Annotated in this window: 69 protein-coding genes (1 of these 69 cut by a window edge); 10 read left to right on the top strand and 59 right to left on the bottom strand. The window is 43.3% G+C overall.

Features of this window, described 5'->3' with window-relative positions; translation table 11 throughout:
* Positions 1 to 766: 766 nt before the first annotated feature.
* The 37 genes from rplQ to fkpA all read right to left on the bottom strand — a co-directional run bounded on the left by rplQ (position 767) and on the right by fkpA (position 22,274).
* Positions 767 to 1,150, bottom strand: coding sequence for a 50S ribosomal protein L17 (gene rplQ, locus PPBDW_RS01855; protein ID WP_005370955.1), 384 nt, complete (start codon positions 1,148 to 1,150; stop codon positions 767 to 769).
* Between the two features lie 34 nt (positions 1,151 to 1,184).
* Complete coding sequence (locus PPBDW_RS01850; protein ID WP_036789646.1) at positions 1,185 to 2,174, bottom strand: DNA-directed RNA polymerase subunit alpha; 990 nt, start codon at positions 2,172 to 2,174, stop codon at positions 1,185 to 1,187.
* 23 nt (positions 2,175 to 2,197) lie between these two features.
* Complete coding sequence (gene rpsD / locus PPBDW_RS01845; protein WP_036789645.1) at positions 2,198 to 2,818, bottom strand: 30S ribosomal protein S4; 621 nt, start codon at positions 2,816 to 2,818, stop codon at positions 2,198 to 2,200.
* 32 nt (positions 2,819 to 2,850) lie between these two features.
* Positions 2,851 to 3,240, bottom strand: coding sequence for a 30S ribosomal protein S11 (rpsK, locus tag PPBDW_RS01840; protein ID WP_005370963.1), 390 nt, complete (start codon positions 3,238 to 3,240; stop codon positions 2,851 to 2,853).
* Between the two features lie 19 nt (positions 3,241 to 3,259).
* On the bottom strand, positions 3,260 to 3,616 hold the full coding sequence (gene rpsM, locus PPBDW_RS01835; protein ID WP_005370966.1) for a 30S ribosomal protein S13: 357 nt from the start codon (positions 3,614 to 3,616) through the stop codon (positions 3,260 to 3,262).
* A gap of 145 nt (positions 3,617 to 3,761) precedes the next feature.
* Complete coding sequence (gene rpmJ, locus PPBDW_RS01830) at positions 3,762 to 3,875, bottom strand: 50S ribosomal protein L36 (RefSeq protein ID WP_000868186.1); 114 nt, start codon at positions 3,873 to 3,875, stop codon at positions 3,762 to 3,764.
* Positions 3,876 to 3,906: 31 nt separating this feature from the next.
* The gene (secY, locus tag PPBDW_RS01825; RefSeq protein ID WP_036789644.1) at positions 3,907 to 5,232 is read right to left on the bottom strand and encodes a preprotein translocase subunit SecY; all 1,326 of its coding nucleotides are present in this window, start codon (positions 5,230 to 5,232) and stop codon (positions 3,907 to 3,909) included.
* Positions 5,233 to 5,254: 22 nt separating this feature from the next.
* Positions 5,255 to 5,689: a 50S ribosomal protein L15 gene (rplO, locus tag PPBDW_RS01820; RefSeq protein ID WP_036789641.1), complete on the bottom strand. Its 435-nt coding sequence runs from the start codon at positions 5,687 to 5,689 to the stop codon at positions 5,255 to 5,257.
* Positions 5,690 to 5,694: 5 nt separating this feature from the next.
* A complete protein-coding gene (gene rpmD, locus PPBDW_RS01815) occupies positions 5,695 to 5,874 on the bottom strand; it encodes a 50S ribosomal protein L30 (protein WP_005302823.1) in 180 nt (59 codons plus the stop codon).
* Between the two features lie 5 nt (positions 5,875 to 5,879).
* Positions 5,880 to 6,377 (bottom strand): 30S ribosomal protein S5, encoded by a 498-nt coding sequence (gene rpsE / locus PPBDW_RS01810; protein WP_036789639.1) that lies wholly within the window; start codon positions 6,375 to 6,377, stop codon positions 5,880 to 5,882.
* Positions 6,378 to 6,389: 12 nt separating this feature from the next.
* A complete protein-coding gene (rplR, locus tag PPBDW_RS01805; protein ID WP_036789636.1) occupies positions 6,390 to 6,743 on the bottom strand; it encodes a 50S ribosomal protein L18 in 354 nt (117 codons plus the stop codon).
* 9 nt (positions 6,744 to 6,752) lie between these two features.
* On the bottom strand, positions 6,753 to 7,286 hold the full coding sequence (gene rplF, locus PPBDW_RS01800) for a 50S ribosomal protein L6 (protein WP_036789632.1): 534 nt from the start codon (positions 7,284 to 7,286) through the stop codon (positions 6,753 to 6,755).
* A 12-nt stretch (positions 7,287 to 7,298) separates the two neighbouring features.
* Positions 7,299 to 7,691: a 30S ribosomal protein S8 gene (rpsH, locus tag PPBDW_RS01795; RefSeq protein WP_036789627.1), complete on the bottom strand. Its 393-nt coding sequence runs from the start codon at positions 7,689 to 7,691 to the stop codon at positions 7,299 to 7,301.
* A gap of 37 nt (positions 7,692 to 7,728) precedes the next feature.
* Complete coding sequence (gene rpsN / locus PPBDW_RS01790) at positions 7,729 to 8,034, bottom strand: 30S ribosomal protein S14 (RefSeq protein ID WP_005370985.1); 306 nt, start codon at positions 8,032 to 8,034, stop codon at positions 7,729 to 7,731.
* A 15-nt stretch (positions 8,035 to 8,049) separates the two neighbouring features.
* Entirely contained in the window at positions 8,050 to 8,589 is a 540-nt protein-coding gene (gene rplE, locus PPBDW_RS01785) for a 50S ribosomal protein L5 (RefSeq protein ID WP_036789621.1), read from the bottom strand.
* A 15-nt stretch (positions 8,590 to 8,604) separates the two neighbouring features.
* Positions 8,605 to 8,916 (bottom strand): 50S ribosomal protein L24, encoded by a 312-nt coding sequence (rplX, locus tag PPBDW_RS01780; RefSeq protein ID WP_036789611.1) that lies wholly within the window; start codon positions 8,914 to 8,916, stop codon positions 8,605 to 8,607.
* A 12-nt stretch (positions 8,917 to 8,928) separates the two neighbouring features.
* Complete coding sequence (rplN, locus tag PPBDW_RS01775) at positions 8,929 to 9,300, bottom strand: 50S ribosomal protein L14 (RefSeq protein ID WP_036789609.1); 372 nt, start codon at positions 9,298 to 9,300, stop codon at positions 8,929 to 8,931.
* 165 nt (positions 9,301 to 9,465) lie between these two features.
* Positions 9,466 to 9,720, bottom strand: coding sequence for a 30S ribosomal protein S17 (gene rpsQ / locus PPBDW_RS01770; protein ID WP_036789606.1), 255 nt, complete (start codon positions 9,718 to 9,720; stop codon positions 9,466 to 9,468).
* A complete protein-coding gene (gene rpmC, locus PPBDW_RS01765; protein ID WP_036789604.1) occupies positions 9,720 to 9,911 on the bottom strand; it encodes a 50S ribosomal protein L29 in 192 nt (63 codons plus the stop codon). The genes rpsQ and rpmC overlap by 1 nt, the downstream gene beginning before the upstream one ends.
* Entirely contained in the window at positions 9,911 to 10,321 is a 411-nt protein-coding gene (rplP, locus tag PPBDW_RS01760) for a 50S ribosomal protein L16 (RefSeq protein WP_036789596.1), read from the bottom strand. The genes rpmC and rplP overlap by 1 nt, the downstream gene beginning before the upstream one ends.
* Positions 10,322 to 10,332: 11 nt before the next feature.
* The gene (gene rpsC / locus PPBDW_RS01755) at positions 10,333 to 11,022 is read right to left on the bottom strand and encodes a 30S ribosomal protein S3 (RefSeq protein ID WP_036789594.1); all 690 of its coding nucleotides are present in this window, start codon (positions 11,020 to 11,022) and stop codon (positions 10,333 to 10,335) included.
* Between the two features lie 19 nt (positions 11,023 to 11,041).
* The gene (rplV, locus tag PPBDW_RS01750; protein ID WP_005302797.1) at positions 11,042 to 11,374 is read right to left on the bottom strand and encodes a 50S ribosomal protein L22; all 333 of its coding nucleotides are present in this window, start codon (positions 11,372 to 11,374) and stop codon (positions 11,042 to 11,044) included.
* A 10-nt stretch (positions 11,375 to 11,384) separates the two neighbouring features.
* Positions 11,385 to 11,663, bottom strand: a complete 279-nt coding sequence (gene rpsS, locus PPBDW_RS01745) for a 30S ribosomal protein S19 (RefSeq protein WP_005302795.1) — start codon at positions 11,661 to 11,663, stop codon at positions 11,385 to 11,387.
* Between the two features lie 18 nt (positions 11,664 to 11,681).
* Positions 11,682 to 12,506, bottom strand: a complete 825-nt coding sequence (gene rplB, locus PPBDW_RS01740; protein ID WP_036789591.1) for a 50S ribosomal protein L2 — start codon at positions 12,504 to 12,506, stop codon at positions 11,682 to 11,684.
* Between the two features lie 18 nt (positions 12,507 to 12,524).
* The gene (rplW, locus tag PPBDW_RS01735; RefSeq protein ID WP_036789589.1) at positions 12,525 to 12,827 is read right to left on the bottom strand and encodes a 50S ribosomal protein L23; all 303 of its coding nucleotides are present in this window, start codon (positions 12,825 to 12,827) and stop codon (positions 12,525 to 12,527) included.
* The gene (rplD, locus tag PPBDW_RS01730) at positions 12,824 to 13,426 is read right to left on the bottom strand and encodes a 50S ribosomal protein L4 (RefSeq protein WP_036789587.1); all 603 of its coding nucleotides are present in this window, start codon (positions 13,424 to 13,426) and stop codon (positions 12,824 to 12,826) included. The genes rplW and rplD overlap by 4 nt, the downstream gene beginning before the upstream one ends.
* Before the next feature lie 16 nt (positions 13,427 to 13,442).
* Positions 13,443 to 14,072 carry a 50S ribosomal protein L3 gene (rplC, locus tag PPBDW_RS01725; protein WP_036789584.1) on the bottom strand — a complete coding sequence of 210 codons (630 nt, stop codon included), beginning with the start codon at positions 14,070 to 14,072 and terminating at the stop codon, positions 13,443 to 13,445.
* Positions 14,073 to 14,086: 14 nt separating this feature from the next.
* On the bottom strand, positions 14,087 to 14,398 hold the full coding sequence (gene rpsJ / locus PPBDW_RS01720; RefSeq protein ID WP_002541412.1) for a 30S ribosomal protein S10: 312 nt from the start codon (positions 14,396 to 14,398) through the stop codon (positions 14,087 to 14,089).
* A gap of 447 nt (positions 14,399 to 14,845) precedes the next feature.
* Positions 14,846 to 16,030 (bottom strand): elongation factor Tu, encoded by a 1,185-nt coding sequence (gene tuf / locus PPBDW_RS01715; protein ID WP_036789579.1) that lies wholly within the window; start codon positions 16,028 to 16,030, stop codon positions 14,846 to 14,848.
* Positions 16,031 to 16,130: 100 nt separating this feature from the next.
* On the bottom strand, positions 16,131 to 18,236 hold the full coding sequence (gene fusA / locus PPBDW_RS01710; RefSeq protein ID WP_036789570.1) for an elongation factor G: 2,106 nt from the start codon (positions 18,234 to 18,236) through the stop codon (positions 16,131 to 16,133).
* An 89-nt stretch (positions 18,237 to 18,325) separates the two neighbouring features.
* Positions 18,326 to 18,796, bottom strand: a complete 471-nt coding sequence (rpsG, locus tag PPBDW_RS01705) for a 30S ribosomal protein S7 (RefSeq protein WP_005371760.1) — start codon at positions 18,794 to 18,796, stop codon at positions 18,326 to 18,328.
* A gap of 95 nt (positions 18,797 to 18,891) precedes the next feature.
* Positions 18,892 to 19,266 carry a 30S ribosomal protein S12 gene (gene rpsL / locus PPBDW_RS01700; protein WP_004399892.1) on the bottom strand — a complete coding sequence of 125 codons (375 nt, stop codon included), beginning with the start codon at positions 19,264 to 19,266 and terminating at the stop codon, positions 18,892 to 18,894.
* Between the two features lie 176 nt (positions 19,267 to 19,442).
* Positions 19,443 to 19,736 (bottom strand): sulfurtransferase complex subunit TusB, encoded by a 294-nt coding sequence (tusB, locus tag PPBDW_RS01695; RefSeq protein ID WP_036789563.1) that lies wholly within the window; start codon positions 19,734 to 19,736, stop codon positions 19,443 to 19,445.
* A gap of 7 nt (positions 19,737 to 19,743) precedes the next feature.
* Positions 19,744 to 20,100 carry a sulfurtransferase complex subunit TusC gene (gene tusC, locus PPBDW_RS01690; RefSeq protein ID WP_036789560.1) on the bottom strand — a complete coding sequence of 119 codons (357 nt, stop codon included), beginning with the start codon at positions 20,098 to 20,100 and terminating at the stop codon, positions 19,744 to 19,746.
* Positions 20,101 to 20,110: 10 nt separating this feature from the next.
* A complete protein-coding gene (gene tusD / locus PPBDW_RS01685) occupies positions 20,111 to 20,503 on the bottom strand; it encodes a sulfurtransferase complex subunit TusD (RefSeq protein WP_036789557.1) in 393 nt (130 codons plus the stop codon).
* A complete protein-coding gene (locus tag PPBDW_RS01680) occupies positions 20,500 to 21,222 on the bottom strand; it encodes a helix-turn-helix transcriptional regulator (RefSeq protein ID WP_036789687.1) in 723 nt (240 codons plus the stop codon). The genes tusD and PPBDW_RS01680 overlap by 4 nt, the downstream gene beginning before the upstream one ends.
* A 188-nt stretch (positions 21,223 to 21,410) precedes the next feature.
* Positions 21,411 to 22,274: an FKBP-type peptidyl-prolyl cis-trans isomerase gene (gene fkpA / locus PPBDW_RS01675; protein WP_036789555.1), complete on the bottom strand. Its 864-nt coding sequence runs from the start codon at positions 22,272 to 22,274 to the stop codon at positions 21,411 to 21,413.
* A gap of 191 nt (positions 22,275 to 22,465) precedes the next feature.
* Between fkpA and PPBDW_RS01670 the strand changes: the two genes are divergently transcribed.
* On the top strand, positions 22,466 to 23,443 hold the full coding sequence (locus tag PPBDW_RS01670) for a WD40 repeat domain-containing protein (RefSeq protein ID WP_036789547.1): 978 nt from the start codon (positions 22,466 to 22,468) through the stop codon (positions 23,441 to 23,443).
* A 10-nt stretch (positions 23,444 to 23,453) separates the two neighbouring features.
* On the top strand, positions 23,454 to 23,675 hold the full coding sequence (locus PPBDW_RS01665; protein ID WP_036789545.1) for a SlyX family protein: 222 nt from the start codon (positions 23,454 to 23,456) through the stop codon (positions 23,673 to 23,675).
* Positions 23,676 to 23,803: 128 nt separating this feature from the next.
* Here the strand turns inward: PPBDW_RS01665 and slyD are convergent, their stop codons facing one another.
* From slyD to kefG, 4 genes are all read right to left on the bottom strand, one after another.
* Positions 23,804 to 24,400 carry a peptidylprolyl isomerase gene (slyD, locus tag PPBDW_RS01660; RefSeq protein ID WP_036789535.1) on the bottom strand — a complete coding sequence of 199 codons (597 nt, stop codon included), beginning with the start codon at positions 24,398 to 24,400 and terminating at the stop codon, positions 23,804 to 23,806.
* 83 nt (positions 24,401 to 24,483) lie between these two features.
* The gene (locus PPBDW_RS01655; RefSeq protein ID WP_036789533.1) at positions 24,484 to 24,693 is read right to left on the bottom strand and encodes a YheV family putative zinc ribbon protein; all 210 of its coding nucleotides are present in this window, start codon (positions 24,691 to 24,693) and stop codon (positions 24,484 to 24,486) included.
* Positions 24,694 to 24,709: 16 nt separating this feature from the next.
* Entirely contained in the window at positions 24,710 to 26,515 is a 1,806-nt protein-coding gene (gene kefB, locus PPBDW_RS01650; RefSeq protein WP_036789530.1) for a glutathione-regulated potassium-efflux system protein KefB, read from the bottom strand.
* The gene (kefG, locus tag PPBDW_RS01645; RefSeq protein WP_036789527.1) at positions 26,508 to 27,083 is read right to left on the bottom strand and encodes a glutathione-regulated potassium-efflux system ancillary protein KefG; all 576 of its coding nucleotides are present in this window, start codon (positions 27,081 to 27,083) and stop codon (positions 26,508 to 26,510) included. The genes kefB and kefG overlap by 8 nt, the downstream gene beginning before the upstream one ends.
* 260 nt (positions 27,084 to 27,343) lie before the next feature.
* Between kefG and PPBDW_RS01640 the strand changes: the two genes are divergently transcribed.
* From PPBDW_RS01640 to PPBDW_RS01625, 4 genes are all read left to right on the top strand, one after another.
* A complete protein-coding gene (locus PPBDW_RS01640) occupies positions 27,344 to 29,266 on the top strand; it encodes an ABC transporter ATP-binding protein (RefSeq protein ID WP_036789525.1) in 1,923 nt (640 codons plus the stop codon).
* A gap of 64 nt (positions 29,267 to 29,330) precedes the next feature.
* The gene (locus PPBDW_RS01635) at positions 29,331 to 30,326 is read left to right on the top strand and encodes a hydrolase (RefSeq protein WP_036789523.1); all 996 of its coding nucleotides are present in this window, start codon (positions 29,331 to 29,333) and stop codon (positions 30,324 to 30,326) included.
* Between the two features lie 66 nt (positions 30,327 to 30,392).
* Entirely contained in the window at positions 30,393 to 30,605 is a 213-nt protein-coding gene (locus tag PPBDW_RS01630) for a YheU family protein (protein WP_036789521.1), read from the top strand.
* A 143-nt stretch (positions 30,606 to 30,748) separates the two neighbouring features.
* Complete coding sequence (locus PPBDW_RS01625; RefSeq protein WP_036789518.1) at positions 30,749 to 31,618, top strand: phosphoribulokinase; 870 nt, start codon at positions 30,749 to 30,751, stop codon at positions 31,616 to 31,618.
* A gap of 57 nt (positions 31,619 to 31,675) precedes the next feature.
* Here PPBDW_RS01625 and PPBDW_RS01620 read toward each other — a convergent pair whose 3' ends face one another.
* Entirely contained in the window at positions 31,676 to 32,080 is a 405-nt protein-coding gene (locus PPBDW_RS01620; protein ID WP_036789516.1) for an OsmC family protein, read from the bottom strand.
* Between the two features lie 382 nt (positions 32,081 to 32,462).
* On the opposite strand from PPBDW_RS01620, the gene crp reads away from it, so the two are divergent.
* Together crp and PPBDW_RS01610 are read left to right on the top strand one after the other, a co-directional pair.
* Positions 32,463 to 33,095 (top strand): cAMP-activated global transcriptional regulator CRP, encoded by a 633-nt coding sequence (gene crp / locus PPBDW_RS01615; RefSeq protein ID WP_036789513.1) that lies wholly within the window; start codon positions 32,463 to 32,465, stop codon positions 33,093 to 33,095.
* Positions 33,096 to 33,277: 182 nt separating this feature from the next.
* On the top strand, positions 33,278 to 33,472 hold the full coding sequence (locus PPBDW_RS01610; RefSeq protein WP_230850438.1) for a hypothetical protein: 195 nt from the start codon (positions 33,278 to 33,280) through the stop codon (positions 33,470 to 33,472).
* A gap of 70 nt (positions 33,473 to 33,542) precedes the next feature.
* On the opposite strand, the gene PPBDW_RS01605 is transcribed toward PPBDW_RS01610, so the two are convergent.
* The 8 genes from PPBDW_RS01605 to rpe all read right to left on the bottom strand — a co-directional run bounded on the left by PPBDW_RS01605 (position 33,543) and on the right by rpe (position 41,712).
* On the bottom strand, positions 33,543 to 34,337 hold the full coding sequence (locus tag PPBDW_RS01605) for a DUF1338 domain-containing protein (protein ID WP_036789511.1): 795 nt from the start codon (positions 34,335 to 34,337) through the stop codon (positions 33,543 to 33,545).
* A gap of 41 nt (positions 34,338 to 34,378) precedes the next feature.
* On the bottom strand, positions 34,379 to 35,839 hold the full coding sequence (gene astD / locus PPBDW_RS01600) for a succinylglutamate-semialdehyde dehydrogenase (protein WP_036789509.1): 1,461 nt from the start codon (positions 35,837 to 35,839) through the stop codon (positions 34,379 to 34,381).
* A gap of 13 nt (positions 35,840 to 35,852) precedes the next feature.
* Positions 35,853 to 36,869, bottom strand: a complete 1,017-nt coding sequence (gene astA, locus PPBDW_RS01595; protein WP_036789507.1) for an arginine N-succinyltransferase — start codon at positions 36,867 to 36,869, stop codon at positions 35,853 to 35,855.
* Positions 36,870 to 36,964: 95 nt separating this feature from the next.
* Positions 36,965 to 38,188, bottom strand: coding sequence for an aspartate aminotransferase family protein (locus PPBDW_RS01590; protein WP_036789505.1), 1,224 nt, complete (start codon positions 38,186 to 38,188; stop codon positions 36,965 to 36,967).
* 348 nt (positions 38,189 to 38,536) lie between these two features.
* The gene (locus PPBDW_RS01585) at positions 38,537 to 39,112 is read right to left on the bottom strand and encodes an aminodeoxychorismate/anthranilate synthase component II (RefSeq protein ID WP_036789503.1); all 576 of its coding nucleotides are present in this window, start codon (positions 39,110 to 39,112) and stop codon (positions 38,537 to 38,539) included.
* A 104-nt stretch (positions 39,113 to 39,216) separates the two neighbouring features.
* Positions 39,217 to 40,236 (bottom strand): tryptophan--tRNA ligase, encoded by a 1,020-nt coding sequence (gene trpS, locus PPBDW_RS01580; protein WP_036789501.1) that lies wholly within the window; start codon positions 40,234 to 40,236, stop codon positions 39,217 to 39,219.
* A 103-nt stretch (positions 40,237 to 40,339) separates the two neighbouring features.
* Entirely contained in the window at positions 40,340 to 41,038 is a 699-nt protein-coding gene (locus tag PPBDW_RS01575) for a phosphoglycolate phosphatase (RefSeq protein WP_036789499.1), read from the bottom strand.
* Complete coding sequence (gene rpe / locus PPBDW_RS01570; protein ID WP_036789497.1) at positions 41,038 to 41,712, bottom strand: ribulose-phosphate 3-epimerase; 675 nt, start codon at positions 41,710 to 41,712, stop codon at positions 41,038 to 41,040. The genes PPBDW_RS01575 and rpe overlap by 1 nt, the downstream gene beginning before the upstream one ends.
* A 201-nt stretch (positions 41,713 to 41,913) precedes the next feature.
* Between rpe and PPBDW_RS01565 the strand changes: the two genes are divergently transcribed.
* Positions 41,914 to 42,111, top strand: a complete 198-nt coding sequence (locus tag PPBDW_RS01565; protein ID WP_036789496.1) for a DUF2970 domain-containing protein — start codon at positions 41,914 to 41,916, stop codon at positions 42,109 to 42,111.
* A gap of 9 nt (positions 42,112 to 42,120) precedes the next feature.
* On the opposite strand, the gene dam is transcribed toward PPBDW_RS01565, so the two are convergent.
* From dam to pilM, 9 genes are all read right to left on the bottom strand, one after another.
* A complete protein-coding gene (dam, locus tag PPBDW_RS01560) occupies positions 42,121 to 42,957 on the bottom strand; it encodes an adenine-specific DNA-methyltransferase (protein ID WP_036789494.1) in 837 nt (278 codons plus the stop codon).
* A gap of 108 nt (positions 42,958 to 43,065) precedes the next feature.
* Positions 43,066 to 44,520 (bottom strand): SPOR domain-containing protein, encoded by a 1,455-nt coding sequence (locus PPBDW_RS01555; RefSeq protein ID WP_181950638.1) that lies wholly within the window; start codon positions 44,518 to 44,520, stop codon positions 43,066 to 43,068.
* 23 nt (positions 44,521 to 44,543) lie between these two features.
* Complete coding sequence (gene aroB / locus PPBDW_RS01550) at positions 44,544 to 45,623, bottom strand: 3-dehydroquinate synthase (protein ID WP_036789491.1); 1,080 nt, start codon at positions 45,621 to 45,623, stop codon at positions 44,544 to 44,546.
* 23 nt (positions 45,624 to 45,646) lie between these two features.
* A complete protein-coding gene (gene aroK / locus PPBDW_RS01545) occupies positions 45,647 to 46,165 on the bottom strand; it encodes a shikimate kinase AroK (protein ID WP_036789489.1) in 519 nt (172 codons plus the stop codon).
* Between the two features lie 386 nt (positions 46,166 to 46,551).
* The gene (locus PPBDW_RS01540; protein ID WP_081045133.1) at positions 46,552 to 48,273 is read right to left on the bottom strand and encodes a type IV pilus secretin PilQ; all 1,722 of its coding nucleotides are present in this window, start codon (positions 48,271 to 48,273) and stop codon (positions 46,552 to 46,554) included.
* A 13-nt stretch (positions 48,274 to 48,286) separates the two neighbouring features.
* Entirely contained in the window at positions 48,287 to 48,802 is a 516-nt protein-coding gene (locus PPBDW_RS01535) for a pilus assembly protein PilP (RefSeq protein WP_036789487.1), read from the bottom strand.
* A 10-nt stretch (positions 48,803 to 48,812) separates the two neighbouring features.
* The gene (locus tag PPBDW_RS01530) at positions 48,813 to 49,397 is read right to left on the bottom strand and encodes a type IV pilus inner membrane component PilO (protein ID WP_036789484.1); all 585 of its coding nucleotides are present in this window, start codon (positions 49,395 to 49,397) and stop codon (positions 48,813 to 48,815) included.
* Positions 49,394 to 50,002, bottom strand: coding sequence for a PilN domain-containing protein (locus PPBDW_RS01525; protein WP_036789480.1), 609 nt, complete (start codon positions 50,000 to 50,002; stop codon positions 49,394 to 49,396). Before PPBDW_RS01525 ends, PPBDW_RS01530 begins: the two co-directional genes overlap by 4 nt.
* Positions 49,999 to 50,979 (bottom strand): type IV pilus biogenesis protein PilM, encoded by a 981-nt coding sequence (pilM, locus tag PPBDW_RS01520; protein WP_036789477.1) that lies wholly within the window; start codon positions 50,977 to 50,979, stop codon positions 49,999 to 50,001. The genes PPBDW_RS01525 and pilM overlap by 4 nt, the downstream gene beginning before the upstream one ends.
* A 148-nt stretch (positions 50,980 to 51,127) precedes the next feature.
* Here pilM and PPBDW_RS01515 point away from each other — a divergent pair, with 148 nt between their 5' ends.
* Positions 51,128 to 51,551: the 5' portion of a penicillin-binding protein 1A gene (locus PPBDW_RS01515; RefSeq protein ID WP_036789474.1), read on the top strand. Its footprint extends 2,180 nt past the window's final position; 424 of the gene's 2,604 nt are visible here — the first part of the coding sequence; the start codon lies at positions 51,128 to 51,130; the stop codon falls past the right edge of the window.

The following is a 51,551-nucleotide window of genomic DNA, read 5'->3' as shown; positions in this document are numbered from 1 at the left end:
TTTTCTGTTACCGCTCGACTTGCATGTGTTAGGCCTGCCGCCAGCGTTCAATCTGAGCCATGATCAAACTCTTCAATTAAAGTTTTGTTGTTTCTTTCGAAACGGCTCAATAAATACTGACTTTAAATACCTTTTCTTTATAAATAAAGAATGTAAATTAAAGCTTTTTATCATTCAAAGAATGATAATTAAATAACTGTGCCAAAATAATCGCCTCTATAAATAGATTTGGCTATTTTGTCTTGGTCACTCAGTTTATTGATAAATCTTTCGACTTAACTATTAAGTGAGTGCCCACACAGATTGCATGGTCAAATTGTTAAAGAACAATACTGACTTTCGGTAACCGCTTGCGCCGTTGTCCGTGTCAGTGAGGTCGCATTATAGGGAGTTTTATGATGCTGACAAGCATAATTTAAACAAATAAAATCGTTTGCTCACATTAAACGCATAATCACTAATAATTGTTATTTTTATAGCCTACTCGAGATTATTTCAGAGTTATAGACGATCATAAAGCATCAATAAATAATGATTATTGGACTGTTATTCAATAAAAATAACCATAATGCTATCGAGCCAATGAAAGCGATAACTATAAATAAGTAGAAGTAGAAGTAGAAGTAGAAGTAGAAGTAGAAGTAGAAGTAGAAGTAGAAGTAGAAGTAGAAGTAGAAGTAGAAATGAAAACTATAACCAGAAATAAAGTCAATAAAAAAAAGCCGAGTCTAAAGACTCGGCTTTCTTCTTATTTAACGGCTAGTGCTTATTCAGCAGCAGCTTCTTCCTTTGCAGGACGGTCTAATAACTCGATGTAAGCCATAGGAGCTTTATCACCAGTACGGAAACCGCACTTCATGATACGAGTATAACCACCAGGACGCGCTGCGAAGCGTGGACCTAGTTCGTTAAATAATTTCGCAACAACTTCGTTATCACGAGTACGAGCGAATGCAAGACGACGGTTAGCAACACTGTCGGTCTTAGCTAGGGTAATCAAAGGCTCAATTACGCGACGTAGCTCTTTTGCTTTAGGCAAGGTAGTCTTAATTAATTCGTGACGTACCAGAGAGCTAGCCATGTTGCTGAACATCGCTTTACGATGACTGCTGTTGCGGTTGAGTTGACGACCACTCTTACGATGGCGCATGACCTAATCCTTCTAACTAGATATCAGTAAACTATTAATCTTCAGCGATTGATGCAGGTGGCCAGTTTTCTAGGCGCATACCTAGAGATAGACCACGTGAAGCCAACACATCTTTGATTTCTGTCAAAGACTTCTTACCAAGGTTTGGCGTTTTAAGAAGCTCAACCTCAGTACGCTGAACAAGATCACCGATGTAATGGATCGCTTCTGCTTTCAGACAGTTAGCAGAGCGAACAGTTAGTTCAAGATCGTCTACAGGACGCAGTAGGATCGGATCGAACTCCGGCTTCTCTTCTTTCTCTTCAGGAACTCGTACATCGCGAAGATCTACAAATGCATCCAGTTGTTCAGCAAGAATTGTTGCTGCACGGCGGATAGCTTCCTCAGGATCAAGTGTACCGTTAGTCTCCATATCGATTACTAGCTTGTCTAGGTCAGTACGTTGTTCTACACGTGCTGCCTCTACTGCGTAAGCGATACGGTCCACTGGGCTGTAAGTAGCATCTACTAACAAACGACCAATTGGACGCTCATCTTCTTCAGTGTGAATACGAGCTGATGCTGGTACGTAGCCGCGACCACGTTCTACCTTGATGCGCATGCTTAATTCAGCATTGTCATCAGTTAGATGGCAGATTACGTGTTCTGGGTTCGCAATCTCAACATCACCATCATGGGTGATGTCACCTGCAACAACAGGGCCTGCACCAGATTTGTTCAGAGTAAGAATAACTTCATCCTTACCCTCAACCTTAACGGCTAGACCTTTAAGGTTAAGAAGAATTTCAAGGATATCCTCCTGAACGCCTTCTTTGGTGCTGTACTCATGTAACACACCGTCGATTTCCACTTCAGTTACAGCACAACCTGGCATTGAAGATAGTAAAATACGACGAAGAGCGTTTCCTAGAGTGTGGCCAAAACCACGCTCCAACGGCTCTAGAGTTACTTTTGCGTGCGTAGAGCTAACTTGTTCGATGTCAACTAGACGCGGCTTGAGAAATTCTGTTACAGAACCCTGCATTGTGTCCTCTCTTAACTGTAGCCTTACTTAGAGTAAAGCTCGACGATCAGGTGTTCGTTGATGTCGGCAGACAAATCAGAACGTTCTGGAAGACGCTTAAACGTACCTTCCAACTTACTGCTATCTACTTCGACCCAAGTCGGTAGTTCACGCTGTGTAGCAACTTCAAGAGCTGCTTTAATGCGTGCTTGGTTCTTAGCTTTCTCACGAATGCTAACAACGTCGTTTGCCGCTACCTTGAAAGAAGGAACGTTTACGACTTGACCGTTAACTAGAATCGCTTTGTGGCTTACCAATTGACGAGATTCAGCGCGAGTTGCACCAAAGCCCATGCGGTAAACTACGTTATCTAAACGACCTTCAAGAAGCTGAAGCAGGTTTTCACCTGTGTTACCCTTGATGCGGGCAGCTGTCTTGTAGTAGTTACGGAATTGTTTTTCTAGTACGCCATATGTACGACGAACTTTCTGCTTCTCACGAAGCTGAACGCCGTAATCAGATAGACGACCGCGACGAGCACCATGTTGGCCCGGAGCGTTATCAATCTTACACTTGGTATCAATCGCACGTACACCAGACTTAAGGAATAAGTCAGTGCCTTCGCGACGGCTAAGCTTTAGCTTAGGACCCAAATATCTTGCCATTTTCTTTCTCCAATATTCCTAGAAACTAAACGTTAAACGCGACGTTTCTTAGGTGGACGACAACCGTTATGAGGGATCGGAGTCGCATCAACAATGTTAGTGATACGGAAACCCGCTGCGTTTAGAGCGCGGATTGTAGACTCACGACCAGGACCAGGGCCCTTAACCATAACTTCTAGGTTCTTAACGCCATATTCTTTGGCCATTTCACCACAACGCTCAGCAGCAACTTGTGCAGCGAACGGAGTAGATTTACGAGAACCACGGAAACCTGAACCACCTGCAGTTGCCCATGAAAGAGCATTACCTTGACGGTCAGTAATGGTTACGATTGTGTTGTTGAAAGAAGCATGGATGTGCGCAACGCCATCGGCTACTTGCTTGCGTACGCGCTTACGAGCGCGAGTTGGTTGTTTTGCCATTGTACTCTACCTTATCCGACTATTTTTTGATCGGCTTGCGCGGACCCTTACGGGTACGAGCGTTGGTTTTAGTACGCTGTCCACGTAGAGGTAGACTGCGACGGTGACGAAGACCACGGTAACAACCAAGGTCCATAAGACGCTTGATGTTCATGGAAATTTCACGACGAAGATCACCTTCTACAGTGTACTTAGCTACACCATCACGCAGTAGATCGATCTGTTCTTCAGTTAGTTCACTGATCTTAACATCTTCAGCAATACCCGTCTCAGCTAGAATAGCTTGAGAACGAGTCTTACCGATGCCGTAAATCGCAGTCAATGCGATTACAGCGTGTTTCTGATCAGGAATGTTAATGCCTGCAATACGGGCCACTATTCACTCCTAGTACTTTACAAGAATAACCGCTGCAGAGCCCGTTTAGGATACGCAGCGGTGGCACAATTCTTTTGCACATAACAAAAGATGGTTGACTAATTTAGCCAACCTATCTTCAATTTGCAAGAAATATTTCTGCTAATTAGCCTTGGCGTTGTTTATGCTTTGGCTCACTGCAAATTACACGCACAACACCGTTGCGCTTGATAACTTTACAGTTACGGCAGATTTTCTTAACGGAAGCACGAACTTTCATTGCTAAACTCCGTAAATATGGAAAACTAAACTTAGCGGCCGTAGCCTTTTAGATTAGCCTTTTTCAAAACTGACTCATACTGTTGAGACATTAAATGTGTCTGAACTTGAGCCATGAAATCCATGATAACAACAACTACGATTAGTAGAGAAGTACCGCCAAAATAAAAGCGTACATTCCATGCAATCATCATGAACTCGGGGATCAGACAGATAAAGGTGATATACAACGCACCTGCAAGGGTTAGTCGAGTCATTACTTTATCAATGTACATTGCGGTCTGTTCACCCGGGCGAATACCAGGAATGAATGCTCCAGACTTCTTCAAGTTATCAGCTGTCTCACGAGGGTTAAACACCAACGCGGTATAGAAGAAACAGAAGAAAATAATTGCAGCAGCGTAGAGCATTACATAAAGAGGCTGTCCTGGACTAAGGGCAAGTGAAACATCACTTAACCAACCAAGACCTTCACTTTGTCCAAACCACTGAGCCAGTGTGCCTGGAAACAGAATAATACTCGATGCGAAAATTGCTGGGATTACACCTGCCATGTTGATTTTCAACGGCAAGTGTGTGCTCTGCGCAGCAAAGACACGACGGCCTTGTTGACGCTTGGCGTAGTTAACGACGATACGACGTTGACCACGTTCCATGAACACTACAAAGTAAATCACAGCAAAAGATATAACCGCAATTAACAGTAGAAGAAGTACGTGCAATTCACCTTGACGCGCTTGCTCTACGGTCTGTCCAATAGCTGGCGGCAAACCGGCAACGATACCAGTGAAAATAATCACAGATATACCATTACCAATGCCACGCTCGGTAACTTGCTCACCTAACCACATTAAAAACATGGTACCAGTAACCAAACTAACCACGGCAACAAAATAGAAACTAGGACCTGGATTATGTACCAGGCCTGGAATCATACTTGGTAACCCCGTTGCAATACCAATTGCTTGGAAGGTTGCCAATACAAGCGTACCGTATCGGGTGTACTGACTAATCTTACGACGGCCAGCTTCACCTTCTTTCTTCAACTCAGCCAAAGCTGGATGAACTACTGTTAGCAACTGGACAATAATAGACGCAGAAATATACGGCATTATGCCCAGAGCTAAAATAGAAGCACGCGAGAGTGCACCACCAGAGAACATGTTAAACATCTCAATGATGGTACCCTTTTGCTGCTCGAACAGACTGGCAAGTACAGTAGCGTCAATACCAGGAATAGGCACAAAGGATCCAGCTCGGAATATTAATATCGCACCTAATACAAAGAGAAGGCGTGACTTAAGCTCTGCTAGGCCACCTTGTCCACTACGAAAATCTTGTCCTGGTTGTTTAGCCATCTGTACCTCATCCTCGAGTTAATTATTCCTCGATTTTACCGCCAGCAGCTTCGATAGCAGCTAAAGCGCCTTTAGTAACGCGTAGGCCTTTCACTGTTACTGAACGAGCGATATCACCAGAAAGTACAACTTTCACGAACTTAATGTCCTTAGTGATAACATTCGCAGCTTTTAGTGTTTCAAGGCTTACAACATCACCTTCAACTTTCGCTAGCTCTGCTAGACGAACTTCAGCTGTTACTAGGCTCTTACGAGACGTAAAACCGAACTTTGGTAGACGCTGTTTCAAAGGCATTTGACCGCCTTCAAAACCTGGGCGAACAGAACCACCTGAACGTGATTTCTGACCTTTAACACCACGGCCACAAGTTTTACCTAGACCTGAACCGATACCACGGCCTACGCGCTTCGCAGAAGGCTTAGAACCAGCAGCCGGTGATAGAGTATTCAAACGCATAGTGATTACTCCTCAACTTTAACCATGTAGTAAACTTTATTGATCATGCCGCGTACGCAAGCAGTATCTTCAAGTTCAACAGTGTGGTTGATGCGACGAAGGCCTAGGCCGCGCAAAGTAGCTTTATGCTTCGGTAAACGACCGATAGAGCTCTTTGTTTGGGTTACTTTAATAGTTTTAGCCATGTCGATTACTCCAGAATTTCTTTAACAGAAAGACCACGTTTTGCAGCGATCATTTCCGGAGAGTTCATTCCACTTAGACCCAAAATTGTTGCGCGAACAACGTTAATTGGATTAGTAGAACCATATGTTTTTGCTAGTACGTTACGGATACCCGCAACTTCTAGCACTGCACGCATAGCGCCACCGGCGATGATACCAGTACCTTCTGATGCAGGCTGCATGTACACTTGAGAACCAGTGTGACGGCCTTTAACAGCGTGGTGAAGAGTACCTTCGTTGATTGCGATCGTAACCATGTTACGACGTGCTTTTTCCATCGCTTTCTGGATTGCTGCAGGCACTTCACGTGCTTTGCCGTAACCAAAACCGATGCGACCGTTACCGTCACCAACTACTGTTAGTGCAGTAAAGCTGAAAATACGACCACCTTTAACCGTTTTTGAAACACGGTTAACAGCGATCAGCTTTTCATTCAAATCTGATTGTGTCTTTTCGTTAGCCATCTTCCGCCTACCTTAGAATTTCAGACCAGCTTCACGAGCAGCTTCTGCTAGTGTCGCGATACGGCCGTGGTATTGGAAACCAGAGCGATCAAATGCAACGTTAGAGATGCCTTTTTCAATCGCGCGCTCAGCAATAGTTTTACCTACAACTGCAGCAGCGTCTTTGTTTCCGGTACTCTTAACTTGCTCACGGATCGCTTTTTCTAAAGTAGAAGCAGCTGCGATAACCTCAGAGCCGTTCGGTGCGATTACCTGAGCGTACACGTGACGTGGAGTACGGTGTACAACTAGACGAGTTGCGCCCAGTTCAGCAATCTTACGACGTGCTCGGGTCGCACGACGGATACGAGATGCTTTCTTATCCATAGTGTTACCTTACTTCTTCTTAGCTTCTTTAGTACGCACAACTTCGTCGGCGTAACGAACACCTTTGCCTTTGTAAGGCTCAGGGCTGCGGTAAGCGCGAATATCAGCAGCTACCTGACCAACCAACTGCTTATCTGTACCTGTAAGTACGATTTCAGTTTGTGATGGACATTCAGCTTTGATACCTGCTGGAAGTTCGTGCTCAACTGGATGAGAGAAACCTAGAGTTAAGCCTACAGCGTTGCCTTTGATAGCAGCACGGTAACCTACACCCTTAAGAGTCAGCTTCTTAGTGAAGCCTTCGGTAACACCAACAACCATGTTGTTAACTAGTGCACGAGCAGTACCTGCTTGTGCCCAAGCTTTATCGAACCCTTCACGAGGACCGAAAGTAACTTTGTTCTCTTCCAAAGTTAGAACTACTGCTGGGTTCATAACACGAACTAATTCGCCTTTTGAACCTTTAACAGTAATTTCCTGACCGTTAAGATTAACTTCTACGCCGGCAGGGAAAACTACTGGTGCTTTTGCAACACGAGACATGTTCTACTCCTATTATGCTACGTAGCAGATAATCTCACCGCCAAGACCCGCTTTGCGTGCAGCGCGGTCGGTCATAAGACCCTTGGAAGTGGAAATAACAGCAATACCAAGGCCACCCATCACTGATGGTAGCGCACCTTTTTTCTTGTAGATGCGTAGACCAGGACGTGATACACGTTGGATTTGCTCAATAACTGGGTTAGCTTCGAAGTACTTAAGTGTAACTTCTAGCTCTGGCTTAACATCACCTGTTACAGTGTAGTCTGCCACGAAACCTTCTTCTTGTAATAATGCTGCAATTGCAACTTTAAGCTTAGAAGATGGCATTTTAACAGCAACTTTTTTCGCTGCCTGACCGTTACGAAGACGGGTCAGCATATCCGAAATCGGATCTTGCATGCTCATAAGTTAATACTCCGTGATTCTGAATTGCTTACTGGTATTACCAGCTTGCTTTACGTAGACCCGGAATCTCGCCTTTCATGCAAGCTTCACGAACCTTGATACGGCTAAGACCGAACTTACGTAGGTAGCCGTGTGGACGTCCAGTCTGGTTACAGCGATTACGCTGACGAGACTTCGCAGAATCACGTGGTAGTGACTGAAGTTTAAGCACTGCATTCCAGCGATCTTCTTCAGACGCATTCACGTCGCTAATTAGAGCTTTTAGCGCTGCACGCTTTTCAGCGAACTTAGCTACTAGCTTGGCACGTTTAGCTTCACGTGCCTTCATTGATTCTTTAGCCATTAGTAACCCTTACTTTTACTTACGGAATGGGAAGTTAAAAGCAGACAGTAGAGCTAGAGCTTCTTCATCAGATTTAGCAGAAGTTGTGATTGTGATGTCTAAACCACGTACACGATCTACTTTATCGAAATCGATTTCTGGGAAGATGATCTGCTCACGAACGCCCATGCTGTAGTTACCACGACCATCGAATGATTTCGGGTTTAAACCACGGAAATCTCGAATACGAGGTACAGCAATTGAAATTAGACGCTCGAAAAAGTCCCACATACGCTCGCCACGTAAGGTTACTTTACAGCCAATAGGGTAGCCCTCACGGATCTTAAAGCCTGCAACTGACTTGCGTGCTACTGTGATTAGCGGCTTCTGACCTGCAATTGCAGTCATGTCAGCAGCAGCGTTTTCTAGCAGCTTCTTGTCGTTGATAGCTTCGCCCACACCCATGTTAAGTGTGATCTTTTCGATCCTTGGGACTTGCATGATACTCTTGTATTCGAACTTGCCAGCAAGGTCTTTTACAACAGTCTCTTTGTAGTAATCATGCAGTTTCGCCATAGTACTACTCCAAACTTACTTGATAGTTTCGCCAGTCGATTTAAAGAAACGAACTTTTTTGTCGTCTTCAAATCGGAAGCCTACACGGTCCGCTTTACCTTGACCGTTAACGATAGCAACATTAGACGCATCGATCGCAGCTTCCTGCTCAACGATACCGCCTTGAACACCCATTGCCGGAACCGGCTTCTGGTGTTTCTTAACCATGTTAATACCTTCAACGATAACTTTACCGGTTGCTAGAACCTTAGTTACCTTACCAGTCTTGCCTTTATCTTTACCAGCAAGAATGATAACTTCGTCGTTACGACGGATTTTAGCTGCCATTATAGTCGCTCCTTAAAGTACTTCTGGCGCTAGTGATACAATCTTCATGAATTTCGTATTACGAAGTTCACGAGTCACAGGGCCAAAGATACGGGTACCGATAGGTTGCTCAGTAGTGTCGTTCAACAATACGCAAGCATTACGGTCAAAGCGAATGACAGAGCCATCTTGACGACGAACGCCTTTACGGGTGCGTACAACCACCGCTTTCAGTACATCACCTTTCTTAACTTTACCGCGTGGAATTGCTTCCTTTACAGTAATCTTGATGATGTCACCGATATGTGCATAGCGACGGTGAGAACCACCCAGAACCTTAATACACATTACGCTACGTGCGCCGGAGTTATCCGCAGCATCAAGCATACTTTGCATTTGGATCATGTTAGTGCTCCGCTAATTTAAAACATCTAGACCCAAATCGAGTCGATATGCCTTTTCTTCAAAGGCGGCGAATAATAACACCATTTTCGACCGATGGGTAGATAAAAAAATGAACGGCCCTAAGTTTTTCAGGGCCGCTTACTTAAATAGCTGAAAAGTCAGTAATTAGATACGTGCTTTTTCAACTACGCGTACCAGTGCCCAAGACTTAGTCTTTGACATTGGACGGCACTCACGAACTTCAACCATGTCGCCTAGGCCACATTCGTTGTTTTCGTCATGTGCATGAAGCTTAGTCGTGCGTGTGATGTACTTACCGTAAATCGGGTGCTTCACTTTACGCTCGATAGCAACAACAATAGACTTATCGCCTTTGTCGCTAACTACACGACCAAGCTGAGTACGGATTTGATCGCTCATTATGCGCCAGCCTTCTCAGTCAGTACAGTTTTAACACGTGCGATATCACGACGTACAGTTTTAAGATTATGAGTCTGCTGTAGTTGACCAGTCGCAGCTTGCATGCGCAAGTTAAACTGTTCACGTAGCAAATTCACAAGCTCTGCATTAAGCTCTTCAACGCTTTTAGCGCGTAGATCTAGTGCATTCATCACATCACCGCCTTAATTACGAATGTTGTCTTGATTGGTAGCTTACGTGCAGCAAGATTAAATGCTTCACGAGCTAGTGCTTCAGGAACACCACCCATTTCGTATAGAACTTTACCTGGTTGAATCTGTGCAACCCAGTACTCCACACTACCCTTACCTTTACCTTGACGAACTTCAAGAGGCTTAGATGTGATTGGTTTGTCTGGGAATACACGAATCCAGATTTGGCCCTGACGTTTTACATGACGAGTCATAGCACGACGTGCAGCTTCGATCTGACGAGCAGTTAGTCGACCACGACCAACAGCTTTAAGACCAAATTGACCAAAGCTTACATCAGTACCGTTCGCTAGACCGCGGTTACGACCTTTAAAGGCCTTGCGGAATTTAGTGCGTTTAGGTTGCAGCATCAATAAACTCCTTATTTACGGCTTTTGCGCTGCTTCTTAGGCTTGTCAGCCTTTGGCTCTTCAACCGGCATGCCGCCTAGAACTTCACCTTTGAAGATCCAAACTTTAACGCCGATAACACCGTATTGGGTGTGAGCCGAAGAAGTTGCGTAGTCAATGTCAGCACGAAGAGTGTGTAGAGGCACACGGCCTTCACGGTACCACTCAGTACGTGCAATTTCAGCACCGCCTAGACGGCCGCTTACTTCAACTTTGATACCTTTAGCGCCAAGACGCATAGCGTTTTGAACTGCACGCTTCATCGCGCGACGGAACATAACACGACGCTCTAGCTGAGACGAAATGCTGTCTGCTACTAGTTGACCATCTAGTTCTGGTTTACGTACTTCAGCGATGTTGATCTGAGCTGGAACGCCCGCGATCTTCGCTACTGCTGCACGTAGTTTCTCTACGTCTTCGCCTTTCTTACCGATTACTACGCCTGGACGAGCAGTGTGAATAGTCACACGGATGCTCTTAGCAGGACGCTCGATAACGATGCGTGATAGAGATGCTTTTGCTAGTTCCTTAGTAAGGAACTGGCGTACCTTGAAATCGCCGTCTAGGTTGTCAGCGAATTCTTGGCTGTTAGCAAACCAAGTGGTATTCCAAGGCTTACAGATGCCTAAACGAATACCATTAGGATGTACTTTCTGACCCATTGCTTTCTCTCCTAGTCTCTTAGCGGTCTGCTACAACAACAGTGATGTGGCTAGAACGCTTCAAGATGCGATCGGCACGGCCTTTAGCACGAGGCATAATACGCTTCATGGTAGGACCTTCGTCAACGAAGATTTTAGCAACATTAAGATCATCAATGTCTGCGCCTTCGTTGTGTTCTGCGTTAGCGATAGCTGACTCTAGAACTTTCTTGATTAAATCAGCAGCTTTTTTGTTGCTGAAGTTAAGAATTTCTAGAGCTTGAGCAACTGGCTTACCGCGCAGTTGATCTGCAACCAAACGAGCTTTTTGCGGCGAGATGCGAGCAAAGCGATGTTTAGCGATAGCTTCCATTACCTACTCCTTAGCGCTTTTTAGCTTTCTTATCCGCAGCATGACCGCGGTAAGTACGTGTTGGTGCAAATTCGCCTAGCTTGTGACCGATCATTTCTTCAGAAACGAAAACAGGAACGTGCTGACGACCATTATGGACAGCGATGGTCAAACCGATCATCTGAGGGATGATCATTGAGCGACGGGACCAAGTCTTAACAGGCTTTTTGTCTCCGCTTTCCAACGCTTTCTCTACCTTCTTCAGCAAGTGTAGGTCAATGAATGGACCTTTCTTGAGAGAACGTGGCATGGCGTATCCTCTTTATAATTACTTATTACGACGACGTACGATGTACTTGTCGGTGCGCTTGTTGCTACGAGTCTTATAACCCTTAGTTGGAACGCCCCAAGGTGTTACTGGATGACGACCGCCTGATGTACGACCTTCACCACCACCGTGTGGGTGATCCACTGGGTTCATTACAACACCACGTACAGTTGGACGAACACCGCGCCAGCGTGAAGCACCAGCTTTACCTAGCTCACGTAGCATGTGTTCTGCGTTACCAACTTCACCTAGAGTCGCACGACCGTCAGCAAGAACTTTACGCATTTCACCAGAACGTAGACGTAGAGTCACATAAGTGCCTGCACGTGCAATGATCTGAGCGTATGCACCAGCTGAACGAGCCAGCTGTGCACCTTTACCAGGCTTAAGTTCAACACAGTGTACTGTTGAACCTACTGGGATGTTGCGCATTGGTAAAGTGTTACCAACTTTGATAGCAGCATCTTCGCCAGACTGGATCATATCACCAGCTTGGATACCTTTAGGTGCGATAATGTAGCGGCGCTCACCGTCTGCGTACAGAACTAGAGCAATGTTTGCGCTACGGTTTGGATCGTATTCTAGACGCTCAACTTTCGCTGGGATGCCATCTTTAGTACGTTTAAAGTCAATTAGACGGTAGTGTTGTTTGTTACCACCACCGATATGACGTACTGTGATACGACCGTTATTGTTACGACCACCTGACTTAGAGTTTTTCTCTAGTAGTGGTGCGTACGGCTTACCCTTATGCAGGTCAGAGTTAACCACTTTTACTACGTGGCGACGACCTGGGGAAGTCGGCTTACATTTTACAATAGCCATTCTTCTTTGCTCCTAGCCTTACTCTGCACTACCAGCGAAGTCGATGTCTTGACCTTCTTTCAAGATAACATACGCTTTCTTCACGTCTGAACGACGGCCTTGGCGCATACCTTGACGTTTGGTCTTACCCTTAGTGATAAGAGTATTTACAGACTTAACTTCAACCTCAAACAGTTTTTCAACTGCTGCTTTAATCTCTCTCTTTGTCGCAGTAATAGCAACTTTAAACACGATAGTATTCGCGTTTTCAGCAGCCATTGATGCTTTTTCAGAGATGTGCGGAGCACGTAGAACTTTTAAAATACGCTCTTCAGTGATCATGCTAGCATCTCCTCAATTGCTTTAACTGCAGCTGCAGTCATTACAATTTTATCGAAAGCGATCAAGCTAACTGGATCGATTGCCGCTGCATCACGTACGTCTACTTTATATAAGTTACGTGCTGCAAGGAATAGATTCTCATCTAGTTCGCCAGTTACGATTAGTGCATCAGTTAGCTCAAGCTCTTTAAGCTTAGCAACTAGTGCTTTTGTCTTTGGTGCTTCTAGAGTGAAGTTTTCAACAACGATTAAACGCTCTTGACGAACTAACTCAGAAAGAATGCTCTTCATAGCACCGCGGTACATTTTCTTGTTTACTTTTTGGCTGTGATCCTGAGGACGAGCAGCGAAAGTAACACCACCAGAACGCCATAGCGGACTGCGGATTGTACCTGCACGAGCGCGACCAGTACCTTTCTGGCGCCATGGCTTAGCGCCACCACCAGAAACGTCTGAACGAGTCTTCTGAGCACGTGTACCCTGACGAGCACCTGCTGCAAACGCAACAACTACTTGGTGTACAAGCGCTTCATTGAAATCACGCCCAAAAGTAGTTTCGGAGACAGTTAGCGCGTTAGCGCCTTTGACTACCAATTCCATTACTAACTCCTCGACGTTACGCTTTAACAGCTGGTTTAACGATCACGTTACCGCCTGTAGCACCAGGGACTGCACCTTTAATAAGAAGCAGATTGCGCTCAGCGTCAACACGTACGATCTCTAGGTTTTGAGTCGTTACACGCTCAGCACCCATGTGACCAGCCATTTTCTTGCCTTTAAATACACGACCTGGAGTTTGACATTGGCCAATTGAACCCGGAGCGCGGTGAGACAAGGAGTTACCATGGGTCATATCTTGAGTACGGAAGTTCCAGCGCTTAATAGCACCTTGGAAGCCCTTACCTTTAGATGTACCAGTAACGTCTACTTTTTTAATTTCGTTAAAGATTTCAACACTTAGCTCAGCGCCAACTGCGAATTCTTCATTATTTTCTAGACGGAATTCCCAAAGACCGCGACCAGCTTCTACACCTGCTTTCGCAAAGTGACCAGCTTCTGGCTTAGATACGCGGCTAGCTTTCTTAGTTCCAGCTGTTACTTGAATAGCGTTGTAACCGTCAGTTTCTACAGATTTAACCTGAGTAACGCGGTTGTTTTCAACTTCAACAACAGTAACTGGAATAGAAATGCCATCTTCGGTAAAGATGCGGGTCATGCCCACTTTACGACCGATTAGACCAATCATTCTCTTATCTCCCCTTAACCTAGGCTGATCTGTACGTCAACGCCAGCAGCTAGATCTAGACGCATCAGAGCATCAACAGTTTTGTCTGTAGGCTCAACGATGTCGATAAGGCGCTTGTGTGTACGAATTTCGTACTGGTCACGTGCGTCCTTATTAACGTGTGGAGAAATAAGAACAGTGAAGCGCTCTTTGCGAGTAGGAAGAGGGATTGGACCCTTAACCTGTGCGCCAGTACGCTTAGCTGTTTCAACGATTTCCGCAGTAGACTGGTCGATCAAACGATGATCGAACGCCTTTAGGCGGATACGAATACGTTGGTTCTGCATTAGACAGAGCTCCAAATAAAAATTACACAAACAATATCGCCACTCACGTTCGTAAAGACGAAGGAATGTCGATTGATTTATGTGAACGTAGCATCCCTATCGGATGCATTGTCAGCCAATTTAATGACTGCGAACATAAGTCAGAGTATTCATTATGAAACATACTCGGCATAGCCTGCAGTAAGTTTCTCCTCAATGCTTATTGGTTCACAACAGCGCTTACAAGACTTTGTCTTAGGCAGTGACGAGCATTATACAGATCACATTTTTGAAAGCAAGCTTTGATCGATAAATAAACAACCTTCTAATTATTCATCTATTTTATCAATAACTTAAATCATAATATACGGTTATTTGCTCCCCCACTACTGATTCAAATGTACAGATATAAAAAAAGGAAGCCGAAGCTTCCTTTTTATTTAGTACTTAGTGGTGCACTAATTGCTATTAAGCAATGATAGTTGCAACAACACCAGCACCAACTGTACGGCCACCTTCACGGATAGCAAAACGTAGACCTTCATCCATCGCGATAGGTGCGATTAGAGTAACAGTCATAGAGATGTTATCACCAGGCATTACCATTTCAACGCCTTCTGGTAACTCGATAGTACCAGTTACGTCAGTTGTACGGAAGTAGAACTGTGGACGGTAACCTTTGAAGAAAGGAGTGTGACGACCACCTTCATCTTTAGAAAGCACATAGATTTCTGAAGTGAAAGTTGTGTGTGGAGTGATTGAACCTGGCTTAGCAAGAACTTGACCACGTTGAACGTCATCACGCTTAGTACCACGTAGAAGAACACCAACGTTCTCACCAGCACGACCTTCGTCAAGAAGCTTACGGAACATCTCAACACCAGTACAAGTAGTTGTAATAGTGTCTACGATACCGATGATAGCAACTTCGTCACCAACTTTAACGATACCTTGCTCAATACGACCAGTTACAACAGTACCACGGCCTTGGATTGAGAAAACATCTTCGATTGGAAGGATGAATGGTAGATCGATAGCACGCTCTGGCTCTGGAATGTAAGTATCTAGCGCTTCAGCTAGTTCAACAATCTTAGCTTCCCACTCAGCTTCGCCGTTTAGCGCGCCTAGTGCAGAACCCATGATTACTGGGCAATCATCACCTGGGAAATCGTACTCAGAAAGAAGTTCACGAACTTCCATCTCTACTAGCTCAAGTAGTTCTTCATCATCAACCATGTCACACTTGTTCATGAATACGATGATGTAAGGAATACCAACTTGACGACCAAGTAGGATGTGCTCACGTGTTTGTGGCATAGGACCGTCAGTTGCAGCAACAACTAGGATACCACCATCCATTTGAGCAGCACCAGTGATCATGTTTTTAACATAATCGGCGTGTCCAGGACAGTCTACGTGTGCGTAGTGACGAGTAGGAGTATCGTACTCAACGTGAGAAGTTGAGATTGTGATACCACGCTCGCGCTCTTCTGGAGCGTTATCGATAGATGCGAAGTCTTTAGCAACACCACCGTACACTTTTGCAAGTGTAGTACAGATAGCAGCTGTTAGAGTTGTTTTACCGTGGTCAACGTGACCGATTGTACCAACGTTAACATGCGGTTTTAGACGTTCAAATTTTTCTTTAGACACGATTGTGTTCCTTCCTAGTTAAGATACGCCCCCTACTAGGTCGGGGACGGCTCTGAAGTTTGTATTTTATGCGCCAATAGCCATTGACGCAATAATGAAATTAAATACGTTCAGCAATAATTTTATCAGTAACGTTCTTTGGCATTTCAGCGTACTCGCTAAATTCCATCGAATAAGACGCACGGCCTTGTGTTGCTGATCGTAAATCAGTTGCGTATCCGAACATTGCTGATAGTGGAACTTGCGCACGAATAATTTTAATACCCGCGTTGCCTTCTTCCATACCTTCGATCATACCGCGGCGACGGTTAAGGTCACCAACGACATCACCCATCCAATCTTCTGGCGTGGTAATTTCAACTTTCATCATTGGCTCAAGCAAAACTGGAGTTGCATCTAGTGCACCTTGTCGTAATGCCATTGAACCTGCGATTTTAAATGCTATTTCGCTTGAATCAGTGTCGTGGTAAGAACCATCAACTAACGTCGCTTTAACGTCAATCATTGGGTAGCCTGCTAACACGCCACTCTTCATTTGTTCTTCGAGACCTGTAGCAACCGCACTAATATATTCTTTAGGTACGCTGCCACCAACAATTTCATCTACGAATACGAAACCTTCACCTGGCTCTGATGGTTCAAGATTCAGCCACACATGACCATATTGGCCACGGCCGCCGGTTTCACCAGCCTGACGAATAAATTTACCTTCAACTTTAGTCTTACCACGAATGGTTTCACGATAAGCAACCTGAGGTTTACCTACGTTACAGTTGACGTTAAATTCACGTTTCATACGATCGACGATGATATCAAGGTGAAGCTCACCCATGCCAGAAATTAGAATCTGACCTGATTCAGCATCGGTTTCGACGCGGAAAGATGGATCTTCTGCTGCTAATTTATCTAGCGCGATTGTCATCTTATCTTGGTCGGCTACAGAGCGTGGTTCAACCACAATCTGAATAACGGGTTCAGGGAATTCCATGCGCTCAAGAATCACTTTATGATTTTGATCACACAAGGTATCGCCTGTTGTCGCAAATTTAAGACCAATGGCTGCAGCGATATCGCCAGCGCGCACTTCTTTGATCTCTTCACGTTTATTGGCATGCATCTGAACGATACGGCCTAAACGCTCGCGTTTTTCTTTAATCACGTTGTAAACAGTATCACCTGAATTAACAACGCCAGAGTATACGCGCATGAAAGTCAATGTACCTACGAACGGGTCGGTTGCGATTTTGAACGCTAGTGCTGAGAATGGTTCGTCATCACTTGAATGACGCTCAACAGGGTTACCATGTTCGTCTTCACCTGTAATTGCTTTTACTTCAGTTGGTGAAGGTAGATAATCAACAACGGCATCTAGTACGGCTTGAACACCTTTGTTCTTAAATGCAGAACCACAAGTTGCCAATACGATTTCGTTGTTTAGGGTACGTTGACGAAGACCTGCCTTAATTTCAACTTCAGACAGTTCACCTTCTTCAAGGTATTTATCCATTAGTTCATCATTAGCTTCTGCTGCTGATTCAACTAAGTTCATGCGCCACTCATCTGCTAACTCTTGCATGTCAGCAGGAATATCTTCATAGGTAAAACTAGTACCTTGATCAGCATCAGACCAGTTAATGGCCTTCATCTTGATCAGGTCAATTACACCTTTAAATTCATCTTCAGTACCAATATTTAATTGCAGTGGCACTGGTGTTGCACCAAGACGGTGTTTGATCTGCTCGATAACGCGGAAAAAATCTGCGCCCGTGCGATCCATCTTGTTGATAAAAACGATACGCGGAACTTCATATCGATCGGCTTGACGCCATACAGTCTCAGACTGAGGCTCTACACCTGAAGCACCACAGAACACAACTACAGCACCATCTAACACACGTAATGAACGTTCAACTTCAATGGTGAAGTCTACGTGTCCAGGAGTATCAATGATGTTGATTCGGTGCTCGTCGAACTGCTTGTCCATACCGCGCCAAAAGGTGGTCGTTGCAGCAGAGGTGATCGTGATACCACGTTCTTGCTCCTGCTCCATCCAATCCATAGTAGCAGCGCCGTCGTGTACTTCACCAATCTTATGAGATAGGCCTGTATAAAACAGGATGCGCTCAGTAGTGGTTGTTTTACCGGCGTCAACGTGAGCACAGATACCGATATTACGGTAGCGCTCGATGGGCGTTTTGCGAGCCACGATTGTATCCTCTTACTAAGGTGAACCTTAGAAAATGGTTTAGGCACAGCAGGATAACCTGCTGTGCCCAAGCGGTATTACCAGCTATATTACCAGCGGTAATGTGCGAACGCTTTGTTCGCATCTGCCATACGGTGAACGTCTTCACGTTTCTTAACAGCAGAACCTTTGTTGTCAGCCGCATCAAGCATTTCGCCTGCAAGACGCTGAGCCATAGATTTTTCACCACGCTTACGCGCAGCTTCAACCAACCAACGCATAGCTAGTGCATTACGACGTACTGGACGTACTTCTACAGGCACCTGGTAAGTTGAACCACCCACACGGCGAGATTTAACTTCTACCGCTGGACGTACATTTTCAAGAGCTTTTTCGAATACAGCTAGGTGTTCTTCACCAGAACGCTCAGCCATAGTTTCTAGCGCAGAGTAAACAATTTTTTCTGCAGTAGATTTCTTTCCGTCAACCATTAGGATGTTAACGAATTTTGCCAGCAATTCTGATTTGAATTTAGGATCTGGAAGGATCTTACGCTGACCGATTACGCGACGACGTGGCATGGATTATCTCCGTTGTCTTCTTCAGGTTATCCAAAACTTTTCAGTTTCTTCAAAATTAAATAATTTTAGTGTTTGGCCTTACTTAACGGAATCCATTAAGACTTAGGACGCTTCACACCGTACTTAGAACGACCTTGTTTACGGTCATTAACGCCTGCACAGTCAAGTGCACCACGAACAGTGTGGTAACGAACACCCGGTAAGTCTTTAACACGACCACCGCGGATTAGAACAACTGAGTGCTCCTGAAGGTTGTGACCTTCACCGCCGATGTATGATGTTACTTCAAAACCGTTTGTTAGACGAACACGACATACTTTACGTAATGCTGAGTTCGGTTTTTTAGGTGTAGTAGTGTAAACACGAGTACATACACCACGTTTCTGTGGGCACGCTTCTAGTGCTGGCACGTTGCTTTTTACAACTTGCTTAGCACGTGGCTTACGTACCAACTGGTTAATAGTTGCCATTAAATAGCTCCTGATTGTTACTTTCGTAAGGTGAAAAATCTGCCTCCCAACAACAGGAGGACGCGAAATTTTAGGCATCGCACCTAAAGGTGTCAAGATCTAACCAACGATCAATTAAGTGATCATTTCTTAAACAGTCACTTTTTTGTTCATATATCGTTACTAATAATGGCTTTTCATGCCCATTTCATGTGCTTGTCATGTCGTTCAGTCAACAAAACAAAACCTTTATAATCAATAACATCTAGATCTTTATCACATTTATCCTGCAAACCACGCGCAATAATGTCGGCTTCCAGTAAATAAATTTTTACGCCAATATTTTTTATTAAATCAAAGTAAATATTTTCGCTCATGGCGACAATTACAGCGTCTTCGAGCAATAAGATCTCATCACCAGGGCAAATAAACTGTAAACATTGTGCCAATGAGTGGCTTTGAAATGGTGAACGGGTCACGGTATGTAACATCGGCACCTCAAAAAGTTAGAATTTGACGACAACGATGTAATGTTGTCACCAACTCGATACGGGGACTAACAATGACATCAATTAATAAGTCTTCACGACATAATCCACGCTCGACTAATGACTGTTGGCAAACATATATATTTTCGATGTCATACAGTGGCAGCATTTTAAAGGTCGCAATATAATTACGACTCAAAATAGCATCTGGTTGCTGATTACGAACCAACTGCATAACGCCATCACCAATAAAAAATACGCTTAATGCTTCGGTATATGCAGAAGCCGCTAATAATGCATCAAGCCCTTCACGACCACTGCTTGTGCCATGAGGTGGCTGACGAAAAACAAACCCTAAGTCGCTCACTCACTTAACCTCAAAATTGAATAACGCGATCAGCACTGAGTAAAACTTCAGTAAGACCACCTAACCCTGCTTGCTCAAAGCCTGACGCTAAATTATGGCTTGGTAATTGATTTTGTTGTGCTTCTTGTTCACCAATAATGCCACGACGTAACGCCGCTGCTACGCAAGTGTGTAATTCGATCTGATGTGTCTGCGCTAATTGCTGCCATGCGGCCACAAGATCAAATTCATCTGATGCTGGTGCTGTGAGTGCATTACCATTTAAAACACCATCTTGGTAAAAAAATACCCGTGTTAATGTATGGCCGAGCTCAATAAGTGTAGATGAAAATTGATAAGCAGAGCGTGCGGCTTGAGTACCATAAGCTGGGCCATTAACAACAATGGCATAAGTTAAACTCACTTGTCACCATCCTCTGTTTTTCGCTGACGAATATAAAGATATACGGTATGTTTAGAAATATTCAATCGATCAGCCACACGATTAATCGCATCTTTAATGTCAAAAATACCTTTATCAAACAACTCCATCACTATCTGACGATTTTTAGCATTATTTGAAACATTTTTATCGGCATTAATTTCTTCGATAGTGCGTTCAACTGTTTGATCTACCAATTCATCAACATCACTGGCAAAGTTTACTTTTGATGCCGCTTGCTTGGCTTCATCAGTTGGCATAAACGATTGCAGAATCTGAGTAAATGGCACATCAAGATTGACGTTAATACATAGCAAACCAATCACTTTGTTATCGCCATTACGAATCGCGATAGTGATTGATTTCATTAAGTCCCCCCCTTTAGCACGGGTGAAATAAGCGCGAGAAAAATTACGTTCTGAATTTTGAATATCACGTAACGAACGTAATGCAAGATCAGTAATCGGTGATCCCACCTTACGGCCAGTATTTTGTCCATTCGCTATTTTGATTGCCGAGGTATTTAAATCTGCTAAGGAATGCAGAACAATTTCGCAAAATGGCCCAATCAATGCGGCTAAGCCATCAACAACGGCTTCATATGCACGCAGAATATTATCGTCGTGTTCAGAAAAAATTCGTCTGTCAACGATGTCACTATCAACAATTATCTCTGCTCCAAAATTATCTACTGAAATCACGATATCACCTTCCATTTTGCTGCTTATCTACAATGCGATCGCCCTGATCTATCACCACAAGCATTCAATATAATTGATAAAATTTAAAATCTTCTAAGTAAGTTTATCAGATAATTGAACAAAAAAGACCCGACATATGCCGGGCCTGGATCAACTGTTACGCTTTTTTGTCATTAAAAAGTGACAATTTATTGCGCTTTAGTCGCTGTCGTTGCTGCTTTTACTGCGTCAACGGCAGGTTGCTGAGCTTGCTTACCACCTTTAATGCTTAATAATTCTACTTGGAAAACTAAAGTAGAGTTAGCAGGAATGCTTGGGTTAGCTTGCGCGCCGTAAGCAAGTTGTGGTGGAATAACAAATTCAAATTTAGAACCAACAGGCATTAATTGCACGCCTTCAGTCCAACCAGGGATCACTTGATTTAGTGGGAACGTTGCTGGTTGATTACGTTGGTATGAGCTATCAAAAACAGTGCCATCAGTTAGCATGCCTTTGTACTGAACTTCAACGGTATCAGTTGCAGCAGGTTTTGCACCTGTACCTTCTTTCTCGATTTTGTACATTAAGCCAGATTTAGTGGTAATAACACCGGCTTCTTTAGCAAATTTAGCGCGGTACTCGTCACCTACTTTAATGTTCTTTTCAGCTTCAGCTTTCGCTTTCTGCTCTACAATCTTAGCAACACGTTGATCAAGTGATTGTAGTGCTTGCTGAGTTTGCTCTTGTGTCATGCGGCTTTTGCCTGCAAACACGTCTTCAACCCCCGCAAGTACATCTTGGCGATTAAGATTTAGACCTAACTCTTTTTGTTGATCAAGGTTAGCTGATAAGTATTGCGCCAGTGATGCACCAATTGCATAAGCTGCTTTTTGATCTTCAGTTTTAAATTCAACTTTAGCAGCATCTGTTGTTGCCACAGCAGCTGAAGCCGTTGTTTGCTCAACTTTTGCAGGTTCAACGGGCTTGTTGGTGTCTGCTTTATTATCGTCCTGACAACCCACAGCAAGGAAGATTGTTGCTGCTAATACAGACATCTTTAAAATAGGCTTCATGTATTTCTCCATCAGTCATTGAGGCCATGCCTCACTTTTAAACTGTGTTTATTAGTATGAGTATGAAAACAAAATTATATCAATATACTACTACCACTCTGATTAAGTAACTGTAAAAACTAGCACTGCAATTATTTAATCAGATTCATTTCTCTTATCTAGTTACCCTAAGCAAGCGGAACCAGAGCTTAATGTACAAGAAATTTTTGTCAGTTAGTCTATTTTTCTCTACTTTTGCCTTAAGCGGTTGTTTTTTCTTTGATTCAGAAATCCAACGTTGGCATCTTGCTCAACAAGGTAGTACTAGTTTTAGCCTTAGCCGTGATGGCCGTTTTGCACTTGTTAGCACCAAGCTACAAGGTATCGCGCTATGGGATTTACAGCAAAACAAAAAGTTAGCAGATTTTGGTTCTCAAGATCAATATCACAATAGTGTGATAACCAGCCAAATATCAGATAACAATCGCTATGCAATAACCGCAACAACTCAAAATTTTGCAGTATGGGATCTGGGATGGTCACAGGCCCATGGTTTATGGTCAATTGATGATGCTGCCATTCAAGATGTTGCCATTGCCAATAATGGTACTGAAGTGCTATTGGCATTAACGAATGGTAAAGCGCTGTTTATTGATCTGACTGATGGCCGGCGGCTCGAATTTTTAGCTCACCGTGACAAGGTCAATAGTGTGGCACTTTCTGGCAATGGCCGTTACGCACTTTCTGGCGGTAATGATCATCAAGCTTATTTATGGGATACCCACAGTGGCCAAATCATTTATTCATTTAAGCATAGCAGCCGCGTCAGCCAAGTTGCACTTCAGCGGGATGGAAAATTAGCCTTTTCCACTACAGCTAATAATGACAGCATTATTTGGGATTTAACTACTGGTAAGAAAATCACTCAATTAGCAACCAAATTACGCTACCAAACCCTCTCAAGTGTACGATTTTCGGATAATGGGCAATTGTTAGTGACGGGAACGCCCTCACGCCGAGTAGAATTATGGCGCACAGATAACGGCAAAAATATTGGTTCTTGGCGAGCAGAAGTACAACCAGGGGCTCGACCCGCTACGGCAGTGGTGTATGATGTTGCTATTAGCCCTACAGGTAATGTCGTCGCTGGCTCATCAGCTGGTTACGCTCAAACCTGGTCAACCGACTGAAAGATATCCCATGAATGAGATACAACAACTGCAAAGCCGTCTTGATGAACTTGAGATGAAACTCGCTTTTCAAGAGCAAACCATTGATGAATTAAACGAAGCGCTAACTAAGCAGCAATTTATGATTGATCGAATGGAAGTACAACTGAAATTTATGGTCGGTAAAGTTAAAGGTATGCAAACCTCTAATATGGCCAGTGAGTCGGAAGAAACACCACCACCACATTATTAAGTAAAGGTTCGAGGTTCGAGGTTCGAGGTTCGAGGTTCGAGGTTCGAGGTTCGAGGTTCGAGGTTCGACAAGATAAAAAACAAAAAAGGAAGCCGAGGCTTCCTTTTTTATGATCGCGATAAACGCGATTAGTGAGAACAGCCGCAGCCGCCCTTACCTTCACCACAACCTTCTGCTTTAGCGTGATCGTGATCACCACCACCACAGCAATCATCATCGCCGTGATCGCCACAACCACCTTCACCACCACAACAACCGCCACCTTGGTGTAGATGACCGTGTTCGATTTCTTCTTCAGTTGCAGCACGTACAGCAACAACTTCAACGTCAAAACCTAATGTTTGACCAGCTAACATGTGGTTGCCATCAACAACAACTTCGTCGCCGTCAACTTCAGTTACTTCTACAGGGATTGGACCTTGATCAGTATCAGCCAAGAAACGCATACCAACAGTAATTTCATCAACACCTTGGAATACATTTGCAGGAACACGCTGAACCATTTCGTCCATGTGCTCACCGTAAGCCTCTTCAGGAGCAACAGTTATCTCAAACTTGTCGCCTGCCACATGGCCTTCAAGCGCTTTTTCCAGACCAGGAATAAGGTTGTTATGACCGTGTAGGTAATCAAGAGGTACTTCAACTGTTGATTGATCGACAACGATACCTTCTTCAGTTTTCACTTGGTAAGCTAAGCTTACTACTGTGTCTTTAGCGACTTTCATGTTTACTCCAAAATTTAAGCTTGGGGTGATAGTTTTTGTCCCCGTATCATACAGGATAATACCATTGAGATGCCATTATCACATTAGTCTGGTTTAAAAATCCCTATCACTTGGTGTTTAGTTGTTGAAGAAAGCTGTTCACTCTCTTGCACTGATTGCGGTAAACGGGTGTCGATATGCTGACATTCGACACATTCAATATGCTCAACATCATTTTGTTGCCACCAGCGTAAAGTATCCTGTGCTTGGCAATTAGGACATATAGCACCAGCAATAAATCGTTTTTTGATCATCCTAACCACTCCTTGATTAATCCCAACCTTGATGGCGTTGCTGCTCACCACGCATTTCTCGATCAAAAATATCTTCGAGCTCTTTGCGGGCCTCTTTTTGACGTGATGCTAAATTAACCTCTTCACTATGTTGAGGCAGCAGATCCCGTAATGCTTGGCTATCTATTCTTCGAAAATGAGCTTGGGCACGGTTGGCTTTATAAGGATGCATGCCTAAAGATATAAGGGCTTGGCGACCTAAATCAAGGGCACCTTCAAATGTTTCACGAGAAAAGCACTCAACCCCATGACTCAATAATTGGTGCGCTTCTACACGACTTCGAGCACGTGCCATTAATTTCAATTGCGGAAAATGTTGTTGGCAAAGTGTCACAACCTCCATCACTTCAGAGGGGTCATCGGTACAGATAACCAAAGCTTCAGCATTATCAGCCCCAGCCGAGCGTAATAAATCTAATTGGGTTGCATCACCGTAATAAACTTTATAGCCAAACTTACGTAAAAACTGAATTTGACTAGGATCTCGCTCTAAAACTGTCACTCGAATTTTATTAGCAAACAGTAATCGCCCCACAACCTGCCCAAAACGACCAAAACCGGTAATTATCACTCGAGGTTGGCGATCAATGACATCCGATGGCGGTTGATGATTATCTTCAGCTTTAAAACTACGCACATACCAACGTTTTTGTAATTGCAAAATGAGCGGGGTGGTCATCATAGAAAGACTGACAACCACTAATAATAACGGCGCTAATTCACCACCTAATAAGCCACCAGCTTTAGCGGCGGTAAACAACACAAACGCAAATTCTCCACCTTGACTCAAAATAGCCGCCATTTGACTGCGTGATTTCGCCCCTACGCCAAATAAACGCGCTAACAGATACAACACCCCAGCTTTAATCGTCACTAATGCAATAACAACCGCTAATATTTGTAATGGGTGCTGCCATAGCAATCCGAGGTTAACGGCCATACCAACCGAGATAAAAAACAGTCCCAGTAATAACCCTTTAAACGGTTCAATCGCAATTTCAAGCTCATGCCGATATTCACTTTCTGCCAATAATACCCCAGCAAGAAAAGCGCCTAGTGCCATTGATAAACCTATCATCTGCATAATCAGTGCAATACCTACCACCAGCAATAAAGCCGCGACATTAAACAATTCACGGACACCACTCATCACCACATAACGAAATAACGGTCGCAATAAAAAATGTCCGGCAACGAGAAAAGTACCAATTCCACCCAGCATCCAGATGCCATCAAGCCAATTACCGCCCGCATTACCCGCCAGTAACGGTAATAGTGCTAACATTGGAATCACCGCAATATCTTGAAATAACAACACTGCAAATCCTGATTGACCAGTTTCGCTACCGCTTAATTGTTGTTCGTCTATCACTCGTAATGCAATCGCAGTTGACGATAATGCCAACCCCATGCCAATCACAATCGCATCACGCCAACCAAGAGCTGGAAAAAAACGACTACAGCCCAAAGCAATTATTGCGATTACTACCGTAGTAATAACCACTTGGCTGCCACCCAAGCCTAAAATCGGTTTACGCATTTGCCATAGTTTTTTGGGGTTAAGCTCTAAACCAATTAGAAACAGTAATAACACCACCCCAAATTCAGAGAAGTGTAAAATGGCATCCACATCAGAAATTAACCCTAACCCCCACGGGCCAATGCCTATTCCTGCAATTAAATATCCGAGTACCGACCCTAGCCCCAATCGTTGTGCCAGTGGTACCGCAATAATCGCCGCCCCTAAAAAAATTGCCATTACCAACAAAAAGTCATTATCCATGGTTAACTCCTGCTGCTAACGGTAATTGGGGCGCATATTGGTGAGGATTAACTAACCACTGGTGGTACATTTTCGCATGCTGCTGTCGTTCAGCCTCAGGAATGCGCCGCGCCCAATGCAACACTAACGGCGATAACCACTGCATACGACAAAGATCAGCACATAACGCAAATGGTTTTAAAATGTCATCAATACTGCAACGATTATAACCATCAGGACTATAAGCCTCTGCTGCTCCCCCCGTGGTGATCACTGAGCGCCAGTATTTACCCGTCGTCGCTTTCCCCTCTCCATGGGCAAAGCCTTTACTTAATACGCGATCAAGCCACTCTTTGAGTAATGCCGGGCAAGAGTACATATATAATGGATGCTGAAAAATAATCACATCGTGCGCCATCACTAACGCTCGCTCAGCAACTTCATCAATAAAAAAGTCAGGATAAGTCGCATATAGATCATGCACTGTGACATGCGGTAAATGTTTTATTTCATTTAATAGCGTCTGATTCGCAACGGATTCTTGAGGATCAGGATGCGCAAAGATAATTAATATTTTTAAATCGGTCATACTGTCCTTATACGTGTAGTTTAATAAGGCGAGTAACGCCAACCTAAACTATAACCACCATAAATTGTTAACCATCATACCTAATTGTTACTTAATATGGGTGTTTAGTTGATATTTCTATTTTAGTCTGACTTCCATCACGACCATGCCAACGTGGTGTTAACTTGGCGTCAGGTTAGCCACTGGTTCAAGTTTGAGTTAGACTCCTGAGCATGATTCTTGTTTAATTTTGTGGAGCGGGCACGTCCCCGGCGCTATCGATGATTATCTTTTCAGATATCCAACTTCTACGTGGTGGTAAAGTTCTGCTTGAAAATGCCACAGCGACTATTAACCCAGGGGACAAAGTTGGTCTTGTGGGTAAAAATGGTTGTGGTAAATCAACCCTGTTTGCATTACTCAAAAATGAACTCAGTTTAGATGGCGGCAATTGTCAGTTTCCAAGTAACTGGGAGTTAGCATGGGTAGCTCAAGAAACGCCCGCCCTTGAACGCGCAGCAATTGAATATGTGATTGATGGCGATCGTGAATATCGTGAACTAGAGCGCCAATTAATTGCAGCAGAACTCGCAGATGATGGTAATAAAGTCGCTGAGTTACATGGCAAGATCGATACTATTGGTGGCTATAGCATTAATGCCCGTGCTGCAGAATTATTGAATGGTTTAGGTTTTTCACAGCATCAAATGCAGTGGAACTTAACTCAGTTTTCTGGTGGTTGGCGCATGCGTTTAAACCTTGCCCAAGCACTACTCTGCCGCTCTGACCTATTATTACTCGATGAGCCAACTAACCACTTAGATCTTGATGCCGTAATGTGGTTGGAGAAATGGCTCCAAAGCTATCGCGGTACCTTAGTACTGATTTCTCATGACCGTGATTTCTTAGATCCCGTCATCAACCGTATTATTCACGTTGAAAACCAAACCATGAACAGTTACACCGGCAACTACTCATCATTTGAAGTCCAACGTGCTGAGAAATTAGTATTACAACAAGCGATGTTCCAAAAGCAGCAGAAACAAATGACGCACATGCAGTCATATATCGAGCGCTTCCGTTACAAAGCCAGTAAAGCACGCCAAGCCCAAAGCCGTATTAAAGCCCTTGAACGAATGGAAAAAGTGCTACCCGCGCAACTTGATAATCCATTTAGTTTTGAATTCCGTGAACCAAGCGCACTGCCTAATCCTATTTTAATGATGGATCATGTGGCTGCCGGTTATGATGACTTATTGATACTAGAAAAAATTCGTTTAAACCTCGTCCCTGGAAGTCGAATTGGCTTACTGGGTCGTAATGGTGCGGGTAAATCCACCTTAATTAAAATGTTAGCTGGCGATTTACCCGCCAAAGCCGGTGATATGGCTTATTCACAAGGGGTTAAAATTGGTTACTTTGCCCAGCATCAATTAGAGACCTTGTATCTTGATGATACGCCGGTTCAACATATGGCACGTATTGCGCCTAACTCAACTGAACAGCAGTTACGTGATTACTTAGGTAGCTTTGGCTTTATTGGCGACAAAGCCCTTGAAAAAGTAGGACCATTTTCTGGTGGTGAAAAAGCACGCTTGGTATTAGCGTTAATTGTATGGCAACGCCCAAACCTATTACTGCTCGATGAGCCGACTAACCACCTTGATTTGGATATGCGTCAGGCATTAACCTTTGCGTTGCAATCTTATGAAGGGGCAATGGTAATTGTAAGTCACGACCGTTACTTACTGCGTGCCACGACTGATGACTTATATCTAGTTCATGATCGTCAAGTGGTGCCATTTGATGGTGATTTAAATGATTACCATAAATGGCTTACTGAGCAGCAACGCAATGAACGCCGTGAACAACAAGCAGCAAAACCTGAAACCAGTAAAGATAATAGCGCTGCTTCACGTAAAGAACAAAAGCGTTTAGACGCGGAATTCCGCAAGCTGACAGCACCAATTCGTAAAGAAATCACCAAGCTCGAAAAGCAAATGGATAAGCTTAATGAGGTCATTACTGCCGCAGAAACGGCATTAAGTGACAGCACGATTTATGAACCAGAAAATAAAGCGCAGATGAATGAACAACTCAAACTTCAAGGCAATGCAAAATCCGATCTTGAAGATATAGAAGTCGCATGGATGGAACTGCAGGAACAATTAGAAGAAATGGAAAGCCAGCTTAACGCTGAGTGATCATTTAACGCCGTAGCAATGATGTTATTACTACGGCGTTTTTATTTGAAGAAAGGACATTGACATGCAGCCATTTACTGCCGCAATTGGATTGCGCAATCCCCACCTGCAAACCTTATTGCCTCGATTTATTCGTCGCCAACCATTATTCACGCCAACGACGCAACGACTTGAAATGCCTGATGGTGATTTTGTTGATCTCGCCTGGACAGAGCAACCTAATCTTAATAATCACCACCAACCGCTGATGATTCTATTACACGGTTTAGAAGGTAGTTTTAACAGTCCTTATGCTAATGGCTTATTGATGGCAGCTAAGCAGCAAGGTTGGCTCGGAGTGATGATGCATTTTCGAGGTTGCAGTGGTGAATTAAATCGCCATCCGCAAAGCTATCATTCTGGTGAAACCAACGACGTCCATTTTTTTATTCAATGGCTACGCCAACAATTTCCGCAACGACCGTTTATCGCTGTCGGCGTTTCCCTTGGTGGTAATGTCCTGATTAATTATCTTGCGACCTACCCCAACAACGAACTAATTGCAGCCCAAGCGATCTCACCACCGTTGAATCTAGCCTCATGCTCTGATCGTATTCAACAAGGGTTCTCGCGTATTTATCAACGCTACTTACTCACATCGCTCAAACGAACCATAGCCAAAAAAATTGACCGTCAACCTCATACGATGCCAGTTAACCGGCAACAGTTAGCCTCAATTAGCAGTGTGTGGCAATTTGACCAAGCCATTACGGCACCACTACACGGCTTTAAAGATGCTGATGACTACTACCACCACTGTAGTGGTTTGCGTCTGCTGGCCAATATCTCGCAACCCTTACGAATTATTCATGCTGCAGATGATCCATTTATGTGTCGTGATGTGATTCCTGCACAACCATTGCCAGCTAATATTCGTTATGATTTATCGGCAACAGGGGGACATGTTGGTTTTATTGGTGGCAGTTTGCTTAAACCACAGTTTTGGCTAGAGCACACCGTACCAGAGTGGTTTCAATACCAATTAACGCAACACCAATCAACATCAGCTTATAATGACTGAGTTTGTTTCAATCCAATTTAAGAATATACTACAGCTATTGTTTTATTAATCATTTAAGAAGTTGTAATGATTATTCCTTGGCAAGACATCGCCCCTGAAACCCTAACCAATCTCATCGAACAATTTATTTTGCGCGAAGGTACTGATTATGGCGAAGTAGAAATCAGCCTTAGCGATAAGGTCGCTTATGTTCGCCGGCAACTGCAAACTGGTGATGCGGTTATTGTTTTCTCTGAATTACATGAGTCCGTCGATATTAAGCTTCGTAATCAAATGTAAAAAAAAACAATATTTATCATTATAAAAATTCGCCCTCGCCAGCACTTTTATCACTTAAAACCGACATTTACGCAAAGCTGTAGTAACATTTATTATTGTTCTTTTTTTGTTATTAACATGTAGTAATCACAACAAGGTGAGTTATGTCGGTAAAACACCCTATTATTGCAGTCACTGGTTCATCAGGTGCTGGAACGACCACAACATCTGAAGCCTTTCGCAAGATGTTTAATATGATGGACATCAACGCTGCATGGCTAGAGGGTGATAGCTTCCACCGCTTTACTCGCCCTGAAATGGATTGTGAAATCCGCAAAGCGAAAGAACAAGGTCGTCATATCAGCTACTTTGGTGCAGAAGCCAATGACTTTGAACAATTAGCTCACTTTTTCAAACAATACTCTCAAGATGGTAGCGGCAAGTTTCGCCGTTATCTGCATACCTTTGATGAAGCCGTACCTTATAATCAAATGCCAGGTACTTTTACCCCGTGGCAACAATTGGCTGAAAATACGGATGTGTTGTTTTATGAAGGTCTACATGGGGGGGTGGTTGATGGCGATATCAATGTGGCTCAACATGTTGATCTACTTATCGGCATGGTACCGATTGTTAACTTAGAATGGATTCAAAAAATTATTCGCGACACCCGTGATCGGGGCCATTCTCGTGAAGCAGTAATGGAATCAATTGTGCGCTCAATGGATGACTATCTTAATTACATCACGCCGCAATTTTCTCGTACTCATATTAACTTTCAACGGGTACCAACTGTTGATACCTCAAATCCTGTCAGTGCCAAAGGAATTCCAAGTTTAGATGAAAGCTTTGTGGTGATCCGCTTTCGTGGCTTAAAGAATGTCGACTTTCCGCATTTATTAGCAATGATTCAAGGTTCATTTATGTCACGCCATAATACTCTGGTTGTTCCAGGTGGCAAAATGAGCTTTGCGATGGAGCTAATTATGCGGCCTTTACTTGAACAACTGATTGAAAATGGCCAGATCGGCTAATCGTTACTTGCGTAATTAACGGTCACTAGTATCAGTAACCGTTAATAATGATAGTGTTTACGCCACAACAATCTCATAGCTGTGGCTCAGCTCGACCCCTTTACCTAACATTAAACACACTGAGCAATATTTTTCGAGTGAGTCAGCAACCACTTTACTGACTAATTGAGGCGCTAAATCATGGCCACTAACCACGAAGTGTAAATTTGCATGAGTAAAAATACGTGGCGCTTGCTCACGACGCTCAGCAGAGATATTCACTTCACAGCCAGTGATCTGCTGTTGTAAATCTTGTAATCCACTCACAACATCAACCGAGCTACAACCACCAGCGGCCATTAACACTAATTCCATCGGACTTGGTGCTTTATCACCACCATTACCATCTAAAACAACACTATGGCCTGATGATGACTGACCAACAAAAGTCATATTTTCAACCCACTTTACTCGTGACTGCATCTCTATCTCCTTTGGCTATATTATTCAGATATTAACTCTATTTTTGTTGATAATCTCATCAATGTAAACGCTATTTATTCCGGCTAATGCTAATTACGTTGCATATTTAAACCACCCAAATTAACTAACAAACCCACATTAAAACTATGCTTTTGGTGACTAACTCACAACGATGTGATCATGTGCACACTTATCTCTCATAAATGAGCGAGTCAGCTAGATCAATATCAAGAAAAAACCCTAAAAAAAGGATACAATCTTAACAAGTTCAAGTTAGCTTGCAGCCCAGCAGCTGAGTGAATAACCCCGCCAGCAAACAGTTTTGTTGAGTTATCTTCACAGAACATATTGTTGGGCAACATATGCAGAGGAAGTTAGTAATATGGTTCCAGGTAAACCGCAGACAGATCCAACTTTAGAGTGGTTTCTTTCCCATTGTCACATTCACAAATATCCATCAAAGAGCACGTTAATTCACGCTGGTGAAAAAGCAGAAACTTTGTATTACATCGTGAAGGGTTCTGTTGCTGTATTAATCAAGGATGAAGAAGGTAAGGAAATGATCCTTTCTTACCTAAATCAGGGTGACTTTATTGGTGAACTCGGCTTGTTCGAAGAAGACCAAGAGCGTACAGCTTGGGTTCGTGCCAAAAGCCCTTGTGAAGTTGCAGAAATTTCATTTAAGAAATTCCGTCAGTTAATTCAAGTTAATCCAGATATTCTAATGCGTCTATCTGCTCAAATGGCATGTCGTTTACAAGTGACAAGTCAAAAAGTAGGTGATCTTGCATTCCTTGATGTAACAGGTCGTATTGCACAGACGTTACTTAATCTTGCAAAACAACCCGATGCAATGACACACCCAGATGGCATGCAAATTAAGATCACTCGTCAAGAAATTGGCCAGATCGTAGGTTGTTCTCGCGAAACAGTGGGTCGTATTTTAAAAATGCTTGAAGAGCAAAATCTTATTTCTGCTCACGGCAAAACAATCGTGGTTTACGGTACACGCTAATTATTAGTCGTACCTTAATCGCCGATGAAACCGCAGCTTATACCTGCGGTTTTTTTTGATCTCGACTATCTCTAAATAGCACCATAAAACAAACATTGACGGAGTTAGTATTACGGTTAAATTTTAATTTGTAATCACATTCATTCATGCTACATTTCGATTACAAATGGATTTCTTAATCAATGATGGTCAATATGGATATTGAACGCTTTTCTACTAACAGTTTCACCACCGTACCAGGGGTGTTAACTAACCAGCCCACAACCATTGAAATGACAGGGTTTAGCGATAGCCGTTGCTACCTTGAACAACAAACAGGATTACGTCGCTGCCCAGCGGATGAATCAGGCGTTTGGGGTTCACCACTAGATAACTAGCTAGCAATAACAGCACTGATGTAACTAAGTGCTGTTGTTATTACTGCCATTTTCACTATCAAGTACTCAGTTAACTATTGGTACTTTCAAATATTTTATCCGCCGAGGCAGTAACAAAGCCGCTATACAATTCACCATTCGGTTGTGGATAGCGTTTAGCAAACTCGTAAAATCCACCAGGGATCTTATAAACCCCATCTCGAAAACTAACCCCAACCTCATCAGCCATCGTTGCCGATTGCTCTAACATTACCGTCGCATCACCTTTTATGTCTCCGCCTGTCTGATTAATCACAAACTGGTTATGACGCAATAAATGGTTTACCTCTTCTAAACAAGTAAATTGCTCGAGCTGATTAATACTTACCGTAAAATGATTAGCACCAAAACCGTGCGCCGCAACCCAAGCTGCATACTCACTTTCAGCCGCTAAAAATTGATAGGTTGCAAAATCAAGTTGCCATGGACGACCGCCATAAACAAAATCAGGCTGGCGAAAATAATCATCATCGACCTGATCTAATAAACCGCGCACTGCAAGTTGCAATTCGGCCGAACAGCCGCCTAACTGTAATTCACTAATAAAGACTTTGGGGAGTAAAGGGTTTTGGTGAGCAAAATATTCGGCATACAGCTTTTTAGCACTGAAATGATATTTAGCTTGCGGTTGATAACCCAACGCAATAAACGGAGCAGCAACAACCGCTAAACCACACTTAGGTAACCCAAAGCTACGTAACGCGATATGATCATTTAATAATGCGACATCTTCGGTTAATAATCGCTGTATTTGCACCGCTGATGGGCATAATCGCTGACTATAATCGTGCCACAAGCTATCAAAAAGTTGCGTAATCGATTCCATAACCTACCCGCTTAATTTAAAGCATAATCACTTTATAGATCTTAGTTCAAGCTCACACCTGGCGCTAATTGCGACGGTAATTGTAATTGTTCCCCTTCAACAGATGCCATTGGGTAAGCACAGTAATCTGCTGCATAATAAGCACTTGGACGCAGGTTACCTGAAGCACCTGGCCCACCAAAAGGTGCATCACCACTGGCGCCAGTTAAAGGCCGATTACGATTAACGATCCCAGCTCGAATATGGTCAATAAAATAACGCCATTGTTGGACATCGGTTGATATTAACCCTGCGGCGAGTCCATAACGCGTTTGATTAGCACTCACCACCGCTTGGGTAAAATCATGGTAACGACTGACCTGTAATAGCGGCCCAAAATACTCTTCATCCATCAGCTCCGTAATCGCACTGACATCAATAATAGCCGGTGTAACTAACGCACCTTGCCCTCGTGTTGCGGCTAACAAAGCAACGCCACCCGCGTTTATTAATTGCTGCTGATTGACAATAATTTGATCGGCAGCCACATTTGATATCAATGGCCCCATAAAAGGTGCCGGTGTTGCTAATGGATCCCCCACTATCAATTGCGACGCGACTGTCACCAACCGCGCTAACAATTCATCACCGGCTTTTCCTACCGCTATATATAATCGCCGCGCACAAGTACAGCGCTGTCCCGCACTTAAAAAAGCTGACTGGATGATGGTATACACTGCCGCATCAATTGCGCCATATTGTGGGCCAACAACCAATGGATTATTACCCCCCATTTCTAAAGCCAACATTTTTTGAGGCTGCCCTGCAAATTGCTGATGCAATAAATGTCCAGTGTGAGCACTACCAGTAAACAATACTCCAGCAACCCCTGCCGCCGCAGCTAAAGCCATTCCTGTTGAACTTCCCCCTTGCACTAAATTAATCACCCCAGCAGGGATACCCGCCTGCTGCCACAACTCACACATCAGTTGCGCCGTTTTTGGCGTAAGTTCAGACGGTTTAAACACCACTGTATTCCCTGCCAGCAATGCCGGAATAATATGGCCGTTAGGTAAGTGAGCTGGAAAGTTATAGGGTCCAAATACCGCCATGACGCCCAAAGGACGATGGCGGACAATCATGGTTGTATCAGCTTGTTGCCGTTGGCGCGTACCTGTACGCTCATGGTAAGCCTGAAGTGATAATGCTACCTTAGCAATCATGGCTGCCACCTCAGTGGTACTTTCCCATAACGGCTTACCTGTTTCAGTAGCAATAGTACGAGCAAGTTGTGGCTGGTGTTGCTGCACTAATTGAGCAAAGCATTCTATTACTGCCAATCGCTCACTAAGAGTGGTATTACACCAGGTTAAAAACGCAGTTTCTGCGGTAGTAACAGCGACTTCAACTTGCGCTGTCGTTGCGGCCTTACCTTGCCAAACCACACTACCATCATAAGGATTGAGTGATTGAAATTGCTCACCAGCGCCTGCTAGCCATTGGTTATTAATCCATAAGCTCATTCGTCTCTCCTTATTATGATAATGCAACTAACCGGACTTCATCACCAATAGCGATATTAAGTGCGGTAGCAATATCTGCGGTCATCGTCACTTGCCCTTGTGAATCAACCACCAACGGTGCAGCTACCGCTCGAAACCCGGCTAACTCACAATTGGAGACTAAATAATATTGCTCACTCGAGTGCTCGCCAATATTCACTCGACACCGCTGCGAGTGACGAACTGTTTCTATATTACGCACATCACATTCAACACTCGGACCTGCGTCAAAAATATCGACATAACCACGACAGCAAAATCCCTCTTGTTCTAATAGTTGTAATGCTGGGCGAGTATCGACATGGACTTGCCCTATCACCGCTTGCGCTTCTTTACTAAGTAAATTGACATAAATCGGTAATTTCGGCATTAAATCAGCAATAAATCCTTTGCGTCCAATCCCAGTAAGATAATCAGCATAGGTAAAATCAATCGAAAAGAAACTGTCTTTAAGCCATTGCCAAAAAGGAGAATTACCCTGTTCATCAGACACACCACGCATTTCAGCAAACGCAATCTCAGCAAACCGTTGCCGATGTTCAGCCATTAATAAAAATCGTGATTTAGACAATAAACGGCCGTTGATGCCTTGGCGCCACTCAGGTAATAAAAATAAACTACAGAGTTCAGTCTCTCCCGTATATTGGCTCCCCAACGTCAGTACCTTCACCGTGTTGTGTACCCCTAAGCGGCGTGAAGCATGGGTGACAGTACTTAAGTGATAATTATAAAAAGGCGCATCAAGGCCCACTGTTGCCTCAATCGCGGTAGTACCCACTATTTGGCCACTGACACTATCAACAGCAACCAATAAATAGCTTTCTTGTCCGGGTGAAGTCACTGTCGCGTTAAAGCTTGCTTGAGAATGGTTAATTCGAGCACGGAGTATAGTTTCATTAATAGGTAGGGAGGTAAAACCATGACCCGATGCTTCAGCACATAGCATCAGCGCAGGATAATCAGCAGCAGTAATAGGACGAATAATGAGCATTACATTTCCTCCTGATGCAGGCAATGACAACAGCCATTGCCTGGGTATAAATTGGTATCAAGGTTGCTATTTATCACCTAAGCAACCCATCACAATTAAGCCGTAGCGTGATATAACTTCGCAATCGCAGTTTCTAAACGCAGCATTCCTTCATCAATATCGGTTTTATCAATCACTAACGAAGGGGTGAAACGTACGACATCGGTGCCAGCGACTAAGACCATTACGCCTTCATTGCCCGCTGCAACCAAAATATCTCGTGCTCGACCCTGCCACTCTGGGGTTAGCACCGCACCCAGTAATAAGCCTTTACCTCGAATTTCACTAAAAATAGGATAACGTCGATTAATTCGTATCAATGCCTCACGAAACCACTGCTCGCGCTGTTTAACCCCCGCTAATACTGCTGGTTGACTGATTTCATTGATTACCGCCTCAGCAACAGCACAGGCCAGTGGGTTACCGCCATAGGTCGAGCCATGAGTACCCACATTTAAATGAGATCCGAGTGCAGTTGTCGTCAGCATTGCCGCCACAGGAAAACCGCCACCTAAAGATTTAGCAGTGGTAAGAATATCAGGGGTAATACCTAAATATTGATAAGCAAACAACTCGCCAGTACGACCATTTCCGGTTTGGACTTCATCAAAAATCAGCAGCGCCTGATGTTGATCACACAACTCACGTACCCGCTGCACAAACTCCAGACTTGGGCTAATAACTCCGCCCTCACCTTGCAAAGGCTCCATCATCACGGCACAGGTTTTATCAGAAATTAACTCAGCAATCGCAGCTAAATCATTATAAGGAATATGAGTCACTGCTTGTGGTTTAGGTCCAAAGCCATCGGAATAACTACTTTGACCACCAACAGTAACGGTAAAAAATGTTCGGCCATGAAAGCCGTGATGGAAGGCAATAATTTGATTTTTCTCAGCACTAAAATTATCAACCGCATAACGACGGGCTAATTTTAATGCTGCTTCATTCGCTTCTGCGCCAGAGTTGGCAAAAAAGACTTTTTCAGCAAAGGTTAATTGGGTCAGTTTATCAGCGAGTCGCAGTGCTGGCTCATTGGTCATGACATTACTTAAATGCCACAACTGTTGTGCTTGCTCAGTCAAGGCCGCCACCATCAGCGGATGACAATGACCTAAACAACTCACCGCAATCCCGCCTGCAAAATCAATATACTCACGTTGCTGTTGATCCCACAACCGCGAACCTTGACCTCGAACAGGAATAATATCCATTGGCGCATAGCAAGGTACCATTACCTTATCAAACAACGATCGTTGTAGTTTATATTCAGTTGCCATCACACTATCCTTCTGTGCTTGATGTCTTATTATTAGTATTTACATTTTATTAACCTTTGCCAACAATGACAGCTGTTTTTATTCAAACCAAAGTGTTAACTAATAAATACACTACAGATAGTTATGCATTATTTACGCTAGATTATTAACCCGCATTGATGACCAACACCCTTTCCTAAACGGAAACAGTTGTCACCACTCGCATAAAGTTGCAATCAAGACAGCACAGCAGTTGTCTTATAAATAAGTAACATCGATAACTAATAAGAAGTTCAATGACAAAATCATTGATAACAAGAAGAGTAACGTACTTACTACTATCGTAATAAGCACGTAAAAATAGCAGTATTAGCGTTGCAGAAAGTTAGCCAATAACGCATGGCCTTGCTCAGTCAAAATACTTTCAGGATGAAATTGTACTCCTTCCAGTGCTAAGGTCTTATGCCGAATACCCATGATTTCATCAAATTCACCATTTAATTCAGTCCATGCGGTAATCTCAAAACAGTCAGGTAAAGTCGCAGCCTTAACCACTAACGAATGATAGCGCGTAACGGTTAAGGGATTATTAAGCCCCTCAAATACACCGCAATCAGTATGGTAAATCGGTGAAGTTTTGCCATGCATCACTTGTCGTGCCCGCACCACATCACCGCCAAAGACTTGCGCTAACGATTGATGGCCAAGACAAACCCCAAGGATTGGTAATTTACCCGCAAAATACTCAATCGCTCGCAGTGAAACCCCCGCCTCATTGGGTGTACATGGCCCTGGCGAAATCACTAAATGGGTGGGCGCTAAAGCTTCAATGGCCGCGATATCAATCTCATCATTGCGGGCAACAACAACCTCTGCCCCCAATTCACAGAAGTATTGATAGAGGTTGTAAGTAAATGAATCATAGTTATCAATAAGTAACAGCATACTACAACTAAGCTCTTATTTTTAACTGTCGGCGACAGCTATTAACTAGCGACAAAAAAGCAGAGCCTAAGCCCTGCTTTTTTAATAATTGTTATTACTAACGCTTATGGGCGAGCAACAAAACCAACGGCATGGTAAGCTTTTTTCAATACTTCAGCAGCGCGTGCTGATGCTTTATCTGCACCGGCTTTCATCACGCTATCAAGGTAAGCACGATCATGACGAATACGTTGGTATTCCGCTTGTACAGGCTCTAGCATTGCAACTAACGCCTCACCCACATCTTTCTTAAATGGACCGTACATATCAACACCAGCATACTGAGCTTCAATCTCAGCAAATGTTTTTCCAGTAGCACCAGAATACAGGCCCATTAGATTTGAAATACCTGCTTTTTGCTCAATATCATGAGCAATACGTGGTGGCATTTCTGCATCCGTTTGCGCTTTATTGATTTTCTTTAAAATTGACTTAGGATCTTCAAGTAAAGTAATAACGTTCTTACGGTTATCATCTGACTTCGACATTTTCTTGGTCGCATCTTGTAAGCTCATCACGCGCGCACCAACCGTTGGAATATACGGTTCTGGTACTTGGAAAATTGGGCTTTCAGGGGTGCTGTAAAGATTATTAAAACGGGTCGCGATATCACGCGCTAGCTCTAAATGTTGCTTCTGATCGCTACCTACTGGCACTTGATGAGCACCATACAATAGAATATCTGCAGCCATTAGCACTGGGTAACCAAATAAACCCGCATTAACATCATTCGCATGACGAGCTGATTTATCTTTAAACTGTGTCATACGACTTAGTTCACCCATTTGGGTATAGCAATTTAATAACCAACCAAGTTGCGCATGCTCAGGAACATGAGATTGTACAAACAACGTACTTTTTTGCGGATCAACACCAACAGCTAAACAGATAGACAAAGCATCTAAAGTTGCTTCGTGTAAAGCTTTAGGATCTTGACGTACTGTGATGGCATGTAAATCAACCACACAGTACTGGCAATCATAATCATCCTGCATCTGTTCCCACTGACGCAGCGCACCAAGGTAGTTGCCGATACTCAATTCACCAGAAGGCTGTACGCCACTTAATACAATGGGTTTACTCATGATCAGGCTGTCCTGTTAATATCTTTAATTGTATTGACGAAAGGTACTAATAACGCCGTTATCAGTACCTAATGTTATTGTTTTTAGTGTACACCGTAATGTACTAGCAGCCTAGTTTAACCACATCAAGTAATTGCTTGAAGTGATCACAAACAACATCTGGCTGACTATCACTGATTGGCTGACCATAGTTATAGCCATAAGTCAGTCCTAATGAACGGCAGCTAGCGGCTTGTGCGGCAAGAATATCGTTACGCGAATCGCCGACCATCAGTAGTTGAGTCGCAGCAATATGGTGTTTCTCCATTAGCCAATGTAGCGCAAAAGGATCTGGCTTTCTCAATGGGAAAGTATCACCGCCAATCACATCCACAAAATACTCACTCAAACCATGTTCTTCAAGCAAATGCGGTACAAATTGTGAAGGCTTATTGGTTACGATAGCCATAGCAACACCCGCTTGATGTAAGCTGGCTAACGTCGTTTTTACATCGGCATACAAGGCACTTTTTTGGTGGCCACCAGCAGCATAATAATGATCAAATAACTCACGCGCTTGACGCTGTAATTGCGGGTCAATTTGAGGGTCAATATCAACACTACGGCTTAATGCTCGGCCAATCAAAATATCAGCACCATTGCCAATCCAAGTTGTCACTTGTTCAACAGTGACACCTTTGCGACCAAGGTGACGCATGGTCAAATCAGCAGCATCGGCTAAATCAGGTACGCTATCAAGTAAAGTACCGTCTAAATCAAACGCAATAAATTTAATATTTTCAATCATGTTTTCAGGGATCATTAACGCTTAGCCTCAGCTAACTGTGCACGCATTTTATCAATCGCGACTTTATAATCAGGTTCATTAAAAATGGCAGAGCCAGCAACAAACATATCAGCACCAGCGGCAGCGATTTCACCAATATTATCAACGTTAACACCACCATCAACTTCTAGGCGAATATCACGACCTGAAGCATCAATACGCTGACGTACTTGACGTAATTTATCTAAAGTACTTGGAATAAATGACTGGCCGCCAAAGCCTGGGTTAACCGACATAATCAAAATCATGTCAACTTTATCCATAATATAATCAAGATGATGTAATGGCGTTGCTGGATTAAATACCACCCCAGCTTTACAACCATGTTCTTTAATCAGTTGCAGAGTACGATCAATATGATCGGTCGCTTCTACATGAAAAGTGATCATCGTCGCGCCAGCTTTGGCAAAATCAGGAATAATACGATCGACAGGTTTTACCATTAAATGGACATCAATCGGTGCCGTAATCCCGTAGTCGCGTAATGCTTTACAGATCGGCGCACCAAACGACAGGTTTGGCACAAAGTGATTATCCATAACATCAAAATGGATAACATCAGCACCCGCAGCCAATACCTTTACTACATCTTCACCTAAACGGGCGAAATCAGCAGACAAAATAGATGGAGCGATCAAAAAGTCCTTCATGTTTAGCCTCTCTACACTAGCGATAAAAACAACAGGCTCGGTTTACCAAGCTTTCAAATTGCTGTCAGTCTACCCGATCCCCTAGGTGTTGTCTTACTGGATTTATTTATTGCTGCAGTTAGCCATAGTTATCACTGTGACCAGCGACAGAGGCACTACAATCAACAATAACGTCAGCAGAAAAATGAGGAAAGGAAGTTTATGATTCAGAACGCTGGCACAATATGGAGCATAATAAAAAGTGTTCTAGCAGCATTATTTGGAGTGCAATCCCAACAACAACGCCACCAAGACTTTAATCATTCAAGTCCATGGCCATTTATTATTATTGGTGGGATCATTATCGCGATATTGGTAATCGCATTAATTGCTATTGCCCATCAGGCAACAGCATTATAAATCAAGCATTTATTCGTTATCGGTGGTAACTGGTGTTTTAAATAATGCCAACAATTCATCGACTTTATTGCGACCACTACCATTACGACTAATGGTGCGTTTAACCCTTACCACCGACAAATCAGCCCCGGTATATAAACGGCGGGTTAATGGCGTATCATGATTAGAAATCAATACCGCAATATCACGCTCAGTCGCGGCTTTCTCTGCGACATTGGCTAGGGTTGCCTGATCATCCAAACTAAAACCATTACCAGAATAAGAAGTAAAATTAGCCGTAGTAGATAATGGCGCATACGGTGGATCACAATAAATCACACTGCCTTTGCGAGCCCGTGAAAATGTTTGGCTATAGCCTTCACACACAAAAGTCGCACGTTTGGCTTTTTCAGAAAAATAATACATTTCAGCTTCTGGAAAATACGGTTTTTTGTACGATCCAAAAGGTACATTAAACCCGCCTTTTTTATTATAACGGCATAAGCCATTAAAACCGTGGCGATTTAAATATAAGAAATAAATTGAACGCTGATAAGGATCAGTGCTGTTATTAAACTCTTCTCGAATACTTAGGTACGCTGCTTTAGTATTATATTCAGGCGTGAATAATCGGCGTACATCTTCAATGTAACGCTCAGGTTCTTGCTTAATTATATTATATAAATTAATCAGATCTGGGTTGATATCCGCTAATAGGTACTGCTCATAATCAGTATTTAAAAATACCGAGCCAGCCCCCACAAAAGGCTCAACCAATTTACGCGCGGGCGGTAGGTGTCGTTTAATATCCTCGACTAGAGAGTACTTACCCCCAGCCCACTTCAGGAATGCACGATGCTTTTTCATTAAGCTGACCCACCACCACTTACAAGAATGTCACGAAAGGTCGCGGATTGTACCTCATTTACACCCTATGCTGATACCAATTAGCATAAATAACTACCATTAATGGCTTTATTTTAAGCGATTCATTTCTTGTTGAATATGTCGGTAAGGTTTCAGCCACGGTTTTAGCTGCTGTAATGATGTTGGCAATTGTGTTTTTGCAGTGCGAGCTTGCTGAGCCGTGGCATAATTACCCGTCACGACAATGAACCACGACTGCTGATTACGTTCAGTTTGGTAGATCATTGCAGCTGCCACATTATGGGTCATTATAAACTCTGCTGCAGCGGCAAGACTGCGAGTCGCTGCAAGTTGTAATGCATAATGATCTGGCTTTACTGCTGCCAATTGCTGCTCATTAGCGGCTAATTTAAGCGACCAATCTAACTTAGAGGCTGGTGCCGATATTACAGCGGCAGACAATGGCTGCGTGTCAATAATCGCTGGCGTACTTTCAGCTTCTGTAGCTTCTGTAGCTTCTGTAGCTTCTGTAGCTTCTGTAGCTTCTGTAGCTTCTGTAGCTTCTGTAGCTTCTGTAGCTTCAGAATGACCTTTCAAAGCATGATCGTCAATCATGGCATCAATTTGTTGTTCAGAGATTACTATCCGTTCATGAACAGTCTCTTCTTGGCGACCAACGGTTAAACCTTGCGTATTCACTTGTGGTGGTAATGGCTCTTTATCAATCGTCACAACAGCCGCGGCTGATACAGGAGCATTCGAAGCAACAGTAGTTGAAGACTGACTATCTACCGAGCGAGGAGCCATGAACCAATAACCAATAGCAATTAAAACAATAAGTACAATAACGATCGCTAACGGTAATAATAATCTTTTTTTGGAATTCAAACTCATGCTTATACCTTCAGCTTGAGAGGGACGTTGCAACACAACTGATCGTGGAAGCAGCATTAATAACCGCTGTTTTAACGTTGGTCGAGAAGGTGTATCTGACTCATCGTTAGCAACCAATATTTCGCTAAATAAAGCCACTTCTTGATGACTAATATCATCAATCTCCAACTCTAGAGGAATAATATCAGAATCATGGCTAACATGAGCTAAAGTTTGGTTTAACTCACCACGATTAGCAAATAATATGATATTAAGTTGTAGTTGTGAATGTTGATTGGCATACAGTGATAACGCCCATAATTCAGTAACTAAGCCGTCACTAAGTAAATGCGCATCATCGATCACTACTATCAGTTTATGTTGATGGTGTGCTAATAAATGCTCCGCACTTTGGCATAATGAATCATGTTCATTAAACATAGCTTGGCTAACAAATTGCTGTAACAATAAGGTTCGATGTTGAGCATCTGTATACCCAAGCTGGCACGTCAATAATATTTGACGACAGTCAGTGGCATAATGTTCAAGGAAAGAGTGTGCAAGCCAAGTTTTACCTGAGCCTTGTGCACCAGAGAGGTGAATAAGATGAGAGCCAAACCGAGTCAGAAACCGTACTCGAGTCAGCAACTGGATCTGACTATCCAGATCCAGTTTTTTTGCTTTCGTCATGCTGGTCATCAACGTGCTACAACTTAACGGCCAATAACATCCTGAAGCACATCAAAAGGTACATCAGCCACAACTTCAGCACTACCAATCGCAGTCGGTAATACTAAGCGTAGCTGACCTGACAATACTTTTTTATCACGCATCATATGCTTAATAAAATCGTCAAAAATCATAGTTTCAGGCGCAACAACGGGCAAGTTTGCTCGCTGATGCAATGCAATAATCCGCATCACATCGGCATCACTGATCAATCCCTGCTTTGCTGCAGTATGTGCTGCGAGAACTGTACCTGCTGACACCGCTTCGCCATGCAGCCAGTTACCGTAACCCATTTCTGCTTCAATAGCGTGACCAAAAGTATGGCCAAGATTGAGTAACGCCCTTACACCTGATTCTTTTTCATCGGCAGCAACAACATCAGCTTTAATTTGACAGCAACGGCTAATGGCGTAAGACAACGCATCATTATCCAATGCATGTAAGCGCTCAATGTTATTTTCTAACCAAACAAAAAAATCATAATCGGCAATAATGCCGTATTTGATAACCTCAGCCAACCCTGCTGCTAACTCTCGTTGCGGCAATGTATGTAAACAATGATTATCAATAATCACCGCTTTAGGTTGGTAGAAAGCACCAATCATGTTTTTACCCAAACGGTGATTAACCGCAGTTTTTCCACCCACAGATGAATCCACTTGTGCTAACAATGTTGTTGGCACCTGAATAAAATCAACCCCTCGCTGATAACTTGCCGCAGCAAAGCCGACAATGTCACCAATTACGCCGCCACCTAAGGCAACTAAAATCACATCACGGCCATAATTACCTTCCAGTAAAAATGTCATAATACAATTGAACGTATCGAGAGTTTTGTACTGTTCACCATCAGGCAGAGAAAGTAGTGCCACTTGGCACGATAATGAACTGATGGTAGCCATTACCTGATCCGCATATAACGGGGCAATAGTGTCATTGCTGACCACAACTACTCGTTTACCTGCAGATATCGCAGATGCAAACAACGCCGAGTTGTCGAACAACTCGGCGCCAATTGAAATAGGGTAGCTTCTGTCATCTAAATTGACATTGATCCGTTCCATGGTCAGCTTCTCTTTTTAATTAATTAACGCTCTTCCAGCATCTTGATGATTTGGTTAGCAACTACTTTCGCACTTTGATCATCAGTACGAACAACGTAGTCAGCAACCTCTTCATACAATGGGTTACGCTCTGCTGCTAGCTCTTCAAGCACTTCACGAGGCGTGTCGGTTTGAAGTAACGGGCGTTTTTTATCACGTTGAGTACGAGCTAATTGCTTTTCAATAGTCGTCTCTAGATAAACAACAATACCACGAGCAGACAGGCGATTACGGTTCTCTTTATTAATAACAGAGCCGCCACCCGTTGCAAGAACAATACCTTGCTCTTGTGTTAGGTCATCAATCACAGTTTCTTCGCGAACACGGAAGCCGTCTTCACCTTCAACATCAAACACCCAACTAATATCAGCGCCAGTACGTTCTTCTATCACGGTATCTGAATCAAAGAATTCCATATGCAGCTGTTGTGCAAGGTGTCTACCAATTGTGCTTTTGCCGGCACCCATAGGGCCAACCAAGAAAATATTTCGTTTTTCAGCCATTTTTAGCAATTTACGCGCGGTTAATAAAACGACACCACCCGCAGGCTCTATTAAAATAAGCCCGAGGCGCCAAGTTCCTCACATATATTTCGTGATAAGACAGAAAATTATCTCAGGACTGACTACTATTTTGCAATAGCTAGTCGACATCAATCGATATTTTATTAAGCCTGTCTTACCCACAGAGGTTGCCATAATGGCTTACCCGAGGTCTGAGGTCAATCGTATTAAGCTCGTAAATATCCTAATAATAGCTCAACAACACTCTTAACACCCAAGCAAGCTAAAAGCATAACCCAATGAAACAAAACAACTTTAACATACAACCACCCTGCTACAACATTGATTAGAACGGTTGTCAGTAAAATGGTTCGGTAAGTGAAAAATTATTGCATCACAATTTTTGGCGTCACAAAAATCAATAATTCACGTTTTCCAAGTTCTTCCATTTTATGCCTAAATAATGCACCAAGCACTGGAATATCACCAAGAATAGGCACTTTACGAACGCTATTGTTAACCTGATTTTGATAAATACCGCCCAATACGACCGTTTCACCATTATTGACTAACACTTGGGTACCAATACGCTGAGTTTTAATTGCCACCGCAGTACCGACTCCTGTTGGAACTTCCTCACCTTTACTGTCTTGAGTTACTTCCAAATCCAATACCAGCTTATTATCTGGAGTGATCTGAGGCGTCACCATCAGGCTTAAAACTGCCTTTTTAAAATCAACCGACACTGCGCCACTTGAGGACGCTTCTAGATACGGAATCTCGGTGCCTTGTTCGATATAAGCGGTTTTTTTATTAGTCGTCATTAACCGAGGACTAGAAATAATTTCGGCTTTACGCTCTGACTGCAAGGCTGATAATTCTAAATCTAACAGTATATTCCCCAACTTTGCCACTTGAAATGCGATACTTGCAGCACCCGTTTGGGTTGCGCCTAAATTAACATTAAGAAAATCATCAACCGTAGTATCATCTAGCAAGCCAGAACTACCAAGGTTACCTTCAATAGAACCACCGATGGTCGTATCGCCATCGATACTTGATACTCCCCAGCGAACACCGAGTTCATCAATATTACCTTCATCAATAGTGACAATGCGTGCTTCAATTTGAACCTGCTTCACGGGAATATCGAGAGCCACTACTATCTCTTTAATGCTGGCGATACTTTCAGGAGTATCTTTAATTATCAATGCATTAGTTCGTTCATCAACATGTAACGAACCACGTTCAGACAGCATTCCAATCCCATCACTAGCGCCCCGCAATAATTCTGCAATATCAGTCGCTTTCGCGTAGTTAATCTGAATCAGCTTCGAACGTAAGCTGGCTAATTGTTGCTGTTTACGCGCAGTTTCCATAACTTGATGATCATTGGCGGCTAATTCTGTTTTAGGTGCGACCAATAATACTGAGCCACGAACACGTTTATCTAGCCCTTTGGCTTGGAGGATAATATCCAGCACTTGCGGCCATGGCACGTTATCTAAACGCAACGTCACATTACCGCTGACGGTATCTGCCACCACTAAATTAAAGTCGTTATAATCAGCAATTAACTGTAATACGTTACGGACCGGGATATCTTGAAAATTAATTGAAATGGGCTTGCCCTGGTAAGAAACCTTAGTTTGAGCTGCCGTTGAGGTCGGTTTGGGTTGTACTCGCTGAGTTATAGTAACCTCAAGATTATTTCCTCGAAAACGATAGTCATAATCGTAGCCCGCTGCTAAATGAAACACTAACCGTGCGCCACGAGGAATGTTGCTAGTATCAATGCTATTAACAACCGTCGCGAAATCAACCACATCTAAAGTATGTATTTGTTCATTGGTCAATTGAGTATCAAATATATCCAGTTGTAACTGCTTACCTTGACGGCGAAAATCAACCAATGATTGAGGCCGTTGTAACTTGAGAGTTAATACACCTCGACCTTTACTATCACGACGAAAGTCAATCTTTTGAACTTGATTAGTAATGCCACTTACTGGTGCTGCTGTCACGCTGGTGATGGTAACTAACCCCCAGCACATTAACCATACACTGACGAAAATCTGGCGGCTAAGCCCCCATCTATTCCCTTTCATAACTCATCCTTGATTAATGCTGAACTAACGCCAGCTTTGCAGGCCGTATTAGCCAACAACCTTTGCCATCGGGTAATGTTTCTTCTATTTCAATGACGTCATTACTCACTTTTATGACTTTGCCCCGATTAAGCCCAACAAACTGTCCCGGCTTAATCCTGACTAACTCTCCTTCAGGGGTATAAATCAACCCCCATAGTTGCCGTTGATGACCAATAACGCCTTTCATTGCCAGTTGCTCTAACGGAAATGTTTCGAGTGCTGTTGGTTGAGGGTTAATGGGTGGCTGCCAGCAACTACTATCCGCTTGTTTCGCTAATAGTAACTCTGGCTTAGGTCGTAAAAACGGCACTCGCTTGCTGGTCATCACAAATGACTCCGCAACAAAAATATAAGGAGCCGCTAATGGCTTCACTTTGGCTTTGGCATTAGTGTGAGTTTTAGCAATAAATTGCTCAACGGAATCGGTATTGGCCTGACACCCCATTAACACAAACCCTAACGGCAACAGCCATAATAGTGTTCTCATAGAATCCTCATTATTGCGGAGCTTTAAAGCGGTATGTGGTAGCAGATACTGTCAATGACAACAATTCTTCTAGACCTTGGCTATCAACGCGCGCTAATTCAACATTGCGTAAATTAACAATTCGAGGTAAACGTGCTATTGCCTCTGCAAACTGACCAATTTGTTGATAAGAACCCGTTAATTGCATATTGAGGGGCAATTCGTAATAAAGATCATGTTCAATCCGTGACGCCCACTTAATCGACTGAAAAATCAAGCCATTTTCAACACCAATATCATTGATACTCGCGAGTAAACTCGCTAATTCTTGCTCTTCGGGTAATTGTTGAATCACTTCTTGATAGCGACGGTTAAGCTCAATCACTTGCTCTTTAACCCGTGGTAATGCTGCCACTTGGGCTGCTCGACTCACTAACTGCCCACGTAAGGTTATTTCCTGCTGCTTTTGCTGCTCTAAAGCAGCAGTTAACGGAGTTAACCAATACCAATAACCAAACACCGATAACAATAATGTCACCACGCCCGCAATGAGACACTGGGGTAATAATGGCCACTCAGTAACTTCATCTAATTCTAATTCACGCCAGTCAATCATTGTCGCTTCTCCACTATTGCCGTCGCATAAATTGCCTTAAGTGACGGCTTATTAATGGGTGGAGCAGTTAAATCAAACGATGCATTAAATTGTGACTTTTGTTGTTTATCACGGCTTTTCGTCGTGACTAAAGAGTGCATTTCAATATTATTAAACCATGGTGATTGCTCAGCTTTACCAAGTAACGCCGCCAAATGACCATTAGTATCTCCAAAGCCATCTACTTTTACGCGTTGCGAGGCTAAATTTACCCCATCAAGATACACGCCAGCAGGCACTACTTCCGGTAATTGATTAAGCAGTTGGGTAACCCGATTACGTGATAACTGAATATCAACAATCACTTTTAATCGCAGTTTAATCGCATCACGCTGTTTATCTAACTTCGGTAAATAAGCCAAGCGTTGCTCTAAGCTGGTTAATTCCTGCTGCAGTTGATGATTACGACTCTGCTGTTGTTGGTGTTGGGTTTCTATATATTTCGCAATAGCGCCATTACCAGCAATGGCCACAACAACACTTGTCGCCAGTAATCCTAAGAAACGTTGTTTGTGCTGCTTACGTCGCTGCTCACGCCACGGCAATAGATTGAGTTTATCGATCATGCTAGCCCTCGCAACGCTAACCCTGTCGCAACCGCATACTGACTCGACATCATGCGAGGTAATTCAACTTTCTTGGCACAACTAAAATGCTGAAATGGGCTAACCCAGACCGTATCCAGACCAATTAAGCGTTGTAGCAATGATGCCGAAACCAAATTTTGCCCACCACCACCGAGCCATAAGCCTTTGATACCACTACGAGGATGAGTTGAGTTATACAATTGAATTTGACGCTTTAGCTGTTCTGCTAACCGCTTAGTAAATTGTTCGGCATGATTACCACCAAACTGCGTTACGCCATCCAGACTGTCAAACATGCTAGTACCAAATCGAATTTCACGATGATAAACAGCGCTGCCTTGTGGTTTCATACAAAATTCCGTATGCCGCTTGCCAACATCAACCACCCCCCATTGATTATAATGGCTCCCCATTTCAGCAAAATGTTCAGCCAACCATAATAAGGCATGAGTTTGTAATTCCATCACTTTTGGTTTAAAACCAAGTTTAAGCAAAGCGTTAACACGGTTATCTATCGTTTCTCGACGCGAAGCAAACACTTGAAACGGGGTTGTCGCAGCAACATCGCTAAAACGGTCACTGATTAATGGGAAATAATCAAACCACAGCTCTTCAACTGGAAACGGCGACGCGGCACCTAAGGCTTGCGTGATAGCGAACTCTGCCTCTTCTTCACTGAGGTTACTACCGAGTTGAACAACTTTACTGATCACTGCACTATCAGGTAGCGCTAAGGTAACGACTTTAGCTTGCCACGGTAATTGCTTTTTAATTTGACGCATTGCTGACAACAGTTCAGCATTATTCACGCTATGCTGATCGTTTATAACAGTTTTAGTCAACTCAACCTCAGCAAATGCAACTAACTCAAACTGCTCTTTTTTTTGTTGTAAAACCACAGCTTTGATACTGTGATTGCCAATATCTACCCCAACACTTAATGGGTTCCGAAACATCCGTGTTATGCTCCCATGTGGCGAAAAAACAAACTATTTCGAATAAACACCATCAACGGCATTAATTAATTTTTTGTTATCTTTATACTTGAAGGTAAAAGATAATGGATAATGACCGCCAGAACGATGGCGTAACGGGAAATCTCAAGTGAAGTTCATAAAGCGATTACTAATACTTGCATTAATTTGCATCATTCTTGGAGTGGGTACTATTTTTGGTTTTTATTTATACCTAAAACCAGACCTTCCTGATGTTGCTAAATTAAAAGATGTCGAGCTCCAAACACCACTCAGGGTGTACAGTGCTGATGGCGAACTGATCTCACAATTTGGTGAGAAACGTCGTATACCATTAACACTCAAACAAATACCACCACTGTTGGTCGATGGTTTTATTGCGACCGAAGACAGTCGTTTTTATGAACATCATGGCGTTGATCCAATTGGTATTGCACGTGCAGCTTTTGTGATGCTAACCACTGGTCATGCACGTCAAGGCGCGAGTACTATCACTCAGCAACTGGCACGAAACTTCTTCCTCTCAAATAAAAAAACCTTCTCACGTAAAATTC

The sequence above is a fragment of the Photobacterium kishitanii genome (genome assembly GCF_000613045.3).
GTDB lineage: Bacteria > Pseudomonadota > Gammaproteobacteria > Enterobacterales > Vibrionaceae > Photobacterium > Photobacterium kishitanii.
This window is presented reverse-complemented; position numbering and strand designations above follow the sequence as displayed.

Bases quoted from the DNA above. Each gene is read 5' to 3' on its own strand.
- PPBDW_RS01640 (WP_036789525.1), top strand. From the start codon at position 27,344: ATGATTATCTTTTCAGATATCCAACTTCTACGTGGTGGTAAAGTTCTG.
- slyD (WP_036789535.1), bottom strand. From the start codon at position 24,400: ATGAAAGTCGCTAAAGACACAGTAGTAAGCTTAGCTTACCAAGTGAAA.
- rpsJ (WP_002541412.1), bottom strand. From the start codon at position 14,398: ATGCAGAACCAACGTATTCGTATCCGCCTAAAGGCGTTCGATCATCGT.
- PPBDW_RS01625 (WP_036789518.1), top strand. From the start codon at position 30,749: ATGTCGGTAAAACACCCTATTATTGCAGTCACTGGTTCATCAGGTGCT.
- astA (WP_036789507.1), bottom strand. From the start codon at position 36,869: ATGCTCATTATTCGTCCTATTACTGCTGCTGATTATCCTGCGCTGATG.
- rpsD (WP_036789645.1), bottom strand. From the start codon at position 2,818: ATGGCAAGATATTTGGGTCCTAAGCTAAAGCTTAGCCGTCGCGAAGGC.
- rplX (WP_036789611.1), bottom strand. From the start codon at position 8,916: ATGGCAGCTAAAATCCGTCGTAACGACGAAGTTATCATTCTTGCTGGT.
- dam (WP_036789494.1), bottom strand. From the start codon at position 42,957: ATGAAAAAGCATCGTGCATTCCTGAAGTGGGCTGGGGGTAAGTACTCT.
- rpmC (WP_036789604.1), bottom strand. From the start codon at position 9,911: ATGAATGCACTAGATCTACGCGCTAAAAGCGTTGAAGAGCTTAATGCA.
- crp (WP_036789513.1), top strand. From the start codon at position 32,463: ATGGTTCCAGGTAAACCGCAGACAGATCCAACTTTAGAGTGGTTTCTT.
- rplB (WP_036789591.1), bottom strand. From the start codon at position 12,506: ATGGCTATTGTAAAATGTAAGCCGACTTCCCCAGGTCGTCGCCACGTA.
- rpsE (WP_036789639.1), bottom strand. From the start codon at position 6,377: ATGGCTAACGAAAAGACACAATCAGATTTGAATGAAAAGCTGATCGCT.
- rplW (WP_036789589.1), bottom strand. From the start codon at position 12,827: ATGATCACTGAAGAGCGTATTTTAAAAGTTCTACGTGCTCCGCACATC.
- aroB (WP_036789491.1), bottom strand. From the start codon at position 45,623: ATGGAACGGATCAATGTCAATTTAGATGACAGAAGCTACCCTATTTCA.
- PPBDW_RS01630 (WP_036789521.1), top strand. From the start codon at position 30,393: ATGATTATTCCTTGGCAAGACATCGCCCCTGAAACCCTAACCAATCTC.
- kefB (WP_036789530.1), bottom strand. From the start codon at position 26,515: ATGGATAATGACTTTTTGTTGGTAATGGCAATTTTTTTAGGGGCGGCG.
- rpsN (WP_005370985.1), bottom strand. From the start codon at position 8,034: ATGGCTAAAGAATCAATGAAGGCACGTGAAGCTAAACGTGCCAAGCTA.
- rpsS (WP_005302795.1), bottom strand. From the start codon at position 11,663: ATGCCACGTTCTCTCAAGAAAGGTCCATTCATTGACCTACACTTGCTG.
- trpS (WP_036789501.1), bottom strand. From the start codon at position 40,236: ATGAGTAAACCCATTGTATTAAGTGGCGTACAGCCTTCTGGTGAATTG.
- rplD (WP_036789587.1), bottom strand. From the start codon at position 13,426: ATGGAATTGGTAGTCAAAGGCGCTAACGCGCTAACTGTCTCCGAAACT.
- PPBDW_RS01585 (WP_036789503.1), bottom strand. From the start codon at position 39,112: ATGCTGTTACTTATTGATAACTATGATTCATTTACTTACAACCTCTAT.
- rplR (WP_036789636.1), bottom strand. From the start codon at position 6,743: ATGGATAAGAAAGCATCTCGTATCCGTCGTGCGACCCGAGCACGTCGT.
- rplP (WP_036789596.1), bottom strand. From the start codon at position 10,321: ATGCTGCAACCTAAACGCACTAAATTCCGCAAGGCCTTTAAAGGTCGT.
- PPBDW_RS01670 (WP_036789547.1), top strand. From the start codon at position 22,466: ATGTACAAGAAATTTTTGTCAGTTAGTCTATTTTTCTCTACTTTTGCC.
- rplE (WP_036789621.1), bottom strand. From the start codon at position 8,589: ATGGCGAAACTGCATGATTACTACAAAGAGACTGTTGTAAAAGACCTT.
- secY (WP_036789644.1), bottom strand. From the start codon at position 5,232: ATGGCTAAACAACCAGGACAAGATTTTCGTAGTGGACAAGGTGGCCTA.
- kefG (WP_036789527.1), bottom strand. From the start codon at position 27,083: ATGACCGATTTAAAAATATTAATTATCTTTGCGCATCCTGATCCTCAA.
- rpe (WP_036789497.1), bottom strand. From the start codon at position 41,712: ATGAAGGACTTTTTGATCGCTCCATCTATTTTGTCTGCTGATTTCGCC.
- rpsC (WP_036789594.1), bottom strand. From the start codon at position 11,022: ATGGGTCAGAAAGTACATCCTAATGGTATTCGTTTAGGCATCTGTAAG.
- PPBDW_RS01575 (WP_036789499.1), bottom strand. From the start codon at position 41,038: ATGATCCCTGAAAACATGATTGAAAATATTAAATTTATTGCGTTTGAT.
- PPBDW_RS01605 (WP_036789511.1), bottom strand. From the start codon at position 34,337: ATGGAATCGATTACGCAACTTTTTGATAGCTTGTGGCACGATTATAGT.
- rpmD (WP_005302823.1), bottom strand. From the start codon at position 5,874: ATGGCTAAAACTATTAAAGTAACCCAAACAAAGAGCTCTATCGGTCGT.
- PPBDW_RS01565 (WP_036789496.1), top strand. From the start codon at position 41,914: ATGATTCAGAACGCTGGCACAATATGGAGCATAATAAAAAGTGTTCTA.
- rpsK (WP_005370963.1), bottom strand. From the start codon at position 3,240: ATGGCAAAACAACCAACTCGCGCTCGTAAGCGCGTACGCAAGCAAGTA.
- rplC (WP_036789584.1), bottom strand. From the start codon at position 14,072: ATGATTGGTCTAATCGGTCGTAAAGTGGGCATGACCCGCATCTTTACC.
- tusB (WP_036789563.1), bottom strand. From the start codon at position 19,736: ATGTTACATACCGTGACCCGTTCACCATTTCAAAGCCACTCATTGGCA.
- PPBDW_RS01535 (WP_036789487.1), bottom strand. From the start codon at position 48,802: ATGAGAACACTATTATGGCTGTTGCCGTTAGGGTTTGTGTTAATGGGG.
- PPBDW_RS01610 (WP_230850438.1), top strand. From the start codon at position 33,278: ATGATGGTCAATATGGATATTGAACGCTTTTCTACTAACAGTTTCACC.
- rpsQ (WP_036789606.1), bottom strand. From the start codon at position 9,720: ATGAGCGATCAAATCCGTACTCAGCTTGGTCGTGTAGTTAGCGACAAA.
- fkpA (WP_036789555.1), bottom strand. From the start codon at position 22,274: ATGAAGCCTATTTTAAAGATGTCTGTATTAGCAGCAACAATCTTCCTT.
- rplQ (WP_005370955.1), bottom strand. From the start codon at position 1,150: ATGCGCCATCGTAAGAGTGGTCGTCAACTCAACCGCAACAGCAGTCAT.
- PPBDW_RS01540 (WP_081045133.1), bottom strand. From the start codon at position 48,273: ATGAAAGGGAATAGATGGGGGCTTAGCCGCCAGATTTTCGTCAGTGTA.
- rpsL (WP_004399892.1), bottom strand. From the start codon at position 19,266: ATGGCAACTATTAACCAGTTGGTACGTAAGCCACGTGCTAAGCAAGTT.
- rplV (WP_005302797.1), bottom strand. From the start codon at position 11,374: ATGGAAGCTATCGCTAAACATCGCTTTGCTCGCATCTCGCCGCAAAAA.
- PPBDW_RS01620 (WP_036789516.1), bottom strand. From the start codon at position 32,080: ATGCAGTCACGAGTAAAGTGGGTTGAAAATATGACTTTTGTTGGTCAG.
- rpsG (WP_005371760.1), bottom strand. From the start codon at position 18,796: ATGCCACGTCGTCGCGTAATCGGTCAGCGTAAGATCCTTCCAGATCCT.
- PPBDW_RS01665 (WP_036789545.1), top strand. From the start codon at position 23,454: ATGAATGAGATACAACAACTGCAAAGCCGTCTTGATGAACTTGAGATG.
- pilM (WP_036789477.1), bottom strand. From the start codon at position 50,979: ATGTTTCGGAACCCATTAAGTGTTGGGGTAGATATTGGCAATCACAGT.
- rplN (WP_036789609.1), bottom strand. From the start codon at position 9,300: ATGATCCAAATGCAAAGTATGCTTGATGCTGCGGATAACTCCGGCGCA.
- PPBDW_RS01530 (WP_036789484.1), bottom strand. From the start codon at position 49,397: ATGATTGACTGGCGTGAATTAGAATTAGATGAAGTTACTGAGTGGCCA.
- PPBDW_RS01590 (WP_036789505.1), bottom strand. From the start codon at position 38,188: ATGGCAACTGAATATAAACTACAACGATCGTTGTTTGATAAGGTAATG.
- rplF (WP_036789632.1), bottom strand. From the start codon at position 7,286: ATGTCTCGTGTTGCAAAAGCACCAGTAGTTTTCCCTGCCGGCGTAGAA.
- PPBDW_RS01655 (WP_036789533.1), bottom strand. From the start codon at position 24,693: ATGATCAAAAAACGATTTATTGCTGGTGCTATATGTCCTAATTGCCAA.
- PPBDW_RS01555 (WP_181950638.1), bottom strand. From the start codon at position 44,520: ATGACGAAAGCAAAAAAACTGGATCTGGATAGTCAGATCCAGTTGCTG.
- PPBDW_RS01525 (WP_036789480.1), bottom strand. From the start codon at position 50,002: ATGATCGATAAACTCAATCTATTGCCGTGGCGTGAGCAGCGACGTAAG.
- aroK (WP_036789489.1), bottom strand. From the start codon at position 46,165: ATGGCTGAAAAACGAAATATTTTCTTGGTTGGCCCTATGGGTGCCGGC.
- rpsH (WP_036789627.1), bottom strand. From the start codon at position 7,691: ATGAGCATGCAAGATCCGATTTCGGATATGCTGACCCGTCTTCGTAAC.
- rpmJ (WP_000868186.1), bottom strand. From the start codon at position 3,875: ATGAAAGTTCGTGCTTCCGTTAAGAAAATCTGCCGTAACTGTAAAGTT.
- PPBDW_RS01635 (WP_036789523.1), top strand. From the start codon at position 29,331: ATGCAGCCATTTACTGCCGCAATTGGATTGCGCAATCCCCACCTGCAA.
- astD (WP_036789509.1), bottom strand. From the start codon at position 35,839: ATGAGCTTATGGATTAATAACCAATGGCTAGCAGGCGCTGGTGAGCAA.
- PPBDW_RS01850 (WP_036789646.1), bottom strand. From the start codon at position 2,174: ATGCAGGGTTCTGTAACAGAATTTCTCAAGCCGCGTCTAGTTGACATC.
- rplO (WP_036789641.1), bottom strand. From the start codon at position 5,689: ATGCGTTTGAATACTCTATCACCGGCTGCTGGTTCTAAGCCTTCTGCG.